The 43,521-nt window shown below is 70.8% G+C and carries 35 protein-coding genes and 2 pseudogenes; 21 read left to right on the forward strand and 16 right to left on the reverse strand.

All coding sequences use genetic code 11. The features are described from left to right. Positions 1–325: pseudogene (locus RIV14_RS09720) on the forward strand (hypothetical protein); the annotation flags it as partial. Between the two features lie 43 nt (positions 326–368). Here the strand turns inward: RIV14_RS09720 and RIV14_RS09725 are convergent. Next, positions 369–1,094: a response regulator transcription factor gene (locus RIV14_RS09725; protein ID WP_075373638.1), complete on the reverse strand. Its 726-nt coding sequence runs from the start codon at positions 1,092–1,094 to the stop codon at positions 369–371. Between the two features lie 263 nt (positions 1,095–1,357). On the opposite strand from RIV14_RS09725, the gene RIV14_RS09730 reads away from it, so the two are divergent. The 8 genes from RIV14_RS09730 (at position 1,358) to RIV14_RS09765 (ending at position 11,636) form a co-directional block, all read left to right on the forward strand. Then, complete coding sequence (locus RIV14_RS09730; RefSeq protein WP_075373637.1) at positions 1,358–2,731, forward strand: YcaO-like family protein; 1,374 nt, start codon at positions 1,358–1,360, stop codon at positions 2,729–2,731. A gap of 67 nt (positions 2,732–2,798) precedes the next feature. Continuing rightward, positions 2,799–3,518, forward strand: coding sequence for a cyclodehydratase (locus tag RIV14_RS09735; protein WP_075373636.1), 720 nt, complete (start codon positions 2,799–2,801; stop codon positions 3,516–3,518). A gap of 1 nt (position 3,519) precedes the next feature. After that, entirely contained in the window at positions 3,520–5,349 is a 1,830-nt protein-coding gene (locus RIV14_RS09740) for a nitroreductase family protein (protein ID WP_075373635.1), read from the forward strand. Continuing rightward, on the forward strand, positions 5,339–6,076 hold the full coding sequence (locus RIV14_RS09745) for a hypothetical protein (protein WP_075373634.1): 738 nt from the start codon (positions 5,339–5,341) through the stop codon (positions 6,074–6,076). The genes RIV14_RS09740 and RIV14_RS09745 overlap by 11 nt, the downstream gene beginning before the upstream one ends. Positions 6,077–6,271: 195 nt before the next feature. Further along, positions 6,272–6,475 carry a thiocillin family RiPP gene (locus RIV14_RS09750; RefSeq protein ID WP_075249105.1) on the forward strand — a complete coding sequence of 68 codons (204 nt, stop codon included), beginning with the start codon at positions 6,272–6,274 and terminating at the stop codon, positions 6,473–6,475. Positions 6,476–6,574: 99 nt separating this feature from the next. After that, positions 6,575–7,792: a PqqD family protein gene (locus tag RIV14_RS09755; protein WP_075373633.1), complete on the forward strand. Its 1,218-nt coding sequence runs from the start codon at positions 6,575–6,577 to the stop codon at positions 7,790–7,792. Continuing rightward, the gene (locus RIV14_RS09760; protein ID WP_081381907.1) at positions 7,789–10,431 is read left to right on the forward strand and encodes a lantibiotic dehydratase; all 2,643 of its coding nucleotides are present in this window, start codon (positions 7,789–7,791) and stop codon (positions 10,429–10,431) included. The genes RIV14_RS09755 and RIV14_RS09760 overlap by 4 nt, the downstream gene beginning before the upstream one ends. Continuing rightward, the gene (locus RIV14_RS09765; RefSeq protein ID WP_309325164.1) at positions 10,428–11,636 is read left to right on the forward strand and encodes a thiopeptide-type bacteriocin biosynthesis protein; all 1,209 of its coding nucleotides are present in this window, start codon (positions 10,428–10,430) and stop codon (positions 11,634–11,636) included. Before RIV14_RS09760 ends, RIV14_RS09765 begins: the two co-directional genes overlap by 4 nt. Positions 11,637–12,379: 743 nt before the next feature. Here the strand turns inward: RIV14_RS09765 and RIV14_RS09770 are convergent. The 3 genes from RIV14_RS09770 to RIV14_RS09780 all read right to left on the reverse strand — a co-directional run bounded on the left by RIV14_RS09770 (position 12,380) and on the right by RIV14_RS09780 (position 16,151). Then, positions 12,380–14,080, reverse strand: a complete 1,701-nt coding sequence (locus RIV14_RS09770; protein ID WP_075373428.1) for an ATP-binding protein — start codon at positions 14,078–14,080, stop codon at positions 12,380–12,382. 209 nt (positions 14,081–14,289) lie between these two features. Next, positions 14,290–15,735 (reverse strand): adenylosuccinate lyase, encoded by a 1,446-nt coding sequence (purB, locus tag RIV14_RS09775; protein WP_075373427.1) that lies wholly within the window; start codon positions 15,733–15,735, stop codon positions 14,290–14,292. A 5-nt stretch (positions 15,736–15,740) separates the two neighbouring features. Next, the gene (locus tag RIV14_RS09780) at positions 15,741–16,151 is read right to left on the reverse strand and encodes a hypothetical protein (protein WP_075373426.1); all 411 of its coding nucleotides are present in this window, start codon (positions 16,149–16,151) and stop codon (positions 15,741–15,743) included. A 235-nt stretch (positions 16,152–16,386) separates the two neighbouring features. Here RIV14_RS09780 and RIV14_RS09785 point away from each other — a divergent pair, with 235 nt between their 5' ends. Together RIV14_RS09785 and RIV14_RS09790 are read left to right on the forward strand one after the other, a co-directional pair. Beyond that, positions 16,387–16,827 carry a GNAT family N-acetyltransferase gene (locus RIV14_RS09785; RefSeq protein WP_075373425.1) on the forward strand — a complete coding sequence of 147 codons (441 nt, stop codon included), beginning with the start codon at positions 16,387–16,389 and terminating at the stop codon, positions 16,825–16,827. 175 nt (positions 16,828–17,002) lie between these two features. Continuing rightward, positions 17,003–17,353 (forward strand): annotated as a pseudogene (locus RIV14_RS09790) (helix-turn-helix domain-containing protein); the annotation flags it as partial. A 129-nt stretch (positions 17,354–17,482) separates the two neighbouring features. Here the strand turns inward: RIV14_RS09790 and RIV14_RS09795 are convergent. The 3 genes from RIV14_RS09795 to RIV14_RS09805 form a co-directional block, all read right to left on the reverse strand. After that, positions 17,483–17,818, reverse strand: a complete 336-nt coding sequence (locus tag RIV14_RS09795) for a hypothetical protein (protein WP_075373432.1) — start codon at positions 17,816–17,818, stop codon at positions 17,483–17,485. Positions 17,819–17,938: 120 nt separating this feature from the next. Beyond that, a complete protein-coding gene (locus tag RIV14_RS09800) occupies positions 17,939–18,697 on the reverse strand; it encodes a siderophore-interacting protein (protein ID WP_075373431.1) in 759 nt (252 codons plus the stop codon). 218 nt (positions 18,698–18,915) lie between these two features. Further along, positions 18,916–20,220 carry a C1 family peptidase gene (locus RIV14_RS09805; protein WP_075373424.1) on the reverse strand — a complete coding sequence of 435 codons (1,305 nt, stop codon included), beginning with the start codon at positions 20,218–20,220 and terminating at the stop codon, positions 18,916–18,918. Positions 20,221–20,321: 101 nt separating this feature from the next. Between RIV14_RS09805 and RIV14_RS09810 the strand changes: the two genes are divergently transcribed. Then, positions 20,322–20,993 carry a class I SAM-dependent methyltransferase gene (locus RIV14_RS09810; RefSeq protein ID WP_075373423.1) on the forward strand — a complete coding sequence of 224 codons (672 nt, stop codon included), beginning with the start codon at positions 20,322–20,324 and terminating at the stop codon, positions 20,991–20,993. 401 nt (positions 20,994–21,394) lie between these two features. Here the strand turns inward: RIV14_RS09810 and RIV14_RS09815 are convergent, their stop codons facing one another. Next, positions 21,395–21,760, reverse strand: coding sequence for a hypothetical protein (locus tag RIV14_RS09815; protein WP_075373422.1), 366 nt, complete (start codon positions 21,758–21,760; stop codon positions 21,395–21,397). Between the two features lie 179 nt (positions 21,761–21,939). Between RIV14_RS09815 and RIV14_RS09820 the strand changes: the two genes are divergently transcribed. Both RIV14_RS09820 and RIV14_RS09825 read left to right on the forward strand, forming a co-directional pair. Next, positions 21,940–22,167 (forward strand): hypothetical protein, encoded by a 228-nt coding sequence (locus RIV14_RS09820; RefSeq protein WP_075373421.1) that lies wholly within the window; start codon positions 21,940–21,942, stop codon positions 22,165–22,167. Next, on the forward strand, positions 22,164–24,125 hold the full coding sequence (locus tag RIV14_RS09825; protein WP_309325165.1) for a hypothetical protein: 1,962 nt from the start codon (positions 22,164–22,166) through the stop codon (positions 24,123–24,125). The genes RIV14_RS09820 and RIV14_RS09825 overlap by 4 nt, the downstream gene beginning before the upstream one ends. A 76-nt stretch (positions 24,126–24,201) precedes the next feature. Here RIV14_RS09825 and RIV14_RS09830 read toward each other — a convergent pair whose 3' ends face one another. After that, positions 24,202–24,609 (reverse strand): phage holin family protein, encoded by a 408-nt coding sequence (locus RIV14_RS09830; RefSeq protein WP_075373419.1) that lies wholly within the window; start codon positions 24,607–24,609, stop codon positions 24,202–24,204. Between the two features lie 46 nt (positions 24,610–24,655). Between RIV14_RS09830 and hisC the strand changes: the two genes are divergently transcribed. Further along, positions 24,656–25,813, forward strand: coding sequence for a histidinol-phosphate transaminase (hisC, locus tag RIV14_RS09835; RefSeq protein ID WP_075373418.1), 1,158 nt, complete (start codon positions 24,656–24,658; stop codon positions 25,811–25,813). A 48-nt stretch (positions 25,814–25,861) separates the two neighbouring features. On the opposite strand, the gene RIV14_RS09840 is transcribed toward hisC, so the two are convergent. The 3 genes from RIV14_RS09840 to RIV14_RS09850 form a co-directional block, all read right to left on the reverse strand. Beyond that, positions 25,862–26,986, reverse strand: coding sequence for a YwiC-like family protein (locus RIV14_RS09840; protein WP_178387913.1), 1,125 nt, complete (start codon positions 26,984–26,986; stop codon positions 25,862–25,864). A 155-nt stretch (positions 26,987–27,141) separates the two neighbouring features. Then, on the reverse strand, positions 27,142–28,824 hold the full coding sequence (gene pgm, locus RIV14_RS09845; protein ID WP_075373416.1) for a phosphoglucomutase (alpha-D-glucose-1,6-bisphosphate-dependent): 1,683 nt from the start codon (positions 28,822–28,824) through the stop codon (positions 27,142–27,144). Between the two features lie 222 nt (positions 28,825–29,046). Next, positions 29,047–30,099 (reverse strand): hypothetical protein, encoded by a 1,053-nt coding sequence (locus RIV14_RS09850; RefSeq protein WP_075373415.1) that lies wholly within the window; start codon positions 30,097–30,099, stop codon positions 29,047–29,049. Positions 30,100–30,297: 198 nt separating this feature from the next. On the opposite strand from RIV14_RS09850, the gene RIV14_RS09855 reads away from it, so the two are divergent. From RIV14_RS09855 to RIV14_RS09870, 4 genes are all read left to right on the forward strand, one after another. Then, the gene (locus RIV14_RS09855) at positions 30,298–30,696 is read left to right on the forward strand and encodes a RidA family protein (protein ID WP_075373414.1); all 399 of its coding nucleotides are present in this window, start codon (positions 30,298–30,300) and stop codon (positions 30,694–30,696) included. 289 nt (positions 30,697–30,985) lie between these two features. Further along, positions 30,986–32,005, forward strand: coding sequence for a DUF5129 domain-containing protein (locus RIV14_RS09860; protein WP_075373413.1), 1,020 nt, complete (start codon positions 30,986–30,988; stop codon positions 32,003–32,005). A 49-nt stretch (positions 32,006–32,054) separates the two neighbouring features. Beyond that, positions 32,055–33,680: a DUF5129 domain-containing protein gene (locus tag RIV14_RS09865; protein WP_075373412.1), complete on the forward strand. Its 1,626-nt coding sequence runs from the start codon at positions 32,055–32,057 to the stop codon at positions 33,678–33,680. 150 nt (positions 33,681–33,830) lie between these two features. Further along, positions 33,831–34,721: a DUF5926 family protein gene (locus tag RIV14_RS09870; RefSeq protein ID WP_075373411.1), complete on the forward strand. Its 891-nt coding sequence runs from the start codon at positions 33,831–33,833 to the stop codon at positions 34,719–34,721. A 92-nt stretch (positions 34,722–34,813) separates the two neighbouring features. On the opposite strand, the gene RIV14_RS09875 is transcribed toward RIV14_RS09870, so the two are convergent. Together RIV14_RS09875 and RIV14_RS09880 are read right to left on the reverse strand one after the other, a co-directional pair. Further along, the gene (locus RIV14_RS09875) at positions 34,814–35,425 is read right to left on the reverse strand and encodes an NAD(P)H-dependent oxidoreductase (protein WP_075373410.1); all 612 of its coding nucleotides are present in this window, start codon (positions 35,423–35,425) and stop codon (positions 34,814–34,816) included. Beyond that, positions 35,422–35,982: a TetR/AcrR family transcriptional regulator gene (locus RIV14_RS09880; RefSeq protein ID WP_070662429.1), complete on the reverse strand. Its 561-nt coding sequence runs from the start codon at positions 35,980–35,982 to the stop codon at positions 35,422–35,424. The genes RIV14_RS09875 and RIV14_RS09880 overlap by 4 nt, the downstream gene beginning before the upstream one ends. 949 nt (positions 35,983–36,931) lie before the next feature. Between RIV14_RS09880 and RIV14_RS09885 the strand changes: the two genes are divergently transcribed. Both RIV14_RS09885 and RIV14_RS09890 read left to right on the forward strand, forming a co-directional pair. Continuing rightward, positions 36,932–38,956 (forward strand): DUF885 domain-containing protein, encoded by a 2,025-nt coding sequence (locus RIV14_RS09885; protein ID WP_256699371.1) that lies wholly within the window; start codon positions 36,932–36,934, stop codon positions 38,954–38,956. A gap of 685 nt (positions 38,957–39,641) precedes the next feature. Continuing rightward, positions 39,642–40,523, forward strand: a complete 882-nt coding sequence (locus RIV14_RS09890; protein ID WP_075373408.1) for a glycosyltransferase family 2 protein — start codon at positions 39,642–39,644, stop codon at positions 40,521–40,523. Here RIV14_RS09890 and RIV14_RS09895 read toward each other — a convergent pair. Continuing rightward, entirely contained in the window at positions 40,520–42,940 is a 2,421-nt protein-coding gene (locus RIV14_RS09895) for a hypothetical protein (protein ID WP_075373407.1), read from the reverse strand. The genes RIV14_RS09890 and RIV14_RS09895 overlap by 4 nt on opposite strands. A gap of 216 nt (positions 42,941–43,156) precedes the next feature. Further along, the coding region (locus RIV14_RS09900; protein ID WP_309325166.1) for a fructosamine kinase family protein at positions 43,157–43,521 on the reverse strand (365 nt) is incomplete at its 5' end.

Genomic DNA, 43,521 nt, shown 5'->3' on the forward strand with positions numbered 1-43,521 from the left:
CGCGCCCACGGCGCCGTACCCGGTGCCGGGGATTGCCGGGCCGGTCGGGATTGCCGGGCCAGTCGGAGCCGCCCCGGGCCGGGTGGGGACCGACCCCTGGGGCGTGAGAGGAGCGCCGGCCGGTGGCGGCCTGCCGTCCGTGCCCTCCGGCGTCGCAGGCGCCCCTGGGGCCTCCTTCGGGATGCGGGGCTACAACGCCCCTCCCTCCCCGCGCAGTGCCAGGAGACCTGCCCCGTCCTCTCAGTCCAGCACGAGTCCGGCCAAGGTCATCGGCTGGATCCTCTTCGTCCTGCTGTTCATCATCATCCGGGCCCTCAACGGCTGAGACGCGGGGGAGCGAGGGCCCGGCCCCAGGGGCCGGGCGCTCCTCAGGGGGCGGCCGAGCCCGGGGTCGAGCCGCTCGGGGCGCTGGTGGTCGGGATGGTGATGGGGCTGTTGGAGGCGTAGCCGTGCTTGAAGGCCCACACCACGATCTCCAGGCGCGAGACCGTCCCCGTCTTGTGGAACAGGCCGGTGATGTGGGACTTGACCGTCGCCTCGGCGATGGCCAGCAGGGAGGCGATCTTGCGGTTCGAGGCCCCCTCGCACAGAAGACGGAGCACGTCGCGCTCCCGCTGTGAGAGGTGGACGCTGCCGTCCGCGCCGCGCACGGAGGCCAAGGCGTAGTTGATCAGGCGCGTCGTCGGCATCGGGGCCACGACCTTCGCCCCGGAGTGGACCGTTCGCACCGCCGAGATGATCTCCTCGGCGGGCGCGCTCTTGAGCAGGAAGCCGCTGGCGCCGGCCCCCAGGCTCTGCAGGAGGTCCTCGTCGGTGTCCACCGTGGTCAGCAGAATGACCCGGGTCGACGGCGAGAGGCGGAGCACCTCCCTGGTCATCTCCACGCCATCCATGTGCTCCATATGGACGTCGGTGATGAGGACGTCGACCTGGTGCGACTGCAGAAATCGCAGGACGGCGCGAGGTGAACGCGATGCGGTGAGGACCTTGAAGTCCTCGACGTCGGAGAAATAGGACTCCAGATGGGCCAGGGCCATCGCGTCGTCGTCGACCAGGGCCAGGCCGACACAATCGGGAGAAATCTGGGAAGACATGAGTCTCCTTGGGCAGATGTGTGCAGTCCGCGATCAGTGGGGGCGCGGTCTGCTGGGAACAGTGAACAAACTACCTGAAGAAAGAGATCCGCCGTGTAAACATCCCAAGACGCGCCCCGACGAAAGGCGGAGTGGGCCATCCAAACGGCGAGGAAAGCAGTAGATCAAAGGGCGATGCGAGACGCCGGTGGATTCCGGCAGGCTCTTGGCCAACGGCACTTCCCCAAGTGTGCCTCCTCTGTCGTTCCCAGGAAGGAGGGTCCGTGTACCGCTCTGCGCTCGTTGAGGGCGTCGCGCCATCACTGGCTCGCGCTGCGTCACTCGAGTCTCCCTTCGGCCTGGTTTCCCGTTCCACCGAGCTGCCCCAAGCGGCCGGAGAGCCGGTCTTCGCGATCTGGACCGGTCTTCTGGGTGATCCCTCTGAGGCGCTGAGGTCACAGCGCACCTGGAATCACCGTGCCGAGGCGGGCAACTTCGACGGGGCCGGCGGGGCCATCGACGCCGATCGCGCCAGACACATCGCGATCGTGGAGACGATGGAGCGCTACTCCAGCTGCTCATGGACGGAGGAGGAGCTGGTGTGGGACACCCCCGCCGGTCTCGGCGAGGCCGCGATCGGGCCGGAGCGCTGGCCGGCATGCTCGGCCACCGAGCTGGCGGACCCCGACTGCGGACTCATTGCCCCAGACCCCCGCGTCCCCCTGCGATGGGTGCGCGGCTGGTCCCTGACCCGCGGTCGTGAGGTCTTCGTCCCAGCGGTGCTGACATACCTCAACTTCCCGGTGCGCACTCCCTCCGAGCAGTTCGTCAACCCCATCTCCACCGGCACCGCCGCGCACTCCGACCTGCGCGAGGCGGTCCTGGGTGGCCTGCTCGAGGTCATCGAGCGCGACTCCATCGCACTGACCTGGCTCCAGCGCCTGCGCCTGCCCGCGATCGCCGTCGACCCCTCCACCCTGGGGGAGGTCGCCGCCGAGTACCACCGGGTCGGCACCTCCACTGAGCTGAAAACCCACCTGTTCGACGCCACCACTGACTACGGCGTCCCCACCCTCTACGCCGTCCAGACCTCCCAGGTCGACCCCGAGCTGGCCCAGGTGGTGGCCGCCACCTGCGACATCGACCCGCAGCGGGCGCTGGCCAAGATCTACCGCGAGCTCGCCTCCTTGCGCATCGCCCTGCGCAGCCACGCCCGCGGCCCGCGCGCCCAGGAGATCAAGGGGCAGGACCTCACCGTCGTCGGTGGCGCCCTGGCCGACGCCGAGCTGTCCATGCGCCACGTCTTCGACTTCCTTCTGGAGGGGGAGCGGCCCGTCCACGCCCTCGATGAGATCGGCACCCTCACGGCGTCCAGGCCCGGCGCCGGCGGCAGTGCCGGCCCCGACCCGCTCGAGCAGGTCGTCGCCAACCTGGAGCGGGCCGGTGCCGAGGCCATCGTCGTCGACATCACCACCGATGAGGCCCGCCAGGTCGGCATGCACGTCATCAAGGCCCTCATCCCCGAGGCCATGCCCCTGTCCTTCAGCCACCACGCCCGCTACCTGGCCACGCCCCGCCTCTACCAGGCGCCCCGGGCGATGGGCCTGACCGTCCACGACGAGGCGGGGATCAACCCCGTGCGCCAACCCTTCGCCTAAAGCCATGAGCTTGACGCCCGCACCACCGTCCACCTCACCGACCGACACCCAGGAGCCCCGACCCGACATGAGCACGACGCCGCCCGCACCCGCTGCGCAGCCGGTACAGCAGCCGGCACCGCAGGCCCCCACGGGGCCGGTGACGGTCTACCTGCCCCAGGGCGGGTTCGCGCGCGCCGTCGCCGCGCGGCTCGCCGGGGACGGCGACGTCGTCATCCCGGTCGACCAGGGACTGGTCAGCGCCTACATCCCCTACGCCGACCGCGCGGTCCTCATCGCCGACCCCGACCAGACCGGCCTGCGCGAGGACCTTGACACCCTCTCCTTCACCCGGTCCATGCCCTCCCTGGGCCTGGAGCTGTTCCCCACCGAGCTGCGTTGCGGACCGCTCGTGGTCCCCGGCCGCAGCGCCTGCTACCGCTGCTACGACCGGCGCCGCCGCCAGCACGGCTACCGCCCCCTGCCCCCCGAGGTCCTCTCCGAGCACGGCCCGCTGGAGCAGGCCTACGCCCACCACCACGTGCTCCTGGGCGCCGGACTCATCTCCCTGGCCCTCCAGACCCTCGACGCCCCCGGCCCCCAGGAGCCGGCTGCGCAGAGCACCGACGACGTCGCCCCGATCGGCGGCCAGGTGTGGACCATCGACCTCGTCTCCGGCATCACCACCTGCTCGCCGACCGTGGCCGTGGACCGCTGCGAGACCTGCTCGGGACGCTACGAGGGCCGCCGCGACGGCCTGCCCGCGCTCGCGGCCCTCCTGCCCGAGCGACGTGAGGAGGTGGCCTGAGATGGCCCGGGACACCACAGGCTCCGTCATGCGCGCCGGCGACGTCGGCCGCGCCGCCCGCCGCGACCTGCAGTTCCGCATCCCCCGCAGGCCCGTGGTGCGTCTGGGCCTGCGCGCCCGGCCCGAGGAGGCCGGCTGGATCATCGACGGCGCCCGCAAGAGCCAGGTCCTGGGCGGGGCCTTCGCCCGCGAGCACATGGGCCCCCTGCTCCAGGCCTGCGACGGCACCCGCACCCTCGACGAGATCGGCGAGGTCACCGGCATCGGCCCCCAGGCCGCCTTCGAGGCCGTCTCCCTGCTGTGGACCGGCGGCATCGTCGAGGAGGGGGACACCGAGCCCGCCCCCGGCGACCCGGCGCCCGAGCTGGCGCGGCTGCTTTCCCGCCTGGGTGACTCCACCGGCGTCAACGACTCCTGGCAGGACGCCGCCCGCCGCCTGGCCGCCGCCCGGGTCGCCGTCGTCGGGGACGCCGAGCTGGCCGGAGAGATGGTCGCCGCCCTGGAACCCACCCTGCCCGAGGTGCGGCTCGACAGCGCCCCCCGCCGCGGGGACACCCTCACCGTCCTCATCGAGACCGCCGACTCCACCGACCGCTCCCAGGAGGTGGCGCGCCGCTGCCGGGAGGAGGGCATCGCGCTGCTGCGGGTGCGCGCCGAGCAGGAGGCGGTGACGGTCGGCCCCTACGTTGACGAGACCTTCTCACCCTGCCTGGCCTGCGCCTGCGCCGACGAACCCGAGATCGGCCCGCGCCCCGAGGCCGCCCGCCACGACATCGTCGTCGGCCTGGCCGCCCGGGCCGTGGCCGCCCTCATCGCCCGCGCCACCGTCACCCACCTGCCCGGGGACGCGCGGCGCACCGACCTGGCCACCTTCACCTACTCCGACCGCCCGGTCGTCTCCCGCCCCGGCTGCCCCGTCTGCTCGGTGGCCGGGCAGGGCGAGGAGTCGGTGCCGGTGGCGCCCTCGGCCCCCGTGGGGGCCCGCTACGAGCAGTCCGTGGCCATCCCGCCGGCCGCCTTCGTCGACTCCAAGGGCCACCAGCAGCACTACAAGCCCTCCAACCTGCGCCTCCAGCGCGAGTTCCGCGACTGGCCGGTCTGCCCGCGCACGCCCCTGCCACCGGCCGACCTGGAGCGTCTCGACCAGCCCTGGCCGATCACGCACCCGCTCACCGACGACGGTTCCGGGCCCGACGTCGTCGCCCACCCCACCCTGGGCGAGCTCGCCACGATCCTGGCGCTGTCGGTCGGTGTACGCGAGCCGCTCGGCGAGCCCACCGGCCGGGAGCAGGCCGAGGCCGCCCAGGCCCCGCTGAGCGCCAAGCTGCGCCGCTGGACGGCCGCCGGCGGCAACATCGGCTCGGTGACCGCCTACGTCCTCGTGCCCGAGCGCGGGCAGGCTGGCCAGGAGGCCACGGAGGCGGCCGGGCAGCGGCCGGCCCCCGGCACCTACGTCTACATCGAGCGCGACCATGCCCTGGCCCTCATCGGGCCCGCCCCCTCGGCGGCGGACACCGGGCCGGACGCAGGGACTGATGCCGCGACGGACGCCGGGGCGGAGCCCCTGCCCGACGGCGTCGGCGCCCGCATCGTCCTGACCGGCAACGTGGACAAGGTGGCCCGCAAGTACTTCTCCTTCGCCCTGCGCATCGCGGTCCAGGACTGCGGCTGCTCCTTCGAGGTCATCCGCCTCGTCGCCGACGCCCTGGGAGTGCCGCTGCGCGCCCGGGCCCGCTGGGACGAGCAGCGCATCGCCCGGGCACTGGGCACCGACCCCGCCCGGGAGCCGGCCTGCATCGTCGTCGACCTGGGAGGCCGCTGTGCGCACTGACTTCGAGACACTGCGCGAGCTCGTCGCCGGATTCTCCGCCGGATCGGGCACTCGCCCCGCCGAGCCGACCTCCGACGGCCTGGCCGCGCGCCGCCCGCGCCCGCCGCTGGACTGCCAGGTCCCGGACGCGCTCGTCCCCGGCCCCCAGGCCCCCTACCCCTACAGCCTGCGCCAGACCTTCGAGCGCCGTTCGTCGTCGACCACCTACGGCACCGAGCCGCTCGAGGCCGAGCCCCTCCTGGGCATGGTCCGAGACGCCTTGGCCGACGACGCGCGCACCTGGGGCCAGGATGCGGCGGCCTGCCCCCTGGAACCCTTCGTGCTCCTCCTGCGTCCGCGCGGCGCCGAGCCGGGCATCTACCGGGTGCGGCTCGACGGCGTCGACCTCGTCCGCCCCCTGCCGCCGGCCGAGGAGATCGAGGGCATGACGGTGCAGAAGGAGTTCGCCCGCGCCGGCGCCATCGTCTCGGTGGCCGCCAACCTCGATGAGGCCGACGCCTGGGGCGGGGCGGCCGGCTACCGCTTCACCATGAGCCGCAGCGCCGCCCTCATCTACTCGCTGCACCTGCGCGCCGCCGCCCGGGGGCTGGTGGGGACGGTCTTTGCCGGCTTTGCCACCTCGGCAGTGCGCCACCTGCTGGACTCCGACGGCGTCAGCCGCCACCAGATGTTCGCCGTCACCATCGCCAGTCCGCAGACAGAATCGCCTGATGAGGCGGCCGGCTAGCCCCGGCCCACCACCCGCGAGCGCCGGCGGCCCGCCGCCCGCCAGACGGACCCAGAACTGCATACCGCGCCACAGAGTTCCACAGACCACCCCGTCCGCGGGGTTGGGGTCCGGTCCCGGCAGACCGGACCCCCGGGGCCCCGAGGGGCCCCGCTCCTGCCCACAAGACATCTGAGAGAAGGAGGTGAACAGCATATGACGAACAGCGCAATCGATCTCACCCTCGCCGACAGTGACTTCGGCGTCGAGGAGCTGCCCGAGGGCAACGCCCTGGGTTGTGCCTTCTGCAGCGCCAGCGCGTCCTGCCCGGCCTGCGCCGCCTCGGCCTCGTGCCCGGCCAGCGCGGCCTCGGCCTCGTGCCCGGCCTGCGCGGCCAGCGCGTCGACGACGTCCTGCTGACGACCCCCATGGTGGCGGGTAGGGGACCGGGGTCCCCTACCCGCCACTGGTGGTACCCCGGAGCCCCGCGAACCGACCTGAGGGAGCCAAGAGCCCACGATGAGTACGGTGATGAGTACGGCGAGGACAACGCCGACGATCCCTGCAAGCCGCCCGACGAACCCGATCCCGCGCCTGCGCCGCGGCGTGAGCCTCATCGTCGGGATGGACAACCAGCCGATGCTGTTCGACTCCGACTCGGGCAAGTACCACCGGCTCGGCGCGGCCGCCGCCTTCATCGTCAACCAGTTCGACGGCGTGCGCCCCCTGCCGACCATCATCGAGGAGCTGCCCCAGGACATTGACGAGGCGGGTGCCAAGCGCATCACGGGCCTGGTCGACAACCTGCGAGACAAAGGCCTCCTGGCGGGCGGCGAGCCCGACCCCGCCGCACCCGACGCTCCGGCGCGCACCAGGCGCAGCCGCGGACGCCACACCGCCCAGCCCCGCCAGGCCCGCCACCTCAAGGTCGAGAGGCCCCGCCGCAGTGGGGGCTGGTGGCTGCCCCGCATCATCATCGCTCGCAAGTACCACCGGGTCGTCGCCCCGATCGTCACCCTGCTCCAGCGCCTGCCGGCCCCCGCGCTCAGCTGGGTCTTCCTGGCGCTGGCCGCCTGCGGGTACGTGGCCGGGGCCATGGCGCTCAGATCCCTGGCCGGGGGGCCCCGCCCGGGGGTCGTCGTCTTCATCGCGGCGGTGGCGATCCAGCTGGTGAGCATCCTGCTGCACGAGTCCTGGCACGCCATTGTGGCCGGCTACCTGGGCACCCCCATCCGCGGACTGGGGGTGGCGCTCATGTTCTGGGCGATCCCCATCGCCTACGTCGATCGCACCGACTCCTACCGGGTGCGCTCCCGGCGCGGACTGACCATGCTGGCCCTGGCCGGTATCTTCTCCGACGGCGTCGTCTGCGGACTGGAGGCGGCCGTCGCCTGGGCCTCGACGGGAATGGTGCGTCAGGTGGCCCTGACCCTGTGCGCCTTCCAGCTCACGATGCTCATCACCAACCTCAACCCCCTCACCCAGTCCGACGGTGTCGCCGCCATCGAGGCGGCCACCGGATCGGTCAACCTGCGCGGGCGCTCCATGTTCGTGCTGCGCTGTGTCCTGAGGCGCCAGCCCCTGCCGCCCGCCTTGGCCGTCATGCGGCCCGCGGTGCGCTGGGGCTACTTCATTTACGGGCTGGCATGCTCTCTTCTCGGGCTGCTGGCCTTCGTGATGAGCATTGTATGGATAGGCTACTGGCTGTACGCCCTCTTGAAAGGTTTCCTCCTATGACGCAGCCGGTTCTCTCTCGTGCCGGTGCCTCCCCCTCCCAACAGCCACAGCCGCAGCCCGTATCCGCCGTGACCCCCGGGGAGCCCATCTCATCCGCTCCGTCCTCCGCCGTACCAGCGCCGGTACCGGCACCGGCGCCGGAGCCCCCAGCCCTGGCTCAGCCCGCCGTGGCCCTGCCGACCCTCGTGCGCCTGGGCGGTCTTCCGGTGCGGGCCGTCCCCGAGACCAGCGCCGCCGTCATCGGCACCCTGGACTACCTGCGCCGGCTCGACGAGGTACTCGACGGCGCCGCCGACCAGCTGCTCGACCCGCTCTACGAGATCATCCCCACCCTGGACAAGGCCGAGCGCCGCCCGGTCCTGCGCGCTAAGCGCCGCGTCTTCCAGGGGCGCGCCACCGACCTGTCCGAGGAGGTCCTGGCGGCCCTGCCCGCTTCGCTGCGCGCGCTGCTGGAGCGGTGGGACGCCCTGGTGGCTCGCAAGGAGGAGACCCGCGCCCGTCTGGCCGTCCTGGTCGACGTCGACCTGGATCGCAGCCGCGAGCTGCTGGCGGCCGGCCTCGACGAGCCCGGCTACCAGGAGGCCCTGGCCATCGCCGCCCCGGCCCTGGTCTCCACCCTGGCCGTCCGCGGCCGCCGGCTCGAGGACCCCCGCGTCCTGCGCACCCTCTACACCCTGGCCACCCGGGCCGCCCTCAAGACCAGCCCCTTCTCGGGACTGACCACCGTCAACGAGGCGGGACAGCCCGCCACCGGGCGCAGCCATCGCATGGTGGCCACCCACCTGGCCTACCGCATCCTGAGCGCCACCGCCCAGGAGCTGGACCCCGACAGCGCCCTCTACCTCGAGCCCGCCCCCGTGCGCCAGGCCTACAGCGCCGCTCCCGGCCCGGACGCGGCCAGCGCCTACGGCCAGTACCCCTCCCGGGAGGCCGAGGCGGAGGCGCTGACCGTCGTCGGCGAGCACGAGTACGGCAACGGCATGGTCTTCCGCCAGGAGACCATCCAGCCGGCCCGCTGGCTCCAGGAGACCCACGACGCCCTCACCGGCGGCGGCATGCACGCCGTGCTCAGCGTGCGCGACGCCTGCGAGCGCGTGGGCGGCGCCGACCCGCGCCTGCGCCTGGAGCGGCTGCTGGCCTCCGGCGCCATCGTGCCGCACGTGCCCTGGTACCGCGGGGAGAACCCCTTCCCGCTGCTGGCCGCCTCGCTCTCACCGGAGCAGCAGCGCCAGTGGGGCAAGGACCTGGCCTGGCTGGCCCGGCTCGACGACGCCGTCGGCGCCGCCGACGCACCCGGCCGCGCCGAGCTCCTCAACCGCACGGTGCGCCTGGCCGAGCGCGTCTTCCCCGACGGCGAGCTCGGCGAGCGCCCCAGCGGCTTCCTCTACGAGGACCGCGAGTCGACCCGCAGCTGGGTCGACCCCCTCCAGGACGCCCCCTTCGAGCAGGACGTCAAGACCCTGGGCGAGCTCGCCGACCCCTGGGTGGCCCGCTCCCACATCTACGACCTCATGGTGTCCCGCTTCGTCTCCCTGTTCGGAAGCGGCGGGGTGTGCAAGGACCCGCTGGCCTTCTTCATGACCATCTCCCACGCCCCCGACGGCGACCAGGAGATGCTGCGCACCGCCGGGCTCGACTACGCCGCCGGCCCCGATGAGGAGCGCGCCGCCCTGTCCGGCGGGCTCTCCGGCTCGCCCAGGCACCTGGGCGCCTTCCTCCAGCCGGTGGCCCCCAGCGCCCGGACCTACGCCGCCGGCGGGGGCCTGACCGTCGTCAACGCCTTCACCAACGCCAACGGCTCCCTCCAGGCCCGCTTCCACCGGCTCCTGGGCTCCGGCTTCCGGGAGCGCCTGGCCACGCGGATCCGCACCGCCTGGGGCACCGAGCGGGTCCTAGAGATCCAGGCCAGCACCGAGTGCAACACCGGCCAGGCCGTCTCCTGCGGGCTCCTGCCGCCGCTGGGCCTGCCCGGTGAGCCAGGGGCGCCGGACGCGGTCCCCCTCAGTTCCCTGCGGCTCGTCCACGACCCGGCCACGAGCACCCTGTTCCTGGCCGACGACGCCGGGCCCGTGGGACTGGCCTACCTGGGCCTGACCCCCCAGTACCTCCTGGGCGGCTACCTGTCCTGGCTGGTGCTGCTGAGCGACCCCTGGTCCCGGCTGCCCCCGTTCGCGGACCACTGGACCAGCCGCCGTCGGGACCTGAATGGGCCCCTGCCCGACGAGGTGATGCACTCCGAGCGGGCCGTGGCCGGCCGCCTGGTGACCCGCCGCGAGTCGTGGACCTTCCCGGCCCACCAGATCGCCCCGCTCATGGACCGCGACCTGACCACGACCCTGCTGCACATGGACGACCTGCGCAAGCAGTGGGGCATACCGACGGAGGTGTTCGTCCACCAGCACATGCCCTCTCAGGGCGCCACCTTCGACCAGCACAAGCCCCGCTACGTGGACCTCACCTCGCCGGTGTCGCTGCTGGCGCTGCGCGGCTGGATCGACCCCGGCGCCGCTCACATCAGCTTCGTCGAGGCGCTGCCGGCCCGCGGCCAGGCCCTGGGGCTCACCCAAGACGGTGAGTCGACGGTGGTCGAGTACCTGGTGGGACTCCAGTGGCCCAAGAACCTGGGAGGCATGGCATGAGCACCCACGACGACGTCCAGTCCAACCGGCGCGAGCAGCGCAACCAGCCCAGTCGGCTCACCCGCTCCCGCAGGCTGCGCTGGCTCGGCGGGCGCTCGCGGGCCAGTGAGCAGGAGGAGCGCTCCGGGCAGGTGAGCCAGGTAGGCCAGGTGGGCCAGCCCAGTCAGTCTGGTCAGGCCGGACTGGTCGGCCTGGGGGGCGCGAAGCCGCAGGCGGGTGGCTCGATCCCGGGGATCCAGCCCCTGGAGATGGCGGCCGCCGACTTCGGTAACCTGCGCGCCCAGCACAGCGCAATGCGTCAGCGGGGTTCGGCGATGGCCGGTCAGCGTGAGAGTGTCGGCTGGCTGTACGCGCGGATCTACTGCGCCGGCGGGGATGACACCGACGCCCTTCTTCCCGAGGTCTCCCAGTGGCTGGCCCGGGCCCGCGGCCAGTGGGACGTCCGCTCTGCGCACTTCCTGCGCTTCGTCGACCTGCGGGGCCACCACATCCGGCTGCGCCTCAAGGCCGTTGAAAGCGTCCTGGATGAGGCCTACGCGAGCATGCGCGAGCTGGGGGCCGTGGCCCAGCGGACCGAGGCGCGCACGGTGGAGCGGCTCGTCTCCGACCCGATGACCGGGGGGATCGGCGCCAGCCGGCCCGGCATCACCTTCGGCGTCTACGGCCCCGAGTACGACAAATACGGGGGAGTGGCCGGCGTCGAGGAGGCCGAGCGCCACTTCTACGTCTCGAGCCGATGGTGCCTGGACCACCAGGTCTGGCAGATTCCGCGGCCGGTGCCGCGGGCGGCCCTGGCGGCGCGGTTCCTGGCGCTGGCGGCCCGCAGCGCGCCGCTGCCCGAGGCCGAGCTGCTCTCCGCCCACCTGCGGATGTGGGGCTCGCGGCTTCCCGCGCACCTGCGCGACGGCAGCGCCCTGGGTCCGATTGTTCAGCAGCTGCTGGAGGTCATCGAGTTCCAGTTCGATGAGATCCCGTCCTGGAGCCAGGCGGCTGCGGCCGTGGGTGAGCTGGCCGACGACGCCGGGCGCGCCATCGGCGTCATGGGGGCGGGCACCGGCGGGCGCCGAGCCCTGGACCTGCTGCACATCGACGTCAACCGGCTCGGCCTCAACCCGGCCGAGGAGTGCATCGCCGGGCTGTGCGCCCGCCAGCTCCTGACCGGGGGCGCCGTGCCCCCAGCCCAGCCCTCAGCCGCCGTCGGGTAGCCGGGCGCCGCACCGCCCGGGAGCCCTGAAACGCGCGAAGTGTCCACAAGAAGGGCCCTGATTGTCGATGAAGGGCCTGAAAGTGTCCATGAAGTGTCGATGAGGTGTCGATGAGGTGTTCATGAAGGACCGTGGAGTGTCGATGAAGGACTGGAAGTGTCCACGGTGCTGACGTCAGCGCTGCACTGACCTCCCAGCCTGAGAAGAAACCGCAAGATTCCAACGATCTGTGTCGGGCGCTTCGAGGGCTGGCGCGCTGATGTCAGCACTGTGGGCACGTGGCTGTGCGGGGACTGGGTCCGCCAGGGTCTTGGCGGCGCGTCCAAGCTCTCTCACCTCGGGGGCAACCCCACCGGTCCTTGCCCGGCCCCTTCCAGCGCTCGCGCAGGGGACCCAGAAGTCATGGTTCGACGATGATCTGAGCCCGGGTCTTCCTCAGAGCGGCCTACTGCACGAGGGTGGGGGTGTACTGGTCGGGGGTTGTGCGTACTGCACGAACCCCCGGACCCTGCGGAGTACACCCAACCCTCTGCCAGTGGATCCCGACCCTCGTGCAGTTCGGGAGGTGTCAGGTCTGATAGCCGGGCTGAGGCTCTGATCGAGCCCGACCCTCGCCCCTGGCGAGGTGCGGGAGCGGTGCGTGGGTCGGCGTTTACTGCCCGGCCGGCGGCTCCGGGGCCAGTACCGGACCCGCCCGCGGCCCTCAGTGTCGACGTGGGAGACGAGCACAGCGGGCGCGCCCATCAGGCGCGGTGGTACGTGGTGGTGGTGTCACCTCGACGGCCGTCCTTCTCAACGAATCCGGCCTCCTCGAGATGTTTGAGCGCGTACGTCACCTGGCGTGGGGACAGGCCTGTGGCCTCGACGATCTGCTGGCGTGCATGTGGCCCGGCCTCAAGACTGGCCCAGACGGCGGGCGCATTGGTGGACAGGGCGGAGATCTCGGCGGGAACAGTGATGTCCTTGGCGCCGGAAGCCGGTCGAATGCTGTCGGAGGCCAGAACATAGGAGGTGGAGCCGCGTTGTCCTCGGGCCTCGGCATAGCCCCGGTTCGCCAGCTCCTGAAGCTGACGACGGGCCTGCTGGGAGTCACAGCCAAAACGACGGCGATAGGAGGAGTTCGTCCATGACTTTCCGTGCCGCATCTCGACCAGTGCGTGGCGCTGCTCGACGCCGAGGCCCTGGGCTTCAAGGCCGGACAGCCAGGTGAGATCCTCAGGCGAGAGGAGGGCGCTTCGGAAAAGCAGAGCCGTGAAGCGCACGCCGGTGTCCTGAAAGCGGACGGGCTCCATGTCCGCCTCTCGCAGGGTGCGACGGACCTCCCGAATACCGGAGCCCAGGCCTTCGATCACGCGCCGTCCCTCGTAGTCCGTGGCGAAGGTGCAGATGGTGTAGAGGTGCTCGTTGACCGCAGACTTCCCGTCCCGTGTGCCGAGCTGATCCACGCTCAGCCCCCACAGACCACCCGGGCTGGAGATGATGAGGCGGTCGTGCAGCAGACGAATCTCAATCCCTTTCGACAGCGCGGGCTCGGAGAGGTCTCGGTGGACGAGAGCGTTGGCGATGAGCTCGCGAACCGCGACGAGCGGGAACTCGTGGACATCGTGGCCATGTCCGTCATCCCCGAACTGGATGCGTGTCTGCGTGGTGCGTGCGACCCAGTCGACGGCGTCGGTAAGCATCTGAGGCAGGGGGCCCGCGATTGTGAGCCGATCTGTTGCCCTGACCGCGTCATTCGTGTCGGTGACGGCGGCGGTGATGGACAGGCCGGGGAACTGCCTCTGGGGATAACGGCCCAGCGCGTACAGCCCTGCCCGGGTCGCCTCTCCGTCCTCAGTGAGGATGTTCAGGTTGAGGAGGACCTCGGTATCAGACTGGCCGCTGAGTGCGGTGGAGCCGGTGCGAACCGCTCGGAGAAAGCGCTGAACCAGATCGTTGTCGAGGCTGTCCACGGAGGTACCGGGAACGGCAACGGAGTCCTGCCGAGGACGTCGGTGGCGCAGAAGGAGCTGCTGCTCCTCCTGCTGCGACATGCGGTAGTCGCCGTCGTACTGGCGCAGGTACGCCGCCCCCGTCTCCCTCCACCGGCATGGCTTGCTGTTGACGGGAACTTCCTGCACGTTGGCGGCGACGACGGTCTTGCCCTCAACGGTGATGGCGTGCGTATCGACAGCGATCTCAACGGAGAAGCCCTGACGAGCCTGGGAGACGAGGGCTTGCTGGAGCTCGTGCGGGTCCTGGACTCCGACGACGGAGACCGGATCCTCGCTGACGCCCAGGAGGATGGTGCCGCCCCCAGGAAGATTCGCGAAGGCCGACAGCGTGGGACCGAGGGCGCTGCGGGAGTACTCGGAGAACGTCTTCGCCTCGATCTCAAGGCAGTCGCCGCCCTCCAGCGCCAAACGAGCGAGGGCTTCCGTGAGGTCAGTCAGATCGACAATCACATGTCAATTGTACATGGAGTGTCGATGAAGGGCTCTAAAGTGTGCATGAAGTGTCGATAAGGTGTTCATGAAGGACCGCAGAGTGTCGATGAAGGGCCCGAAAGTGTCGATGAGCGACCATGGCTGTCGATGAAGGTCGTCATGTGTCCATGAAGGAGCCGACGCCCAGCCGACGGCTCCAGGGGCAGTGCCGGACCCGCCCGCGGCCCTCAGTCGTCCAGGTGGGACACGAGCTCGGCGGCCAGACCCGTGTAGGTGGCGGGAGTCAGGGCGAGCAGCCGCGCCTCGACGTCGTCGGGCATGCCGAGCCCGGAGATGAACTCGCGCATCGCCTCGGGCGTGACCTTCTTGCCGCGGGTGAGCTTCTTGAGGCGCTCGTAGGGGTCGGCCATGCCGGTCGCCCCGGCGACGGCGGCCGCCCGCATGGCCTGCTGGACGGGCTCGCCGAGCACCTCCCAGGTCGCCTCGAGGTCCTCCTCCAGGCGGGTGCGGTCGACGTCGAGCCCGGCCAGGCCCCGGCGGATGTTGTCCACGGCCAGCAGCGAGTGCCCCAGGGCCACGCCCACGTTGCGCTGCGTGGTGGAGTCGGTGAGGTCGCGCTGGAGGCGGGAGGTGACGAGCGTGGCGGCCAGCGTGTCCAGCAGCGAGCAGGAGATCTCCAGGTTGGCCTCGCCGTTCTCGAAGCGGATCGGGTTGACCTTGTGCGGCATGGTCGACGAGCCGGTGGAGCCCTGCGCGCTCAGGCGCTGGTGGAAGTAGCCCAGCGAGATGTAGGTCCACACGTCCGTGGCCAGGTTGTGGGCGATCCGGTTGAAGCGGGCGACGTCGGAGTAGAGCTCGGCCTGCCAGTCGTGGGACTCGATCTGCGTGGTCAGCGGGTTCCAGGTCAGGCCCAGGTGCTCGACGAAACCGCGGCCCACCGCCTGCCAGTCGGCGCCGGGCACGGAGACGACGTGCGCGCCGAAGGTGCCGGTGGCGCCGTTGATCTTGCCCAGGTACTCGGTGGCCTCGACGTGGCGCACCTGGCGGCGCAGCCGGTGGGCCAGGACCGCCAGCTCCTTGCCGAGGGTCGTGGGGGTGGCCGGCTGGCCGTGCGTGCGCGCCAGCATGGCAGCGTCGGCATACTCGTGGGCCATAGCGGCCAGGTCCTCGACCAGCCCACGGGCGGCTGGCAGCCACACCTGCTCGACGGCGGCGCGGATCGTCAGGGCGTAGGAGAGGTTGTTGATGTCCTCGCTGGTGCAGAAGATGTGGACGATCTCGCTGACCGTGGGCAGCACGGTGGGGCCGCCGTCGGCGCCGACGACGCCGGGGGCCTGGGCGGCCGCGGCCAGGCGCCGCTTAAGGAGGTACTCGACGGCCTTGACGTCGTGGCGGGTCTCGGCCTCGATGGCGCCGAGCTCGGCGATCTCCTCGGCACCGAAGTCCTCGACGACGCCGCGCAGGTAGGCCTTCTCCGTCTCGCTCAGGCGGGGGGCGCCGGGCAGGACGCCGCCGTCGGTGAGGTGAATGAGCCACTCGACCTCGACCTGAAGGCGGGCCCGGTTGAGCGCGGCCTCGGAGAGGTGGTTGACCAGCGGGGCGGCAACGGCGCGGTAGCGGCCGTCCAGAGGGCCCAGGGCAATGGCGGGGGAGACGGCGGAGAGATCGACCATGCCGCTCATTGTGGCAGGTCGGCACCAATCTCTGCGAGCGGGGCGTCCTGGGCGGTGACGAGGACAAGCTGCGCCTCGGGGCGGCGCCGGCGGCAGGCGGTCACAACGATGTACAGCAGGATGCCGGCCGACGGCAGATTGATGGCGGCGGCGGGCTCATGACTGTAGAGGCCGTGGCCGAGCAGGGCGGCCGCCAGCCCCAGGCCGATGACAGCCAGGGCGAGGACCGAGGGGCCCGGGATGCGCTGCGAGGGCTCGGCGCGCTGAACGTGCTGGGCCTGGAGGAAGATGAGACTGACCGTCAGCAGGCTCAGAGGCGTCAGGAGGGAGGTTTCCCAGCCGAACAGGCCGCCGCCGACCGTCAGGGCCAGGACAGTCGTGGCAAGCGTGAAGACGACTGGAGGGAGGAGTCGCATGGGATGACCTTCTAGGGTGGACATGGTGGGGAATGGTATGACCGGGCAAAATACTGCCGGATTCTTGTGCCATTTTCAACAAGTGGTCCGTCATCGTTGGCGGGGAGCACTACCCAGTTGCCGTCACCCTATTACGGCATGCCGTCCCTGGAACTGTGAGATTAGCCCTGACCAGGGAGAATGCAATGTGTCCGTGACGCCATAGCTGCCGTGCGGGTCAGTGGATAATGCGGTTATGACGACGGGCCGGGTCCAGCACGGAGCGGCAGTCAGAGTTCTGGTGGAGCAGGACCTGGCCAGTGAGCAGATGCTGGCTCTTATGCGCGAGGCCGCGGGACTGCCCGACGCCGAGCTGCGCAGGATCATTGCTGAGGAGCTAGTGCTCATGGAGGTCGTGGGTACGGGCCCGCGGGGCGCGCCCACGTCGGTAGCTGCCTACGTGTCTCGACCCGATGGCGTCGTGTTGGAGTACATTGCCGTGGCTACGGGGCTACGTGGCGACGGAATCGGGCGGGCGCTCGTTGATGCCCTTGCCAGTGCGTCGGGGCAGGTTGTCGCCGAGACCGACGACGACGCCGTCGGCTTCTACCGGGCGCTCGACTTCGATATCGGCCCTGCGCCGTTGGACCCGCGCTGGCCGGGGCGCCGCCGCTACCGATGCGTGCGGCGGTCCTGATTCCGAACGGCGCATGTCGAGGACTGCGTTTCGCCCCGAGGACGTCCTTCTCCTCCAAATGACGCGTCTCCGTCCCCAGCCGTCTGGGGGACAGCGCAGTCCTCGCGCCGGAAGTACGTCCTCGACCGACGTCGTCGCAGGGCCCGAGCGGCTGGTTGTGCCATATGTTGACCTCATGGGTCGCTTTCGCACTGATGACGCACCGGCACTTATTCGTGCTGCGCGTCTGGATGCAGGGCTCTCCCGGGTTCAGTTGGCCCAGCGTGCCGGCTTGAACGAGTCGGTCTTGACGCAGGTGGAGTCCGGGGCGCGTGCGGTGTCCGACGAGCTGCTCGAGGCGGTGCTGCGCGCAGCCGGTTACCGGCCGTCACTCCCACTTGCCATGCAGGCCGATAAGATCCTCGCCTGTGCCGAGTCTCATGGCCTCAGCAACCTCCGCGTTTTCGGATCGTCAGTCCGTGGGGAGGATGACGTCGACTCTGACATCGACCTTCTGGTCACGCCGTCGACCAGTACCGACCTGTTCGATCTGGCCCTGTTCGTCGATGACGTTGAGAGACTCACTGGGTTCCCTGCCGACGTCGTTTCCGACTCCCCCTACCTGTTCAGCTGGCTGGCGCTGCACGAGAGGCGGTGCCGCTGTGAACGAGGAGCGTCAACGGGCTCGCTTGACCCCGCGCACCAGGACGTAGCCCAGCAGGCCCAGCGCAGGCAGGGCAAGGAGCGCGACGACGTCGGACCGGTACAGGCCGCGCGCGACAATGAGCCCGGAAAGGATGACTCCGACGGCCCCCAGCAGCCGGACGCCCGACGGCGGCAGGCTGCGCTCACCCGGACCCGAGTTCTGGGCTTGCAGCAGGACGAGGCCGAGCAGGAGCATGCACAGCGATGAGGTGAGGCTGTTGAGCTGCCACCCGAGCAGCAGGCCCCCGATTGAGGTGACCAGGACGGTCAAGGCGAGGACAAGAATGGCGAGCTTGATGAGTCGCATGGCGAGCACCTCGGCGAACGGGTTGCGGTAGCAAGCGTCCTTAGTCTAAGCCGGTGCCCTGCTCGGAGGCCGGCCGGTGGTGAGGGTGAGTCGACTCCGGCCAGGCTCAGGGCTCGGGCCTCAGGTCTCGGGGGCTGCGCCCGGGGCGCCGTCGCGGGTCCAGTAGCCCTGGTGCTGGATACTGCGCCGGCTCAGGCCGGAGGCGATCAGGTGGCGCCGCACCGCCTTGGTGGCGCTGCTCTCCAAGGCGATGAAGACCCAGTCCAGGGCCAGGTCCCCGGTGTCCGCCCACAGGGTGCGGTCGACGGCGGCCAGCAGCCTCTCCTCGGAGGCCTCGGGATTCACGCGGATGAGCCGATGGTCGCGTGCGGCCAAGGGGAGGAAGCCGACCTCGGGAGCCAGCATGACGACGGTGACCAGGCTGCTCGGCGGGGAGGCGGCGACGGCGTCGGCGAGCGCGGGCGCGGAGGCCTGGTCACCCACCAGCAGCATCCGGTCGCCGGGGGAGGGCATACGGTAGCTGGTGCCACCCATGAGCTGGACGGACACGGTGGCTCCGGGCCTGACGTGCTTCGACCACTGCGACGCCGGACCGCTGGGCTCGTGGTGCAGGACCAGGATGATGGCGGTGGCCTGCTCGCGGTTGATGCGGGTGATGGTATAGGCGCGCTGATGCTGGCGGCCGCCCTGCGGGATCCACATCCGCACCCAGGCCGTGGGTGGCAGCATGGCGGCGCTGGGGCCCAGCAGGCTCGGGCAGTGGACGGTCAGCTCTGTGTAGGGCGCCAGCTCGCGCACCCCGGTCACCGTGAGCTTGTGCTCCGGCGCCCGCAGTGCCTTGAGCACTGTGCCTTGGAATCCCCTCCCACCACGTGCCATGAGCGTGTCCGCCTCTCGGTTGTCTGATCCCGTGCTCAGGCGAACCATAACCGCAATGGTTGAAGGCTTGCTTAGGGCCTGCTGCTGAGAACACTGGAGAAAATGCCGAAAGAATTCCGGTGGTGGGCGGGGTGGCGTCTGGCGGGCCCGGGAGTCGGTGGCCGGGAGCGGGGCGCCGTCGCGGGAGTGCCTGCGCCGGCGAGGCCCCGCCCACCGCCTCAGGCCATCGGGTCCCAGCTGGGCAGCATGACGGGCTCGGCCTCCAGGGCGGCGCGGACCTCCTCGGGCAGGCGGCTCGCGCGCACGACGACCTCGAAGACGTACTCGTCGAACCAGGAGTCGCTCATCGTGTGGAAGCCCTTGTCCCCGAGCTTGTCGCCCCAGGAGTTCTCCACCCGCCAGCGCCGTGGGGTGCCGTCGACCAGGTCGACGCCGGTCAGGCACATGGCGTGGGTGAGCGCGGACTCGCGCGCTACCAGCCGCTCGGCCTTCGTCATCGACAGGTCCACCCCGTACAGGCCCTCGTAGTCGTGCAGGGCGGCGTCCCAGATCCCGGCCTTCTTGTCCCGCTGCTTGGCGACGTCGCAGGCGAACCACACCGGCTCGCCGTCCTGGATCGCGGAGATCGCGGCGGCCTTGAGCACCTCCAGCTCGGCGGTGACGTGGTCCTGGACCGGTTCACCCACCATGACGTCGCTGCGGCCCATGCCGTAGCGCGTGTTGACCGCGATCTCGGGGCGCGGGTCGTGGGCCAGGACCACGAACTCCTCCACCCCGGTGACGTAGCGCTGCGCGAACTGCCGCGGCGTGAGCGCCCCGACCCGGTGAAACTCCTTGTTCTTATCGCGGTACTGCCACACGAACTCCTCGGGCGGGGTCCCCAGGTGGATGCACAGCATCCGGTGAACCTGCTCCAGGGCCGTGAGCCGCAGCGGCTCGGGGTCGACGCCGTCGGCCACCGCGGTCCGCAGGCGCAGGGCCGTGCGCCGCAGCAGCGTGGCCAGGTGCTCATTCATCGCCTCGGAGTTACCGGCCGAGACCGTGTCCGGCATGGCGTAGGCCGGCACGATCCCGTACTTGGCCACCAGGCGCGCGAACTCCGGCCACCAGCCGCCGTCGGGAACGGGGGAGTACAGGGAGTCGACGACCTCGCGGTCATCCAGGGGACGGTCCGCCTCGACGATGACGCGGGTGAGGAAGGCGTTGGCCTTTTCCAGCTTGTCGTAGAAGAAGGGGAAGGACTGGCTCAGCTCCAGGGAGTCGAGCTCGAGCTCCTTGATCATGGAGGCGCGCAGCACGTTGAGGCCGGCGAAGGCCCAGCAGCGCCCCGACCGCTTCTGGTCGGTGATCGAGGCGTCCGGGACGAGGTCGGACACGGAGGTGTCGATGGAGGTCACCACGGCCCGATCCAGGCAGACCTGCTCCACGTCCGTGGTGGCGACGGCGTTTCCGGCCAGGCGGGCGGAGGGATCGGCGAGGAAGGCGGCATTGCGCTGGGCGACCCAGGAGGTGTCGATCGTCATGGCTCAGAGGATAGATCGGCGGCGCCCTCCCGTCCCCGCCGGCCGCTGGGCGCCGTCGCCGGACGGCCTGCCGGGCGACCCGACGTCGGTAGGATCCAGGCATGACGCAGCCCCGCCAGCAGCACTCCGGCCCGCAGCCCGACGCCGCTCACGCCGCTTCCCGCTGGGAGGAGCGCTACGCTGCGGTCGAGCAGCTGTGGTCGGGCCGCCCCAATGACTGGCTGCCGGAGCTCGCCACCGACTGGAGCCCCGGGACCGCCCTGGAGATCGGCTGCGGCGAGGGAGCCGACGTCCTGTGGCTGGCCGAGCGTGGCTGGCAGGTGGTCGGGCTGGACCTGTCCGCCACCGCCATCGGGCGTCTGACCGGGCAGACCGAGCGGCTCGGGGTCGCCTCGCGCGTGACCGGCCGCGTGCACGACGCCGGAGACGGCCTGCCGGCCGGCCCCTTCGACCTGGTGACGAGCTTCTACGTCCACGGCGGGCACGAGCCGGGCTCCCTGGACCTCGTGGCCCTCCTGCGCGACGCCGCCGCCCGCGTCGCCCCCGGCGGGCACCTGCTCACCGCGGTGCACGCCGTCAACCCGCCCTGGCACACCCACCACGCCCGGACCTACACGGCCGCCGAGCTCCTCGAGGGCCTGGCCGAGGCGACGGCCGGCTGGCAGGTCGTCGTCGGCGAGGAGCGAGACCGGCAGGCGACGGGGCCCGACGGCCAGGAGGGGCACCGTGCCGACGCCGTCGTGTGCCTGCGCAGGCCGCCAGCCTCGGTTTGATGGACGAGCCGTGGGAACGGCCCCGAAGAAGTCCCGGAATATTCTGGATAATCGCCGGAATGTGGTGCAGGCAACGCCAAAACGGCGGAATGGCGCCTATTTCTCAGCGTGTTCATAGGGGAATTCGGGGGGTCCGCTCAGGATCGGTGGGTTACATAGTTACTGCCGCCGGACGGAACCGGTCACGAGGGTTGGGGAGCCCGATGACTGGCAGGTCTCCGAGTCTGGAACGGGTCTTAGGGAGCCCGGACCGGACGTTCTGGTGAAGGAGGTCCTGCCTCCCCGGCCTTATGGGAAGCCGGGTAGCAGGAGGACCTCGCGAGGCTTGGGCCCGCGGTCCGGGAGGCCGGACCGCGGGCCGAGTCCTTTGTCGAGGAGGTGAGCCTGAGGCCTGGCCACCGTCAGCTCGTCGAGCCTTTCTCCCGGTGCGTGGTCCACCAGTTCTCGAGCATGAGCCTGCCCCAGGGGGTGGCGTCGTAGAGGAGCAACCTGTCATCGGGGCCGTCCACGGTCCAGAGACTGTCCGCGCGGATGAGGTCGGTGCCGGTCGGGTCGCCGTCGCGGGGGTCGGGCTCATACGTGAACGGATTGGCCAGGAACAGGTCGATCATGTTGCTGGAGGACAGCCAGGTCAGAATCGCCCGAGTCCGCTCGACGGCGGCCTCGGCGTCGAGGTTCTCCATGTCTCGCACGGTGTTGAAGGCCTCGATGCCGCTGGTCTCGCACTCCGTGCCCATGAAAAGAAGCTCCTCCGTTGTGGGATCCATGTGCGGTTCTCCTTCCCCGGGGGACGTCGTGAGTGGGCGTCGGCATGGATCCTCCCATCTGGTCACTGGTCGCGCAGGTGTGTGGCTCGCCGGGGGCCACAGGCGCCGGAGTGCAGGTCTGATCCACAGGGCTGCAAGCCGGCGCTGCGGCCGCCTCGGGGGCGCCCTACCGTCGAGTCATGTCTTTCTCACTGTCACGCTCCAGGGCGGACTACGACACCGCCGTTACTCAGTTCCCCACGTCGGTCCCCGCCAGCTGGGTGGGGGCGGACTCCACCGCCTGCCAGACGATGCTCACCAATGTCTCCGGGCTCCTGACTGCGCTGGCGACGCGCTATGACACGGCCGCCTCCAAGGTCGGTGTCGTCGAGTCACGCGACTCATCGACTGAAACGAGCTCATCATGAGCCCGGTTGCCATGGACGGCTCCAGCGGCCCGTACCCCGCTTGGAAGCAGGATCCCCACGCGACGAAATCACCGGCCTCCTCATCGGCGCCCCCGAAGCCCAAGACTCCTCCCGCCTCGGCTGCCCCGGAGGATAGTGGCCACAACTGGATCATGTGGGGTGTGGGCCCCGCGGTGGTGGTGGCGGGCGGCTCCGTCTCCGTGAACACGGCTGACCTCGACTCCCTGGCCAGCAGTCTCACCTCGGCAGCCGGATCCCTCGATGACGCGCGAACACTCGTTGCCAACGCGGCCACCGAAGTGATTGCGGCACCGCCTCCGTCCGTTTCCCCGTCTAGTACTCCTAACCCGTTCCTGGGTGGATTCGATATGGAGAAGCTAGTCGCTCTTCAGGCCCTGGATGCGTTGAGCACCGGGCCGGGGTCGCTCCATGCCGTCGCCGATACGCTGCGCGGCATCGCCTCTGACGTCACCGCCTGCTCCCAGGCCCACGCCCTGGCCGAGGGGAAAGCCGCTCCCGTCAATGATCTTGTGGGACCCGTGGATGTTCGGGCCTTCGACTCCGGCCTCCTGAAGATGGCGTTGGGGGCCGCCACCGTCACACAGTTCCCCACGATCTCAGCGCTGCTGGCGTCCTCACCGGCGATGAGCTGGCTGCTCTACAAGCTGGTGGAGGATAACGAGGACGGACAGGCCACCGTCGAGGTCCTCCAGCTCCTGCTCAGCGACCCGACCACCGAGCAGTGGGTCAAGGAGGACCTCGTCAGGATCGTCCTGCTGACGCAGTGGCTCAAGAACGCCAAGACCGGGCGGGAGACCGCCACGGTCCAGGCCTACCTCCAGCAGGTCTCACAGCGCCTCGACCCCTGGGCGAAGCAGCGCCTGCCCGGGCAGGTCGCCGTCGGGACTCAGACCGTCGACACCAAGAGCCTCACACCCATGCAGCGCGTCGCCATGGTCCTGGGTGCGAACGCCGCCGCGATGGGGGCGGGGGTCTACGGCACCCAGAGCGGCATCACCGTCACCCCCGTCGGCGGCACCGGATCCACCGTGCTCCCGCCCGCCGCCAAGGACCCCTTCGGGCTCGCCAGCGCCGTGAATCCCGGTATGACCGGCAAAGGCAAGGAAGCCAAGTCCCCGCAGAGCATCTCCGAGACCATCACCCACTGCCAGGAGGTGCAGTCCTCGAAGAACTCCCTGGGGCAGGGCTACGAGGAGGCCGGGGTCATCTCCATCCAGCGGGTCGAGCACGCCGACGGCCGTGTCTCCTGGGTCGTCTACGTTCCCGGCACCACCGACTGGACCTCTGGTGACGGCGAGCCGCAGGACCTGCTCACCAACCTCGAGGCCGTGGGGGGCACGCCCACCGCCATGGAGAGCGGCGTCGTCACCGCCATGCGCCAGGCCGGCATCCAACCGGGGGAGGAGGTCGCCCTCTACGGCCACTCCCAGGGCGGAATCACGGTCTCCAACATCGCCGCCGACCCCGCGATCCAGGAGCGTTACAACATCACCACTGTCCTCACCGCCGGCTCCCCCACCGCGGGAGCCGACATTCCCGACGACGTCCACGCCCTCCACCTGGAGAACACCGGCGACGCCGTCCCCGGGCTTGACGCCGCCCCCACGCCCACCGGCCCCAACCGGCAGGTCGCCATGCTCGACACCCACCAGATGAGCACGAACGGCTACCCGCACGCCTCCTCCGCCTACGCCCAGGCCGCCGAGGGGCTGGAGGACAAGGCGCCCGAGCTGGCCGACTGGAACACGTCCTTCTCACACGCCTCGGGCGCTGGCGAGCAGGGGACGACCACCACCGAGTACACCTTCGCGATCCAGCGCAACACCGACCCCAACGGGATCTACAAGGGCGGTACCACCTACCAGGGCAAGGTGCCGTCGGCGCAACCCTCCTACCCGCGGCCCACCCCGCCCCCGCAGCCGACGGGCGAGCACTAGGTGTGTGGGGTCATGACGCTGGTGACATGTGCCGGCATCAGCTGAGCCGTCCGGCGCACCTCCGGCGTCGTCGGTCTCAGTCCTCGTGGCGCACGAGCATCGCGGCGATGATCGAGGAGATCACCGAGATGATGATCGAACCGGCCACCGCCGAACCGAAGGAGGCCACCTCCAGCCCCAGCGGGACCGACCCGCCGGCGCCCAGTGCCGCGATGTGGTCGGTGAGCCAGCCCGTCAACGAGAGCATCGCGCCGTTGACCACCAGGGCGAACAGCCCGAAGGTGACGATGTAGAGCGGAAAGGCCAGGAACTTCGCCACCGGCTTGATGAGCGAGTTCACCAGCGCCAGCACCAGGCCCAGGACCAACAGGTTCAGCCACATGCGGGAGGTACCCACCCCCTCGGGCACACTCAGTCCGGACAGCAGGCGCGTGGCCAGCCACAGGCCAGCCGCGTTTCCGATAGTTCGTGCCACGATTTCCATGGCTCCATTGTGCCTGGGCAACCTGTGCCGGTGCCAAGATGGGGGCATGACTCCTGCAGCGACCCCAGTTCCCGGCGGACCCAGGCCGGCGGCCCCCGCCGCGGGCTCGCAGGCCGCCCCCTCGACGACGGTGCGCATCCGCCCCGACGTCGCCGCCCTGCCCGCCTACGTGCCCGGAGCCCGGCCCGACGCCGCGGCTGCGGCGCAGATCGCCAAGCTCTCCTCCAACGAGCTGCCCTACCCGCCCCAGGACGTGGTCATCGAGGCCATCACCCGCGCCGCCAGTGGGGTCAACCGCTACCCGGAGATGACCGGGGAGAGCCTCACGCAGGCCCTCGCCCGTCGGTGGGGCGTAGAGGCCGAGCAGGTCGTCGTCGGCAACGGCTCGGTCGCCCTCATCCAGCACCTGCTCGACGCCGTCTGCCAGCCCGGCGACGAGGTCGTCATCCCCTGGCGATCCTTCGAGGCCTACCCGATCTGCGTGGCCGTCGCCGGGGCCCGGGCCGTGCGCGTCCCGCTGACCCCCGACGCCCGCCACGACGTGCCCGCCATGCTGGCGGCCATCACCCCCCGCACCCGCGTGGTCATGGCCTGCACCCCCAACAACCCCACCGGCACGATCCTGACCGCCGAGGAGCTGGCCGAGCTCGTGGCCGGGGTGCCGCGCGACGTCGTCGTCCTCATCGACGAGGCCTACCTCGACTTCGTCACCGACCCGCGGGCCGGCGACGCTCTCACCCTCCTGGCCGGGGCCCCCAACCTCGTGGTCTCACGGACCTTCTCCAAGGCCCACGCCCTGGCCGGGATGCGCGTGGGCTACCTCGTGTGCGCCCCGGGCCTGGCCGCCGCCATCCGCTCCGTGGCCACGCCCTTCGGGGTCAACCTGCCCGCGCAGGCCGCCGCCACCGCCGCCCTGGGGGAGGCCGAGCTGGCCCGCACCGCCGAGCGCTCGGCCGCCGTCGCCGCCGAGCGCGACCGGGTCGTGGACGCCCTGCGTACCCAGGGCTGGCAGGTGCCTGAGGCCCAGGGCAACTTCTTCTGGCTCGGCGTGGGGCCCGAGACGACGGCGCTGGCCGAGCACTTCCGCGCCGCAGGCATCCTCGTGCGGCCCTTCGCAGGTGAGGGCGTGCGGGTCTCGGTCGGGACGACGTCGGACAACGAGAGGGTCCTGGCCGCCGCGGCCGCCTGGCGCGCCAAGCACTGAGACCCGCCGGAGAAGGCAGGGCGGGCTACGGCGTCGTCGCAGGCCTGGTCACACCGAGATCGTCACCAGGAAGGCCACGCACATGACGACCTCGACGACGCCCATCGTCCCCGGGCGCAGCGGGCGGTGGCGCGTGCGCACCAGCTGCCACTGCCACAGCGGCATGACCAGCGACCGCACGGTCAGCACCACCCACAGGACGGCGTGCCCCCACGGCAGCATCCCCGATGACGCCAGCCCCCACGTCACCACCGCCACCAGCGCGTGCGCCGCCACCGTGCCGGCCAGTAGCGTGTAGTTGAAGCGCTCGCGGATCATCGACTTGATGTAGGGCACGGTTCCGCCGAAGTAGGCGGCCGTCAGCGCGGTGACCAGCCACATCCAGGTCCAGCCCGTCAGGGCGCCGCTGGGGGAGGCCCCCGGCAGGGGAGAGCTCGGTGTCCCCAGGCCCAGGAAGCCACCGTCGCCGCGCACCGCCAGGCTGTAGGTAACAGCGGCCATGAGGGAGGCGGCCGTCGTCGTCGACAGCCCCGAGAGCAGTGAGCGCTCATGACCGCGCCACACCTGGTGCAGTGCGATGACGAACAGTGGCGCCAGCGGCACCGCCCACTGGATGAGGTAGGGCGCCACCAGCAGGGTGATGAGGGCCAGGGAGGCCGTCCAGCCGGTGTAGACCAGGAGCGGCAGCATGATGAGGGCGCGTTTGCGGGCCGAGCGGGTACGCAGCCACTGCGACCAGGACCAGTAGGTGAGGTAGCTGCCCCACCAGGTGGGAAGGAACAGGAGGTTCACCCAGCTGAAGCCGCCCACCACCCAGCCGACGATCGGCGGTAGCACCAGCATCGACCAGGCCCCGTGCTGGTTGGGCACCCAGGCCTTGCGGCCAGGTTGACGGCGGATCTGCTCCTGGGTGGGGGGCTTGGGTCGCTCGGCCTGCCGGGGCCTGCCGGTGGCCAGCATGATGTCGTCCTGCGGGCCGGGGCGGGACTGCTGAGAGGGGGCGCGGCGCGGCGAGGTAGTGCCGGACGACGTCAGGGCCTGGTCGGCCGACGCGGCCGCCGGGCTCGTTGGGGAGCCGGTGGGCGCGGAGGACGCGGAAGGCGCGGGGTCGGAAGGCGCGGAGGAGTGCTCGACGTGGTGCTTGGACGGCCTCGACGGGCGTGACTGGCTCACGCCCTCACCTTAATCGCTTGCCCCCGGCGCTGGCCGGGGACATCCTGCGCGTGCGGGAAGGGAGGCAGACAGACGCCGAGCCGGGCATTTCTCGCGTAGCCCTACAGAAATTCTGTCGGGGTACGCGAGAAATGCCCGGCTCGGTGGGGTGGCCGTCAGTCGCCCAGGGCCGCGGCGACCACCTTCTTGGCCTCCTGCTGCACCTGGGCCAGGTGGTCGGCGCCCTTGAAGGACTCGGCGTAGATCTTGTAGACGTCCTCCGTGCCCGAGGGGCGCGCGGCGAACCAAGCGTCCTGGGTGGCGACCTTGAGGCCGCCGATGGGGGCCCCGTTGCCGGGCGCGTCAACCAGCCGGGCAGTGATCTCCTCGCCGGCCAGCTCGGTGGCGGTCACGTCCTCGGGGGTCAGGGCGGCCAGCTTGGCCTTCTCCTCCTTGGAGGCGGCGGCGTCAATACGAGCGTAGGCGCTGGCGCCGAAGCGCTCCACCTGCTCCTCGTGCAGCTGGGAGGGGGACTTGCCAGTGACGGCGATGATCTCGCTGGCCAGCAGGGCCATGATGATGCCGTCCTTGTCCGTGGTCCACACGGTGCCGTCCTTGCGCAGGAAGGAGGCTCCCGCGCTCTCCTCGCCGCCGAAGCCGATGGAGCCGTCGAGCAGCCCGGGCACGAAGTGCTTGAAGCCCACCGGCACCTCGATGAGGGTGCGCCCGATCGCGGCGGCCACCCGGTCGATGAGGCTGGAGGAGACCAGCGTCTTGCCGACGGCGGCCCCGGCGGGCCAGTCGGGCCGGTGCGTGAAGAGGTACTCGATGGCCACGGCCAGGAAGTGGTTGGGGTTCATCAGCCCGCCGTCGGGGGTGACGATGCCGTGGCGGTCGGAGTCGGCGTCATTCCCGGTGGCGACGTCGTAGGGGGTCTTGCCCTCGGCGTCGGGCGTCATTGTCGAGCGCAGCGAGGCCATGGCGTTGGGGGAGGAGCAGTCCATGCGGATCTTGCCGTCCCAGTCCAGGGTCATGAAGTGCCAGGCCGGGTCCACCTCGGGGTTGACCACCGTGAGCTCCAGGCCGTAGCGCTCACCGATCGCGCCCCAGTAGTCCACCGAGGCGCCGCCCAGCGGGTCGGCCCCGATGCGCACGCCGGCCTTGCGGATCGCCTCGAGGTCGATGACGCTCTCCAGGTCGGCGACGTAGGTCTCCAGGTAGTCGTGCTTGATGACGTGGGGGCCGTCGAGCGCCTCGGCGACCGGGACGCGCGGGACGTCCTGCCACCCGGAGGCGAGCAGCTCGTTGGCGCGGTTGGCGATCCACGTGGTGGCCTCCGAGCCGGCCGGGCCGCCGGTGGGCGGGTTGTACTTGAAGCCGCCGTCGCGCGGCGGGTTGTGGGAGGGGGTCACCACGATGCCGTCGGCCAGGCCGGGCCCGCTCGTGCGCACCCCCGCCTCGGTCCCGGCGCCGTTGGCCAGGAGGATGGAGTGCGAGACGGCCGGGGTGGGCGTGTAGGCGCCACGGGCGTCGACGGCGGTGGTCACTCCGGCCCCGGCGAGCACCTCGACGGCGGTGCGCCAGGCCGGCTCGGACAGGGCGTGCGTGTCCCGGCCCAGGTAGAGGGTGCCGTCGGTGCCCTGGGAGCGGCGGTACTCGACGATGGCGGCGGTCGTGGCCACGATATGGGCCTCGTTGAAGGCGGTGTCCAGAGAGGAGCCGCGGTGCCCGGAGGTACCGAAGACGACCTTCTGGGCCGGGATAGCGGGGTCGGGGACGAGGTCGTAGTAGGCGGAGACGACCTCGTCGACGTCGATGAGGTCTTCGGGCTGTGCTGGCTGTCCTGCGCGTGCGTGCATGGGCACAGTGTGTCACGTGCCACTGGTTGGATCAGCCCGTTTCGCTGTGCGAAACAACGGGCGCTTCGAGGCTGGGACGCGCCGGTCGGCGAGGCTGGGATGCCGCCCGACGACGACGCCGTGGGAGGACTCGCCGCGAAGGCCCGTACGGAAGTGCCGTAGGTCCCAGGTGGCGGGATGAGACCTGCGGTGGCGGGTGCTGCGGGGCGCTTCTCCTCGGCGTCAGGGGAAGATCAGGAACAGTTCGAGCAGGTTTGTGAGCGTTTCTGCGAAAGACATGAAAGAGTCGATGTCGGCGTTCTCGCGGTCCGTCAGCCACAGCTCGGCCCGCCTCGCCCGGTTGCCCACGATGAGCAGCGAGCCACGCACTGGGTGGGGCACGTCGTGGAAGAGCGCGTAGGTGTCCGCGCCGGTGTCCACCGCGACGCGATCCTGACCCAGCAGGTGCAGGCGCTTCACCGGGCGGGTCGGGTCGGCGGTCAGGGCCTGCCAGGCCTCGGCCGGTAGTCCCTGCGGCAGGAGGCCGGCCATGTCGGCGTCGTACTCACTGGGGGCCTGGCCCACTGACGCGATGACGATATCGAGGTGACAGTCCTCCCTTTGCGCGGCTAACCGACGGCCCTGATCGGTGTCCACGCACAGGCGCGTCCACCCCATGGCGCCCCGGGCCTGCTCCTGCTCCGAGACGCTGATCCAGTGCAGCGAGCCGGTGGCCGAGCCCACGTCAAGTACTCTGCGGACACTGCGCTTGAAGAACCGTGACGAGGCGTTTCGCATGATGTTGGGAATGCGACGGCCGTGCACGTGGATGAGCTCGGCGACATCGAGTTTGGGCGCGCCGGTGGCGCCGGTGGTCTCGGGGGTGAAGCCGTGGTTCTTGAGCCGCTTGCGCTCGCGGCCCCCCATACGAAGGCCGGTGCGCATGGGGGAGGTGCCCATCAAGTAGCTCCCGGCACTGCGCGTGTGAGGGTGGGCGGCGAAGGCGGTGGCGAGGGTCCGGGCGAAGGGGGTGCCCGTGATCCGCGGCCCGGCGTCGACGTCGACCTGGGCTCCGTCATCCTGTGCCAGCCGGGACAGGCCGGACAGGCCCGGAAGTTGGTCGACGCCGAGACGCTGGGAGGTCTGGGCGGCCGTGCGGGCAGCTGCCCGGCCCGTGTCGGCCGCTGCCCGGGACACCGTGTCGGCTGCCTTGGCGGCACCGGAGGCGGCCTGACTGGCGAGGCCGCGGGCCTGGGAGGCCAGGTCATCGCGCGAGGGGATGCTGGGCAGCTTCATGGCGGTCCTTCATACGTGGGAGCAGCAGGGAGGCGTCGGCTTGAGAATGGCCGGCTGCCTCAGAGGTTAAGAAGCAGGTGGTGCGCAGGACATGGGTAGTCTGGCCCGGGCGTCGGCGCTACTGCGCTGCCACCCGGGCCGCCGCCCCGCTCACCGGGGACGCGGCCGACCCCCAGCGTCCAGCAGGAACGAGGAACCATGACCGCCAGCCGTATCGCCACGACCAACGCCCCAGCCGCCGTCGGCCCCTACTCCCAGGGCGTCTCCACCGGTCAGGAGGCCGGCTCGCTCGTCTTCGTCTCCGGGCAGGTGCCGCTCGACCCGGCCACCGGCGCGCTCGTCGAGGGCGACATCCAGGCCCAGGCTGAGCAGGTCCTCAAGAACGTGGGCGCCATCCTGGCCGAGGCCGGCCTCAGTTACGACGACGTCGTCAAGACCACGGTCCTGCTCGCCGACATCGCCGACTTCGCCGCCGTCAACGAGGTCTACGCCCGCTACTTCACCGGCGAGACCCTCCCGGCCCGGGCCGCCTTCGGGGTGGCCGCCCTGCCGCTGGGGGCCGGTGTCGAGATCGAGGCCATCGCCGCCCGGTCCTGAGCCGGTCCCGACCTACTCAACGAGGGTCGGGGTGTCCTGGCCAGGGGTTGTGCGTACTGCGCGTAGGTGGGGCCTTCGTGCAGTACGCACAACTCTCCCCCAGTGACACCCGACCCTCGTGCAGTACAGGCCAGGCCCACCCGGATGACTGCGGGAGGCCAGGTCGGCTGCCCCCGTGTTGCTCTCCCCATGGCAAGCGGTGTGACCGCGGGTAAGGATGAGGCACGGCTGGTGGCCACTGAGCCACCATCCGACCAGGACTCCGCGTCGAGGTTTTGAGAGGAAGAAGATGCCGCCCATGCGCCTTCCTCTCGTCGTCCGCCTCGGAGGGATCCGCTCGCTGCTGTTCTTCTGCACCATCATGACGGCGGGCCTGGCGGCCGCGCTCTCACCGGTGGCTGCGGCGGCCTGGGCGCCTGGCCTCCTACCCGTCTTGATGCTCCTGGCCATTGTCGGTGCCGGCGGGATCACCTACTACCTGTGGCGCGGTTTCTCCGCACGGTGCATGTTCGAGCAGGCGCTGCGGCACTACGCGCGGGTCACCTACGACTACGAGGCCACCGAGCTCCATGCCCGACTCATCCCTGAAGGCGAGACCCGCGGCGCCCGCGTCATGGCCCACTACCGCTGGTTCCGCGACGAGTACGAGAGCCTGACCCGCTCCTGGCAGGACCTCGGCAGCCCCCGGGGCGCCCAGTGGTTCGAACCGGGAGTGTTCCAACGGGTCTGTGAGATCAAGCGGCGCTCGGCCGCACTGGACTCGACCGACGACATCATCGCCAGCAACGCCGCGTTCCTGAGCCTGTCCTCCAACTGGGAGAGGCTCTGGCACGAGGAGCAGCAACCGGTTCTTCATGAGCTCAACCTGCTCCTGGGCCAGTGTCAGTGGATCGACTCCTGCGCGTTCACCTCCTGCGGCACGGCGGAGGCGCGCGAGCTGGTTCGGGCCCACCACCAGCGCCTCAGCGACATGACCGCGGAGCTGTCAGCCGGCTTGCTGCAGCCCTCGGCGGCGCTCGACGAGCTCGCCTGGATAGCGGCCGATGCCCGCCGGGCGGGGAGCGGCCTGGCAGCCCGCGTGACCGGTGCGGTGCCGCGCCTCAACTCTCTCGACGCCGAAGCCTCCCTCCGCCCGAGTACCCGCAGCCTGCGGGGCGTCGTCGGCCCCTGGAGGAACGCCGGCTACTGGAACCCGGTCAGCTCTGGCGCTGTGGGGGGAACCGTCGCGCCTGTCGGATACGCCGGCCCGCGTCGGTCCCTGAATGTCGGTGTGGGATATCTTGGGGACGGGACCTTCCCAGGGTATTGACGTCGGCACGCCTCGAACGCCGGGCCCACGCAAGGAAAAGGAAGTGCTGATGAGGCACATGAAACAGTCCGGCGTCGTCGGGCTCGGTGGAATCTGGTCGGTGACGGCCTTCGTCGCCAACGTGGTGGTGAGCCTGGCCCTCATCGCCGTACTGCCGATCATGGTCATCTGGCCCTTCGGGGAGAGCCATCACCCCAGCGTGGAGGTTCACGACGAGGCCGGGGTGCTTCAGAGCGAGCCACTGGCCAAGGAGATCCAGGCGATGCGCTTCCGTCGGGACGTCCACGTCGCCGTGCTCACGGTCCCGGGCTGGGACGTCGACAACCTCAACGACTCGGTGCTGGAGTACGCCCGCTCGCACGCCAGCGACACTGAGGTCCCGTGGATCTCGACGTCGAACTCCAACTACTGGAGCGACGGCCTGGTGATCCTGGCGGTCGCCCCGGAGGCGCGCAAGGTCGGCTGCTACTTCGGTGAGGACGTCGCAGTCCCCCTGGAGCAGCAGGCCGCCATCCAGGACGCCGCCAAGAACCAGTACCGCCAGGCCGACTGGTACGGGGGCACCGTCTCCATGGCGGCCAAGGCCGCCGACATCATCGGCCGGCCCGGAGGCGGTGACGTGGGCACGACCTACATCCTGCCCGGGATCTCGGCACTCGTGGGCCTCGCCTGGCTCGTGTACTACCTGTGGCGCGGCTTCACGGCGCGACGCCGGGCGCGTGAGGCGTTGCGCCACTACTCGCAGGTCACCCACGACTACGAGACCACCGAGCTCCTGGCCGGCACGATCCCCGAGGATGAGCCGCACGGGGCCCAGGTCATGGCCCGCTACCGGTGGTTCCGCAGCGAGTATGAGAAGGTCACCCGCTCCTGGCAGGACTTCGGCAGCCCCTACCGCACCCAGTGGTTCGGCATGTCGGTGCTGGGACGGGCCACCGAGCTGAAGAAGCGCTCCGAGCTCCTGGACTCCCTCGACGACGTCATCGCCAACACCGCCACCTTCCTGAGCCGGTCCCACGGCTGGGACCACGTCTGGAGCAACGAGCAGGGGCCGGTCCTGGAGGACCTGCAGTCGCTGCGGAGGCTGTGCCACCAGATCGACAGCTCCGTCGTCGCCAACAGGGGCGCGATCCCGGAGCGCTCCAAGGAGGAGCGGGAGTGGGTTCACTCCTGCAAGCAGCGCCTGGACGTGATGACCTCCGATCTGGAGAACGGTTCGCTCCAGCCCTCGGCCGCTCTCGACGAGCTCGACAAGATCGCCGACGAGACGAAGACGAGGGCCGCCCGGCTCGCGCGCGAGGCCATTGACGCCGACACCTCCAGGTACGCCGACGAGCGCCGTCGACGCTACGACTCGCGCTCCTCCAATGACGCCTTCTACGCCGGCTACTGGTACCTGGGCGGGGGACACGGCAGCTACAACCCGCACTCGACGATCCGCCTCAACCCCTCCTCCCCGGCCATCTCCGCCATCAGCTCATCCGGCTCGGGTGTCGGCGCCGGAGGGTCCTTCAGCTCCTTCACCCCGGTCTCCGACCTGGTGGTGGGGTACAGCTCGGCCTCCTCCTACACGCCGTCGAGCAGCTCCGGCTCCAGCTTCTCGGGAAGCAGCTTCTCCGGCGGCTACAGCGGCGGTGGCGGCTTCTCCGGGTCGGGCTCCTCCTCGAGCTTCTGAGGTGGGGGGAGTGCCTCGGCGCTCGCCCACCGGCGGCGGGCCTCGACGGGAGGTGCGAGCTGCCGCGGGCCGTCGTGAGGCGCGTCATGGGGTGGCGACGGGCCGCCGTCGACCTCGGTGGGGCGCCACGCGGCCGGTAGGCTGACGGGCATGTCGAAGAAGAAGCGCCACGGGCGCCGTCCGGCCGCCGCGTCGGCCAAGCCCCGCAAACAGAGCATCGAGTTCGTCGCCCGCCCCTTCGCCGGTCTGCCGGCCGAGGAGGACCTCGTGGCGATGGCCCAGATCATCCCGGCCGCCACGGCCACCGTGCGCCTGACCAAGGAGTACGGGGGCAAGCAGATCCAGCTCGTCACGCTTCTGCCCGAGTTCGTCCAGGGGCTTAAGCGCTCCGACGGTGAGGTCCTCGTGGCCATGCAGACCTCCATGCACTCCGGGGACGCCTCCCGCGACGTCGCCGCCGCCGTCCTGGCCACCCTCGAGCTGCCCGAGGGCCAGGCCCTGCGCACCGACGGTCTGCCCGAGCCCGGCCCGCGCCTCCAGGACATCCTCGACACCAGTGAGGCGCCGGTGGTCTCCGTGCGCGAGACCTTCGACTTCTGGATCGACCCGCAGGCCGGGGCCGGTGACGCGCAGGCCCGCCAGGTCATTGAGGAGGCCATCGAGCGCGCCAAGGAGGAGATCGCCCCGACCCGGCCCGTGCCCGGCGTCGAGCACGCCTACTGGTGCCGACTGGGCGCCAAGGAGTTCGTGCGCTGGGTGCGCGGGGAGGATGAGGACGAGTTCTTCAACGCCTTCGCCCGCATTCACGCCGCGCGCGAGTCCGACCTGGAGGAGGGGGCGCGTTTCGTCGGCGCCTTCCGGGCCAACGGCCTGGCCATCCCGGTGTGGGAGCTCGTCCCCGGCACGGAGGCCGACGAGCTCACCAAGCCGTTGCAGGCCATGGGTAAGCGCCTGGAGGCCGCACTGGCCGACGCCAGCCCCCTGAGCCCCGAGGTCCGCCGCGCCAAGGCCGGCATCATCTCCCGGCAGGTCAACCTCTGACCCTTTCTCGTCGAGCCGGGCATTTTTCGCGTAGCCCTACGGAATTTCTGTTGGGCTACGCGAAAAATGCCCGGCTCGGTGGTGCTCATCCCTCACTTCACCACGAGGCGGGCGACGTGCTTGAGGTGCTTCTTGTGCTGGCGTCGGCCGGCCTTGCCCACCTTGCCGAAGTTGACCCAGCTCCGTCCGCGCATGCCCAGCTGCTTGAGGGCGGCGCCCAGGAACACCGAGCTGACGTAGTTGCCGCAGAACCGGCGCAGGAACCAGGTCGGGGCGGTTGAGGTGGTGAGTACCAGCACCTGCTGGATGTGGGTGAGGTGGCCCTTCACCCCGGAGGCCGTCGCGTGGTAGGCCCAGTTCTGCTTCATGACCTTGTCCACGAAGCCCTTGACGATGGCGGGCACCTCGCTCCACCAGATCGGGCAGATGAAGACAATGCGCGAGGCGCCCTCGATGAGCTTCTGGTAGTGGCTCACCAGCGGGTCCAGCGTGCCGCCCTCGCTGAACAGGGCCAGCTCCTCGGCGGTGTAGCGCGGGTCGAAGCCGTCGGCGTAGAGGTCGACGACGTCGTAGGGCTGGCCGGCCTTGTCCAGGGCGGAGGTGGCGGACTCGAGCACGGCGTGGTTGAAGGAGCCGTCGTAGGGGTGGGCGTAGACGATGAGGGTGCGCTTGCCCGTTGTCTTGAGGGTGTTCTTGGCGGTCATGAGTTATCTCCAATCGTGACGATGGCGCGCAGGGCTGCGCGGATGAAGGCGGCGTCAGCGTCGGTGGCGCCGGCGGCGATGAGCTGGGTGTAGCCCTGAAGGCAGGACCACACCAGAAGGTGAAGCGGTTCCGGCTCGGTTCCTCGCTGTGCGGCCAGGCGCTCCACCTCGCCACGGGTCAGCGCCAGCAGCGGGTGCTCCTCTAATCGGTCGAGCGCGGCGATGGCCGCGGGGCTGACCTGATTGAACTCGAAGAGTCGCGGGTGCTCGGTGGCCAGGTCTACCAGGAGGGAGCCGATGCCGACGAGCGACTCGATCGGATCATCCTGGATCAGGGGGACGGCACGCTCGCCCAGCGAGGTGGACAGCTGACGCGCCGCAGCCTCGAAGAGGCTGGTCTTGGACGGGAAGTGCTTGTAGCAGGCGGGTGTGGTCACCTGACACGCACGAGCCACGCCGCCCAGCGTCACCTCGCTCCAGCCGTGGGTCTCGATGAGGTCCAGGGTAGTGTCGATGAGTCGCTGACGGGTGTCCGTGCTGCGCCGGTCTATCTTCACACTAGATAGGTTAACTTAGTTAACCTATCTGTCAAGGTGGGGAGAGGTGCCGGGACTGTTGGGGTGCCGGCAGGTCGGGGTCTTCGACTCCCGAGATAGTGGCGATGTGCACCCCTTCGGTGACGTGCTCACGCAGTCTCGACGCCCAGGCAGGCTGTCCATCTGTGTTGTAGGTGCCATGACAGCTGAAGCCCTCAGAAGTCATGGGGCGCCACGGTCCGACTGCCGCTGTCAACCCTGAACGACCAGCATGTGGTCGATGCAGGATCCAAGGGGTGGCGCTCAGAGGGTGGACGAACACCTTGTTAACGTTGCCAATGGCGGTAGCGCAACGACGTCGGCGAACTTCCGAGAGTGCCTCTGACCTGCGCAGATATCGGTATGGGTGAACCTCGACCGCAGATCCTTGACACCACCGGCGCCGCGTCCTTCAATCATGTCCATCACGGCGCGATGAGCGTGCGACGAGCGCTCCACGCCGGGGTGCCTCGGCCCGTCCAGGATGAGAGGAGCACTGATGACCCGTACCGTTTGCGGCTGCGCGCCGCGGTCGACGGCCATGCGTGTCAGTCTGCTGCGCCCCTGCTCATCGGCTGGCCGCCATCGACGCCTCTCGACCGCTACCCAGTAGCCACTCGCTGATCCCGGCCCGCGCCCTCGGGCGCCCGTGTCGGTCGGAGGGGGAGCCCCGGCTCCCCGCATCCGAGGCCGAGGTTCCGGTCCGGGCTCGTCGTAGAGCCTCGCACCTCGGGGTCAGACCAGTACCAGTTCCTACCCGCGCCCGCCGCCTTCAAGCAGGGCGAGGCGCCTATCAACTATCCAATCTTCTTCGCCGTCAGATCTGCGATGCCTATGGACCTTTGTTCCGCTTCCTGGCACCCTGGTGAAACGGCAATGTCGCCGCCGGGCCCGCACGCCATGCGGTGAGTGAAGCGAAAGGCCTGTTGTGATGACCGATCACCCCTCTAAGTACTTTCCCGCCGAACCTGCTGCACCTTCGACCGGCTCCCGCACGCAGGACGCCCCCGCAGGCACGGCGGACGTCACGCCTGTGCCCGTCACCAGTCCGGTGAGCACCGGGCCGCCCGAGCGGCCACCGGTCCATCCGCACTACCCGAGCTCAGGAACCTGGCGGGCCGTCCGCACGGCCGGCGCCCCCTTGAGCGTGCATGAGGTCGAGGCGGCAGCCTCCGCGGCGCCCGCCGCCCACACCTCCGCCCAGACCGTCACCCGCTCCTCGGTCCACTCGCCTTCCGAGACCGCGGCGGCCGGCGTCGTCCTGCGTGACCTTGCTGACGAGTACGCCCTGCTCCTGTGCGCCCACGACCCTGAGGCGGCCGCCCGCACCGGTCTGCCCGGCGGGACCATCCTGCCCGACTACTCGCCCGCGGGGCTGGTCGAGCGTCTCAGTGCCGAGCGCTCCCTGCGCCACCGCGTGGCCGCCGTCGACCACTCGACCGGCTCTGACGAGCTCCTGCGCCGCCACCTCCTGGAGCGTCTGGAGACCTCCATCCAGTTCATCTCCGCCGGGGAGGAGGGTGGCAACCTCGGTTTCCTCTCCTCGCCGTTCCAGCAGATCGCCCGTCAGCTGCATCGGCCCCCTGAGGCCCCCGACCGTGCCGGCTCCGAGGAGGCGGACCTCGCCGAGGCCGAGGCCAAGTGGGAGGACGCCTGGAACCTGCACCGCACCCGCCTGGAGGCGCTGCCCACCGCCCTGGAGGGACTGGCCGCCTCCCTGGCCGCCTCCGCCGAGGCCGGTGTGATCGCCCCGCTCAGTCAGGTCGACGTCGTCGCCGGGCAGGCGCGCGACCTCGCTCGGCGCCGCACTCAGGCGCTGCCCGAGGACCTGCCGGCCACCCTGCACGTCCAGCTTCAGGAGGCCGACATCGTCGCCCGCCGCGCCGCGTTGGACTTCGCCTCGCACCTGCGCACGACGCTCTCGCCTCGCGCTCCCCAGGCCGAGGGGGTCGGCCCGCAGCGCCACGCCCTGTGGATGCGCCGCGTCCTGGGCACGCGGGTCGACCCCGAGGAGACCTATGCCTGGGCTACCGAGGAGTTGGGGCGGGTCATCGCCGAGCAGGACGCCATCGCCGTCGACGTCCTGGGACCCGGCGCCAATGCCGGCAGCCTCAACCGGCACCTGCGCGCCGACCCGACCCGCGCCCTGCGCCCGGAGGACTACACGACCTGGGCACAGGAGGTGGCTGACGAGGCCTGGGACGCCGTCGTCGGCCGGATCCTCGACCCGCCCGACGGCCTGGGCCGTCCCCGAGTGCGCCTCGGGGAGCCCGGCGACGGCGCGGTCCACTACGAGGAGCCGCGCGGTACCGGCGGGGAGCGCCGGCCCGGCATCGTCATGCGCTCCCTGGCCGACGGCGAGCAGCTGGTGTGGCCGTGGAAGGAGCGGACCACGATCCTGCACGAGTCGGTCCCGGGGCACCACGTCCACGTCGGTGCGCACGCCACCAGCACGCGCTTGACCGCCTGGCAGCGCTACCTGGGCTCCGTGCCCGGGTGCGACGAGGGCTGGGGCCTGTACGCCGAGTCCCTCGCCGACGAGTTCGGGCTCATGCCCACGCCCGAGGACCGCTTCGGCCGCCTGGCGGCACGCCGTTGGCGCCTGGCCCGCGTCCTCGTGGACCTGGGAGTCCACTCCCGGCTCCCCGTGCCCGACGACGTCGCAGCCCTCCCGGGGGCCTGCCACGAGTGGAACCGGGCGACCGTCACCGCGGTGCTGCGCCACCACACCGTGATCTCCGAGGGGCGTCTGCGTTTCGAGGTCTCCCGGCACCTGGGGTGGCCGGCCCAGCCGCTGGCCTACGCGGTGGGGGAACGGGTCTGGCAGGCCGGTCGGCGCCGCGCCCAGGCGCAGGCCCGCACCGAGGGCGGCGAGCTGGACCTGCGCGCCTTCCACAACCGGGGCATCGACCTGGGCAGCGTGGGGCTCGATCTGCTCGCAAGCGCCTTGCACTGACCTGCACAAAGGGTGCAGGGGTGGTGCTGCCGGGGCCGGCCCTGCCGTCGGTCGGGCCCCGGGGCACTTGTGGACGGCGCTCTGGTCCGCCCCCGCCCGCCAGAGGTCGGCGGAAGGCAGGGCGGCGTGGGGTGGGTGCCCTAGTGAATGCCCCGCTGCCTGCGCTGATGAGTGGGGGCGGTGAATGCTGCGGGTTGGGCGGCCTGCGGTGAGGACCAAGGCGTGCCGGGGCGGCAGGGGAGTCGCCCCGGCACACGGAAGGACGCGAGATGCGCCAGCGGAACCCGGCTCCGTTGACGGGCTCCTTGTCTCCACTGTGCCACGAGAACCGGGTGTGACATGCCGAAACAGACAACTCTAGCGCCAGAATGAGGGAATCTGATTCATTGCTGCAAGATTTCTCAGTTTCTCCGGGGACCGTTGTCCCATGCTGAAGGTTTGACACAAAATTGCTCAGGAAGGCCTGAGTGGGGTGGTTGTCCTTCTCGCGGCACATCGGCGTGTCGCAATGACTGGCACGACGCCCGCGGGGCCAGGCTGGCGTGCGTCCGCCGCTCGCGGAGCCTGAGGATCCCGCGCCGTGTCGCACGAGATCGAAGAACTTGACGGGCCTCACAAAAAAGGTGCGCGATAACGGGGCGCTCAGGTATCGGCTGGAAGCCAAGACTCTGGATACCCTGGGGGAGTGAGTTCCACCAAGCGGCCCGACCAGCGCGTTGCCGTGGTCATCCCTGCCAAGGATGAGGCTGAGCGCATCGCCACCACCGTCCGGGCCTGCCGCTCCATCCCGCGAGTGGACCTTGTCATCGTCGTCGACGACGGCTCGACCGACGGGACCCAGGACCACGCCCGCGCCGCCGGGGCCGTGACGGTCCGCCACTCCGTCTCGCGCGGGAAGGCCTCCGCCATGGAGACCGGGGCCTCCGTCGTCGCCATGCGTGACTACTCCGACGGTCCCGCCCGGCTGCTGCTGTTCATCGACGCCGACCTGGGGGACTCGGCCGCCTCCTGTGCCGAGCTGGTGCCTCCGGTCATCGACGGCGTGGCCGACATGTCCATCGCGGTTCCCCCCAAGCAGTCCGGGGCCGGCGGCCGCGGCCGGGTCGTACGCGCCGCCAGGCGGGCCATCTCGCTGTCCACCGGGTGGCTGCCGGTGGCGCCGCTGTCCGGCCAGCGATGCCTGAGCCGTGAGGCCTATGAGAAGGCGGTGCCCCTGGCTGACGGCTGGGGGGTGGAGGTCGGCCTGACCATCGACGTCCTCGTGGCCGGGCTCGCCGTCATCGAGGTCCCCTGCGACATCACCCACCGCGTCACCGGTAACGACCGGGCCGGCACGATGCACCGCGCCTCCCAGTACAAGGATGTCCTGCGGGCTGTGACTCGGCGCAAGCTGCGCCGCCATCGCGTGCCGCGCGCCTCCTTCGAGAAGGCGGCCGCTGAGCAGGACCACTTCTTTGCCTACCGCGCCGTGCCGCAGACCCCCAAGGCTGACGACGACGTCGAGCCCGCCGAGAAGCCGCACCATGGTGACGGATCGCAAGCCACCTCGGAGACGGCCGAGCGCTAGCGCGCCGACTCGCTCCCGGTCAGCGTCAGCGCCAGCAGGGCAGGGGCGGCGGCCACCAGGATGAAGCCGGCCATCGTGACACCGGAGTCGTTGACCAGGACGGCCACGAGCGTCAGCACCCCCAGGGACTTCAGCGCCGTCGACGCCCAGTGTGCGGAGGGGGACAGTTCACGCGTGAGGGGACAGGGTTCCAGTCCCCCAACGCGCGGAATGTCCCCGTGGGCGGCGGAGGCGAGCCAGGCGTAGGGGCTCGTGCCGTTGCGCCAGGCCCGCACCTGCCGGCGCCCCCACCACAGGGCGGCAGCCACGAAGGCCACGGCGCAGCCCAGGGCCGTTGCCATGACCGGATTCGTGATGAAGGGGCCGACTAGCGCGTACGCCTTGCGCCCCAGCACGCCTGCGGCCGAGCCGTCGGCCACCTGACGGGCGAAGCGCCCCAGGTGCGTGGGCCCACCGGGGCGGATGAGGTCAATGACGGCGAACCCGCCCACCACCAGGACCGTTACGGCCCCGATGGCCAGCCAGCGCCGCCAGCTCAGGCGCAGACCTGCCAGGCCCGCCCCGAGGAAGGCCAGCGTCGGCACCAGCGTCAGGGCGCCGCCCACGTCCGCGCCCAGCTGCGGGGCGCCATCAACGAGCAGCGCCGCCCCGCCCAGCAGGGACGTCACCACCAGCGCGGTCCGCCTCCCACCGCCCAGCGCCGCCCAGACACCGGTGATGACGACGATGAGCGCACCGGCCGCCAGTGCGAAAGCCGTATTTGACACTCCGTAGAAACGACCCGCCACCACGGCGTTCATGCCCAGTGGGTTGTTGAAGGCCAGGGGCGCGCCCGCAGCGGCGTCGACCAGCCAGGCCAGCGGGATCGCTGCCGCCACCAGCAGTGCTGTCAGGCTCGTCCCGTTGCGGGGTGCAGGCGCCGACGTGGAGGGGGTGGGGTCGCCGGCCTCGTCCGGTTGCGGCTCGGCCGTGGCCTCCCCCCGGGCGCAGAGGGCGTCGGCTGATCCGGCCGGCTCGGCGGCTCCCGTGGCGCCGAGCGCTGAAGGCGAAGGAAGCGGTGAGGCGGCGGAGTGGGACCGTCGGCGCCGTCGCGCCAGCGCCACGATCCCGGCGGCCAGTCCCACGATCCCGGCCGCGGCCAGCGCGGCTGCGGCCATGGCGACGAGCGAGGCCCATCCCGAGGGGGAACCGGCCCGAGCCCCCACACGCCACCACGGGGCGGCATTGACCAGCAGCAACGCCGTCGGCAGACCGCTGAGGTAGACGGCCACCCACGTGACCAGGCGGCGGAGAGCCGTGCGCCGGCTCGCCTTCGGGGCGCGCAGCGCGACGGCCGCCCAGACCAGGAGCGCCACGGTCAGCCCCATGAGCAGGGCGCTGGCCTGCATAACCGTGGCCTGGGAGGCGCGGGCGTGCAGGGCGTCGTCGGCCAGCCGCGAGATGCGGGCGTCCCCGGTGGCGGTGCTTGTGTCGGCCGTTGCCACGCCTGCGCGGCCGGTCTGGGGCAGCGTGAGCGCCTGGCCGTCGAAGGCCGGGTCACGGCGGCCGGCCAGGGCGGACACGAGAGTCGGGGTGAGGTCGGTCAGCTGGACCAGGCCCGGCTGGTGCGTGGAGTCGCCGACGACAAGACCCTCGGAGGTGCCGCGCGCGCTCCTCGTGCCCGCGGGCAGGACCGCCATCTGGGGCCCGGGGGCCTCGTCGTCGGCCAGGGAGGCGATGATGATGCGGGTGCCGGGGCGCGCCCGCTCCTGGACCGTGCGCAGGGCGTCGTCGAGGGTGGCGATCCGCTCGGCGTCGGTGGAGGCGGCCCGGGCGGTGTCGACGATCGTGAGGTCAGCGTCAGCGGCCAGGGCCTCAGCCACCGACGGCACCAAGGGGCCGGGCGTGTTCTGCGAGCCCCCCGGTACCCCCGTGGCCAGCTGTGTGCCGGGGCCGACGGCCCGGATCGAGACGTCGCGCCCGAGCGCCCCAGCCAGAGGGGTGTCGCGGGGGATCGCGGTGGTGGGGCCGGTGCAGGAAGCGGCCGGTTCGATGGCGCGCGCGCGCTTGCCCCTGCCCAGGGTGAGCCAGGCGTCGGCCGGGCAGGTGCGGTCTGCCGGGGTGCGCACGGACAGGTTCATCGGCTCGCCCCGCCAGGCGAAGGCCAGCAGGTGGGTGGCCGCCGAGCCGGTGCCGGAGGAACCGGAGTCCTCACCGGCGCCCCCGCGGGAGGCCTGCTCCCGCAGGTCCGCCCAGGTGAGATTGCTCGTCGCCAGGACGACCACCGGCGCCGGCCGCGAGGCCGAGGTGGCATCGGACGCAGGCGCCGCCCCGGATTCCGGCGCCGTCGGAGCCGCGCTGGCGAGGGCCGGACCCACCACCGCCAGGATCATGCCGATGACCACCAGCAGCACGAGGGCGTACACGACCCCGCGCATCAGGCGCTGTTGACGTCGTCGAGGTCTCACCCGACCAGCCTACGGGGCCGCGTAGCCCGAAAAGTGTCCAGATGGGACGACTTTGACGTCGTCTCTGCTGGTCGACGCGCAGGCAAATTGCTTTGACCAGCACAAACGCGGACGGCTCTTCTTCTAGCCGGTTTCAAAGTCGTCCCAGGCGGACAAAATGGGTGCGATGTCCTGGCTGGCATCGGCTCACAGGTACTGGCGGGCCACGGCGACCGCCTCCCCGCCATAGCCTCCGCCGAAGAGGAAGGCGTGAATCATAATGATGTGCCAGGAGTGCAGGCCCACCCGCTCGCGCCAGCCCTCCGCCAGCGGCGAGACCTCGTGGTAGGCCGCGTAGATGCGATCCAGGTAGCGCTGCCCGAACACTCCCAGGGCCGCCAGATCGGTCTCGGCGTGCGCGCCCTGCGCCATCGGGTCAATGAGCACGCCGACCACCGTCGGCCCGCCGACCGCCCCGCCCGCGGGTGCCTGTCCGGGGTCGGGCTCCTGCGGTCCGAGCCCGGCTCGCGGCGGCGCCCACTGGGCGGCCTCATCGGCCGGGGTCCACAGGA

Origin of the sequence: Actinomyces acetigenes, from assembly GCF_031296635.1 — a bacterium.
Taxonomy (GTDB): Bacteria; Actinomycetota; Actinomycetes; order Actinomycetales; family Actinomycetaceae; genus Actinomyces; species Actinomyces acetigenes.

What these genes read in the sequence shown, in the direction of transcription:
- RIV14_RS09800 (WP_075373431.1), bottom strand. Translation starts at nt 18,697, where the DNA reads ATGGCACGTGGTGGGAGGGGATTCCAAGGCACAGTGCTCAAGGCACTG.
- RIV14_RS09780 (WP_075373426.1), bottom strand. Translation starts at nt 16,151, where the DNA reads ATGCGACTCCTCCCTCCAGTCGTCTTCACGCTTGCCACGACTGTCCTG.
- RIV14_RS09895 (WP_075373407.1), bottom strand. Translation starts at nt 42,940, where the DNA reads ATGCGCGGGGTCGTGTACGCCCTCGTGCTGCTGGTGGTCATCGGCATG.
- RIV14_RS09820 (WP_075373421.1), top strand. Translation starts at nt 21,940, where the DNA reads ATGTCTTTCTCACTGTCACGCTCCAGGGCGGACTACGACACCGCCGTT.
- RIV14_RS09735 (WP_075373636.1), top strand. Translation starts at nt 2,799, where the DNA reads ATGAGCACGACGCCGCCCGCACCCGCTGCGCAGCCGGTACAGCAGCCG.
- RIV14_RS09795 (WP_075373432.1), bottom strand. Translation starts at nt 17,818, where the DNA reads ATGCGACTCATCAAGCTCGCCATTCTTGTCCTCGCCTTGACCGTCCTG.
- RIV14_RS09865 (WP_075373412.1), top strand. Translation starts at nt 32,055, where the DNA reads ATGAGGCACATGAAACAGTCCGGCGTCGTCGGGCTCGGTGGAATCTGG.
- RIV14_RS09855 (WP_075373414.1), top strand. Translation starts at nt 30,298, where the DNA reads ATGACCGCCAGCCGTATCGCCACGACCAACGCCCCAGCCGCCGTCGGC.
- RIV14_RS09830 (WP_075373419.1), bottom strand. Translation starts at nt 24,609, where the DNA reads ATGGAAATCGTGGCACGAACTATCGGAAACGCGGCTGGCCTGTGGCTG.
- RIV14_RS09885 (WP_256699371.1), top strand. Translation starts at nt 36,932, where the DNA reads ATGACCGATCACCCCTCTAAGTACTTTCCCGCCGAACCTGCTGCACCT.
- RIV14_RS09875 (WP_075373410.1), bottom strand. Translation starts at nt 35,425, where the DNA reads ATGACCGCCAAGAACACCCTCAAGACAACGGGCAAGCGCACCCTCATC.
- RIV14_RS09785 (WP_075373425.1), top strand. Translation starts at nt 16,387, where the DNA reads ATGACGACGGGCCGGGTCCAGCACGGAGCGGCAGTCAGAGTTCTGGTG.
- RIV14_RS09810 (WP_075373423.1), top strand. Translation starts at nt 20,322, where the DNA reads ATGACGCAGCCCCGCCAGCAGCACTCCGGCCCGCAGCCCGACGCCGCT.
- RIV14_RS09870 (WP_075373411.1), top strand. Translation starts at nt 33,831, where the DNA reads ATGTCGAAGAAGAAGCGCCACGGGCGCCGTCCGGCCGCCGCGTCGGCC.
- purB (WP_075373427.1), bottom strand. Translation starts at nt 15,735, where the DNA reads ATGGTCGATCTCTCCGCCGTCTCCCCCGCCATTGCCCTGGGCCCTCTG.
- RIV14_RS09850 (WP_075373415.1), bottom strand. Translation starts at nt 30,099, where the DNA reads ATGAAGCTGCCCAGCATCCCCTCGCGCGATGACCTGGCCTCCCAGGCC.
- RIV14_RS09750 (WP_075249105.1), top strand. Translation starts at nt 6,272, where the DNA reads ATGACGAACAGCGCAATCGATCTCACCCTCGCCGACAGTGACTTCGGC.
- RIV14_RS09860 (WP_075373413.1), top strand. Translation starts at nt 30,986, where the DNA reads ATGCCGCCCATGCGCCTTCCTCTCGTCGTCCGCCTCGGAGGGATCCGC.
- RIV14_RS09740 (WP_075373635.1), top strand. Translation starts at nt 3,520, where the DNA reads ATGGCCCGGGACACCACAGGCTCCGTCATGCGCGCCGGCGACGTCGGC.
- pgm (WP_075373416.1), bottom strand. Translation starts at nt 28,824, where the DNA reads ATGCACGCACGCGCAGGACAGCCAGCACAGCCCGAAGACCTCATCGAC.
- RIV14_RS09755 (WP_075373633.1), top strand. Translation starts at nt 6,575, where the DNA reads ATGAGTACGGTGATGAGTACGGCGAGGACAACGCCGACGATCCCTGCA.
- RIV14_RS09825 (WP_309325165.1), top strand. Translation starts at nt 22,164, where the DNA reads ATGAGCCCGGTTGCCATGGACGGCTCCAGCGGCCCGTACCCCGCTTGG.
- RIV14_RS09760 (WP_081381907.1), top strand. Translation starts at nt 7,789, where the DNA reads ATGACGCAGCCGGTTCTCTCTCGTGCCGGTGCCTCCCCCTCCCAACAG.
- hisC (WP_075373418.1), top strand. Translation starts at nt 24,656, where the DNA reads ATGACTCCTGCAGCGACCCCAGTTCCCGGCGGACCCAGGCCGGCGGCC.
- RIV14_RS09765 (WP_309325164.1), top strand. Translation starts at nt 10,428, where the DNA reads ATGAGCACCCACGACGACGTCCAGTCCAACCGGCGCGAGCAGCGCAAC.
- RIV14_RS09815 (WP_075373422.1), bottom strand. Translation starts at nt 21,760, where the DNA reads ATGGATCCCACAACGGAGGAGCTTCTTTTCATGGGCACGGAGTGCGAG.
- RIV14_RS09725 (WP_075373638.1), bottom strand. Translation starts at nt 1,094, where the DNA reads ATGTCTTCCCAGATTTCTCCCGATTGTGTCGGCCTGGCCCTGGTCGAC.
- RIV14_RS09805 (WP_075373424.1), bottom strand. Translation starts at nt 20,220, where the DNA reads ATGACGATCGACACCTCCTGGGTCGCCCAGCGCAATGCCGCCTTCCTC.